45 protein-coding genes and 1 pseudogene (1 of these 46 running past the window's edge) are annotated in these 57,671 nt (G+C 47.9%); 11 read left to right on the top strand and 35 right to left on the bottom strand.

Annotated elements, in window-relative coordinates:
- The 3 genes in view from ACTO17_RS07100 to ACTO17_RS07090 are tightly spaced (at most 53 nt apart) and all read right to left on the bottom strand, a layout consistent with a single transcriptional unit that may run on beyond the window.
- Positions 1–228, bottom strand: the 5' end (the start) of a protein-coding gene (locus ACTO17_RS07100; RefSeq protein ID WP_172538558.1) for a DJ-1 family glyoxalase III. The gene continues 324 nt to the left of window position 1, outside the view; 228 of the gene's 552 nt are visible here — the first part of the coding sequence; the start codon lies at positions 226–228; its stop codon lies off the left edge, out of view.
- A 53-nt stretch (positions 229–281) separates the two neighbouring features.
- Positions 282–920 (bottom strand): sugar O-acetyltransferase, encoded by a 639-nt coding sequence (locus ACTO17_RS07095; RefSeq protein WP_172538557.1) that lies wholly within the window; start codon positions 918–920, stop codon positions 282–284.
- 22 nt (positions 921–942) lie between these two features.
- Positions 943–2,634 carry an alpha-glucosidase gene (locus ACTO17_RS07090; RefSeq protein WP_482557419.1) on the bottom strand — a complete coding sequence of 564 codons (1,692 nt, stop codon included), beginning with the start codon at positions 2,632–2,634 and terminating at the stop codon, positions 943–945.
- 240 nt (positions 2,635–2,874) lie between these two features.
- On the opposite strand from ACTO17_RS07090, the gene ACTO17_RS07085 reads away from it, so the two are divergent.
- The 5 genes from ACTO17_RS07085 (at position 2,875) to ACTO17_RS07065 (ending at position 6,188) form a co-directional block, all read left to right on the top strand.
- The gene (locus tag ACTO17_RS07085) at positions 2,875–3,771 is read left to right on the top strand and encodes an AraC family transcriptional regulator (RefSeq protein ID WP_482557418.1); all 897 of its coding nucleotides are present in this window, start codon (positions 2,875–2,877) and stop codon (positions 3,769–3,771) included.
- A 177-nt stretch (positions 3,772–3,948) separates the two neighbouring features.
- Positions 3,949–4,173: an alpha/beta-type small acid-soluble spore protein gene (locus tag ACTO17_RS07080; protein WP_016288208.1), complete on the top strand. Its 225-nt coding sequence runs from the start codon at positions 3,949–3,951 to the stop codon at positions 4,171–4,173.
- A 211-nt stretch (positions 4,174–4,384) separates the two neighbouring features.
- A complete protein-coding gene (locus ACTO17_RS07075) occupies positions 4,385–4,834 on the top strand; it encodes a CYTH domain-containing protein (RefSeq protein ID WP_172538682.1) in 450 nt (149 codons plus the stop codon).
- Between the two features lie 374 nt (positions 4,835–5,208).
- Positions 5,209–5,385 (top strand): hypothetical protein, encoded by a 177-nt coding sequence (locus ACTO17_RS07070; RefSeq protein WP_482557417.1) that lies wholly within the window; start codon positions 5,209–5,211, stop codon positions 5,383–5,385.
- Between the two features lie 470 nt (positions 5,386–5,855).
- Positions 5,856–6,188: a hypothetical protein gene (locus ACTO17_RS07065; RefSeq protein WP_482557416.1), complete on the top strand. Its 333-nt coding sequence runs from the start codon at positions 5,856–5,858 to the stop codon at positions 6,186–6,188.
- A gap of 99 nt (positions 6,189–6,287) precedes the next feature.
- Here the strand turns inward: ACTO17_RS07065 and ACTO17_RS07060 are convergent.
- The 3 genes and pseudogenes from ACTO17_RS07060 to ACTO17_RS07050 form a co-directional block, all read right to left on the bottom strand.
- Positions 6,288–6,764, bottom strand: a pseudogene (locus tag ACTO17_RS07060) (uracil-DNA glycosylase); the annotation flags it as partial.
- Positions 6,765–7,232: 468 nt separating this feature from the next.
- Positions 7,233–10,532 (bottom strand): carbamoyl-phosphate synthase large subunit, encoded by a 3,300-nt coding sequence (carB, locus tag ACTO17_RS07055; RefSeq protein ID WP_482557415.1) that lies wholly within the window; start codon positions 10,530–10,532, stop codon positions 7,233–7,235.
- On the bottom strand, positions 10,532–11,602 hold the full coding sequence (locus ACTO17_RS07050; protein ID WP_482557414.1) for a carbamoyl phosphate synthase small subunit: 1,071 nt from the start codon (positions 11,600–11,602) through the stop codon (positions 10,532–10,534). Before ACTO17_RS07050 ends, carB begins: the two co-directional genes overlap by 1 nt.
- A 278-nt stretch (positions 11,603–11,880) precedes the next feature.
- On the opposite strand from ACTO17_RS07050, the gene ACTO17_RS07045 reads away from it, so the two are divergent.
- Positions 11,881–12,852 carry a CAP domain-containing protein gene (locus ACTO17_RS07045; RefSeq protein ID WP_482557413.1) on the top strand — a complete coding sequence of 324 codons (972 nt, stop codon included), beginning with the start codon at positions 11,881–11,883 and terminating at the stop codon, positions 12,850–12,852.
- A gap of 4 nt (positions 12,853–12,856) precedes the next feature.
- Here ACTO17_RS07045 and ACTO17_RS07040 read toward each other — a convergent pair whose 3' ends face one another.
- The 27 genes from ACTO17_RS07040 to ACTO17_RS06910 form a co-directional block, all read right to left on the bottom strand.
- Positions 12,857–13,276 carry a potassium channel family protein gene (locus tag ACTO17_RS07040; RefSeq protein ID WP_482557412.1) on the bottom strand — a complete coding sequence of 140 codons (420 nt, stop codon included), beginning with the start codon at positions 13,274–13,276 and terminating at the stop codon, positions 12,857–12,859.
- 10 nt (positions 13,277–13,286) lie between these two features.
- The gene (locus ACTO17_RS07035) at positions 13,287–13,805 is read right to left on the bottom strand and encodes an HdeD family acid-resistance protein (RefSeq protein WP_482557411.1); all 519 of its coding nucleotides are present in this window, start codon (positions 13,803–13,805) and stop codon (positions 13,287–13,289) included.
- A 20-nt stretch (positions 13,806–13,825) separates the two neighbouring features.
- A complete protein-coding gene (locus ACTO17_RS07030; RefSeq protein WP_482557410.1) occupies positions 13,826–15,079 on the bottom strand; it encodes a chloride channel protein in 1,254 nt (417 codons plus the stop codon).
- Positions 15,072–15,872, bottom strand: coding sequence for a DUF2238 domain-containing protein (locus ACTO17_RS07025; RefSeq protein WP_482557409.1), 801 nt, complete (start codon positions 15,870–15,872; stop codon positions 15,072–15,074). The genes ACTO17_RS07030 and ACTO17_RS07025 overlap by 8 nt, the downstream gene beginning before the upstream one ends.
- A 128-nt stretch (positions 15,873–16,000) precedes the next feature.
- Positions 16,001–16,540, bottom strand: coding sequence for a hypothetical protein (locus ACTO17_RS07020; RefSeq protein ID WP_172536405.1), 540 nt, complete (start codon positions 16,538–16,540; stop codon positions 16,001–16,003).
- Positions 16,541–16,597: 57 nt separating this feature from the next.
- Positions 16,598–18,826, bottom strand: coding sequence for an ATP-binding protein (locus ACTO17_RS07015; protein ID WP_172536404.1), 2,229 nt, complete (start codon positions 18,824–18,826; stop codon positions 16,598–16,600).
- Between the two features lie 57 nt (positions 18,827–18,883).
- Positions 18,884–21,148: a hypothetical protein gene (locus ACTO17_RS07010; protein ID WP_482557408.1), complete on the bottom strand. Its 2,265-nt coding sequence runs from the start codon at positions 21,146–21,148 to the stop codon at positions 18,884–18,886.
- 30 nt (positions 21,149–21,178) lie between these two features.
- A complete protein-coding gene (locus ACTO17_RS07005; RefSeq protein ID WP_482557407.1) occupies positions 21,179–23,986 on the bottom strand; it encodes a HAMP domain-containing protein in 2,808 nt (935 codons plus the stop codon).
- 41 nt (positions 23,987–24,027) lie between these two features.
- On the bottom strand, positions 24,028–24,411 hold the full coding sequence (locus ACTO17_RS07000; protein ID WP_482557406.1) for a DUF4280 domain-containing protein: 384 nt from the start codon (positions 24,409–24,411) through the stop codon (positions 24,028–24,030).
- Between the two features lie 4 nt (positions 24,412–24,415).
- Positions 24,416–25,159 (bottom strand): hypothetical protein, encoded by a 744-nt coding sequence (locus ACTO17_RS06995; RefSeq protein ID WP_172536400.1) that lies wholly within the window; start codon positions 25,157–25,159, stop codon positions 24,416–24,418.
- Between the two features lies 1 nt (position 25,160).
- The gene (locus tag ACTO17_RS06990; protein ID WP_172536399.1) at positions 25,161–25,739 is read right to left on the bottom strand and encodes a Pvc16 family protein; all 579 of its coding nucleotides are present in this window, start codon (positions 25,737–25,739) and stop codon (positions 25,161–25,163) included.
- Between the two features lie 73 nt (positions 25,740–25,812).
- Positions 25,813–27,972, bottom strand: coding sequence for an MORN repeat-containing protein (locus ACTO17_RS06985; RefSeq protein ID WP_482557405.1), 2,160 nt, complete (start codon positions 27,970–27,972; stop codon positions 25,813–25,815).
- Positions 27,973–28,002: 30 nt separating this feature from the next.
- On the bottom strand, positions 28,003–28,881 hold the full coding sequence (locus ACTO17_RS06980; RefSeq protein ID WP_482557404.1) for a hypothetical protein: 879 nt from the start codon (positions 28,879–28,881) through the stop codon (positions 28,003–28,005).
- Positions 28,882–28,885: 4 nt separating this feature from the next.
- Positions 28,886–30,613: a hypothetical protein gene (locus ACTO17_RS06975; RefSeq protein WP_482557403.1), complete on the bottom strand. Its 1,728-nt coding sequence runs from the start codon at positions 30,611–30,613 to the stop codon at positions 28,886–28,888.
- On the bottom strand, positions 30,585–31,763 hold the full coding sequence (locus tag ACTO17_RS06970) for a hypothetical protein (RefSeq protein ID WP_482557402.1): 1,179 nt from the start codon (positions 31,761–31,763) through the stop codon (positions 30,585–30,587). The genes ACTO17_RS06975 and ACTO17_RS06970 overlap by 29 nt, the downstream gene beginning before the upstream one ends.
- 74 nt (positions 31,764–31,837) lie before the next feature.
- Entirely contained in the window at positions 31,838–33,952 is a 2,115-nt protein-coding gene (locus ACTO17_RS06965; RefSeq protein ID WP_482557401.1) for a baseplate J/gp47 family protein, read from the bottom strand.
- A 26-nt stretch (positions 33,953–33,978) separates the two neighbouring features.
- Entirely contained in the window at positions 33,979–36,921 is a 2,943-nt protein-coding gene (locus tag ACTO17_RS06960; protein ID WP_482557400.1) for a baseplate J/gp47 family protein, read from the bottom strand.
- Positions 36,922–36,929: 8 nt separating this feature from the next.
- The gene (locus ACTO17_RS06955) at positions 36,930–37,343 is read right to left on the bottom strand and encodes a GPW/gp25 family protein (protein WP_482557399.1); all 414 of its coding nucleotides are present in this window, start codon (positions 37,341–37,343) and stop codon (positions 36,930–36,932) included.
- A gap of 25 nt (positions 37,344–37,368) precedes the next feature.
- A complete protein-coding gene (locus ACTO17_RS06950; RefSeq protein WP_482557398.1) occupies positions 37,369–38,148 on the bottom strand; it encodes a phage baseplate assembly protein V in 780 nt (259 codons plus the stop codon).
- On the bottom strand, positions 38,145–39,203 hold the full coding sequence (locus ACTO17_RS06945) for a phage late control D family protein (protein WP_172536390.1): 1,059 nt from the start codon (positions 39,201–39,203) through the stop codon (positions 38,145–38,147). Before ACTO17_RS06945 ends, ACTO17_RS06950 begins: the two co-directional genes overlap by 4 nt.
- Before the next feature lie 105 nt (positions 39,204–39,308).
- Positions 39,309–39,977 carry a CIS tube protein gene (locus ACTO17_RS06940; protein WP_172536389.1) on the bottom strand — a complete coding sequence of 223 codons (669 nt, stop codon included), beginning with the start codon at positions 39,975–39,977 and terminating at the stop codon, positions 39,309–39,311.
- 27 nt (positions 39,978–40,004) lie between these two features.
- Positions 40,005–43,460, bottom strand: a complete 3,456-nt coding sequence (locus ACTO17_RS06935) for a hypothetical protein (RefSeq protein ID WP_482557397.1) — start codon at positions 43,458–43,460, stop codon at positions 40,005–40,007.
- 20 nt (positions 43,461–43,480) lie between these two features.
- Positions 43,481–43,921, bottom strand: coding sequence for a phage tail protein (locus ACTO17_RS06930; RefSeq protein ID WP_482557396.1), 441 nt, complete (start codon positions 43,919–43,921; stop codon positions 43,481–43,483).
- A 75-nt stretch (positions 43,922–43,996) separates the two neighbouring features.
- Positions 43,997–44,176, bottom strand: a complete 180-nt coding sequence (locus ACTO17_RS06925; protein WP_482557395.1) for a DUF6760 family protein — start codon at positions 44,174–44,176, stop codon at positions 43,997–43,999.
- Between the two features lie 2 nt (positions 44,177–44,178).
- The gene (locus ACTO17_RS06920; protein WP_482557394.1) at positions 44,179–44,547 is read right to left on the bottom strand and encodes a phage tail assembly protein; all 369 of its coding nucleotides are present in this window, start codon (positions 44,545–44,547) and stop codon (positions 44,179–44,181) included.
- A 100-nt stretch (positions 44,548–44,647) separates the two neighbouring features.
- Positions 44,648–45,073: a phage tail protein gene (locus ACTO17_RS06915; RefSeq protein WP_172536381.1), complete on the bottom strand. Its 426-nt coding sequence runs from the start codon at positions 45,071–45,073 to the stop codon at positions 44,648–44,650.
- 64 nt (positions 45,074–45,137) lie between these two features.
- Complete coding sequence (locus ACTO17_RS06910; RefSeq protein ID WP_482557393.1) at positions 45,138–46,874, bottom strand: phage tail sheath family protein; 1,737 nt, start codon at positions 46,872–46,874, stop codon at positions 45,138–45,140.
- Between the two features lie 359 nt (positions 46,875–47,233).
- On the opposite strand from ACTO17_RS06910, the gene ACTO17_RS06905 reads away from it, so the two are divergent.
- From ACTO17_RS06905 to ACTO17_RS06895, 3 genes are read left to right on the top strand one after another with little or no spacing between them, the layout of a single operon-like run.
- Positions 47,234–50,014 carry an AfsR/SARP family transcriptional regulator gene (locus ACTO17_RS06905; protein ID WP_482557392.1) on the top strand — a complete coding sequence of 927 codons (2,781 nt, stop codon included), beginning with the start codon at positions 47,234–47,236 and terminating at the stop codon, positions 50,012–50,014.
- Positions 50,011–52,104 carry an ATP-binding protein gene (locus ACTO17_RS06900; protein ID WP_482557391.1) on the top strand — a complete coding sequence of 698 codons (2,094 nt, stop codon included), beginning with the start codon at positions 50,011–50,013 and terminating at the stop codon, positions 52,102–52,104. Before ACTO17_RS06905 ends, ACTO17_RS06900 begins: the two co-directional genes overlap by 4 nt.
- The gene (locus tag ACTO17_RS06895; protein WP_482557390.1) at positions 52,088–52,921 is read left to right on the top strand and encodes a hypothetical protein; all 834 of its coding nucleotides are present in this window, start codon (positions 52,088–52,090) and stop codon (positions 52,919–52,921) included. The genes ACTO17_RS06900 and ACTO17_RS06895 overlap by 17 nt, the downstream gene beginning before the upstream one ends.
- A 55-nt stretch (positions 52,922–52,976) precedes the next feature.
- On the opposite strand, the gene ACTO17_RS06890 is transcribed toward ACTO17_RS06895, so the two are convergent.
- Together ACTO17_RS06890 and ACTO17_RS06885 are read right to left on the bottom strand one after the other, a co-directional pair.
- Complete coding sequence (locus tag ACTO17_RS06890; protein WP_482557389.1) at positions 52,977–53,759, bottom strand: SDR family NAD(P)-dependent oxidoreductase; 783 nt, start codon at positions 53,757–53,759, stop codon at positions 52,977–52,979.
- Between the two features lie 46 nt (positions 53,760–53,805).
- On the bottom strand, positions 53,806–54,237 hold the full coding sequence (locus ACTO17_RS06885; protein ID WP_172537331.1) for a hypothetical protein: 432 nt from the start codon (positions 54,235–54,237) through the stop codon (positions 53,806–53,808).
- A 153-nt stretch (positions 54,238–54,390) separates the two neighbouring features.
- Here ACTO17_RS06885 and ACTO17_RS06880 point away from each other — a divergent pair, with 153 nt between their 5' ends.
- Entirely contained in the window at positions 54,391–55,554 is a 1,164-nt protein-coding gene (locus tag ACTO17_RS06880) for an alpha/beta hydrolase (RefSeq protein WP_482557388.1), read from the top strand.
- Between the two features lie 1,428 nt (positions 55,555–56,982).
- Entirely contained in the window at positions 56,983–57,606 is a 624-nt protein-coding gene (locus ACTO17_RS06875; RefSeq protein WP_172537333.1) for a chemotaxis protein CheC, read from the top strand.
- The last annotated feature ends 65 nt before the right edge of the window (positions 57,607–57,671 follow it).

Raw genomic sequence — 57,671 nt, 5'->3', positions numbered from 1 at the left:
CGTTCCCGGCATTCCGCCCGGCAGCACAACGCCGTCTAATTCAGAAAAATCCACTTCCTCATACAGACAATCCGCCAAAACCCCGATTTTATGGGAACCCTGCACTTCCTTTTGTCCTGTAATGGAAATCATCACTGTCTCCACGCCCGCCCGGCGCAGAAGATCCACCACTGTCAGACCTTCAATTTCTTCAAATCCTTCCGCCAAAAACACACCTGTTTTCTTCATGATATTTCATTCCTTTCTTACCGTTTTTCCAGTTCAGTACAAAGGATATTGTATCACAAATCATTCATATTAAGAACCCCGTCATTGTAATCGGCCACATCAAATTCCCGATTCTTAAAATAATATTTTCGATCCTCTTCTGTAATTTGCCGCAGAACCCTGCAGGGATTTCCTGCCGCAACCACATTGGCCGGAATATCTCCGGTCACCACGCTGCCGGAGCCAATGACCGCATTGTCTCCAATGGTCACCCCAGGATTAATTACAACACTTCCTCCAATCCATACATTGTGCCCAATGGCAACTCCAATTCCGTATTCATAACCGGAATTTCTGGAATCCGGATGAATGGGATGGCCTGCCGTATAAATGGATACGTTCGGGGCAATCATTACATTTTCTCCTATCACCACTTTTCCCACATCCAGAATCGTAAGGTTATAATTGGAATAAAAGTTATTTCCCACTTCAATATTGTAACCGTAATCACAGTGAAACGGCTGCTCTATGTGTATACTCTCGCCGCATTTTCCCAGAATTTCCCGTATACACTGCTCCTGCTCCTCTTTTTGGGCCGGGGATAAGCTGTTATACCTGTAGATCCGCATTTTATTTTCATTTCTTTCTTCTGTCAGCCCGTCCAGCCATGCTTTGTAGGGCAGCCCGGCCAACATTCTCTCTTTCTGGTTCATACATTTCACCTCTCAGTATTTTTCAGACACACTCCAGCACCATCACGCCGCATCCGGCCAGTTTCAGCGTTTCACTAACATGATTTTCCGGCAGGTTCGAAAGAAGCGTACGTTTTACCTGATATTCCAACGGCAGGTTTGCCGGCTCTTTTCCGAAATTTGCCGCTATCAGCACTTTTTTTCCTGCTGCGTGGCAAGCCCCGCCGTCATCCAAAATCCGGTAAAATGCCATAATATTCTCCTGCTGTTCATAGGCGGGGGCGAATGCGCCGTAGGTAAAGGTCTCTTTCCATTCCTCTGACTTGCGCAGGCCAATCAGCTTCTGATAATAATGGAGGACAGAATTTTCCTCTTTCTGCTGCTGTTCCACATTGATTTCGGAATAATTGGGGTTCACTTTCATCCAGGGCGTTCCCTCAGTAAATCCTGCATTTGCTTTGCCGCTCCACTGCATGGGCGTTCTGGCGTTGTCTCTGCTGAACCTTGCGCATGTTTTCAAAGCCTCTTCACTGGTTAATCCTGCATCCACTGCCGTCTGGTACTGATCCTTCATGCTGATATCGTCGCACTCTTCCATATTTTCCCAGACACAGTTCTGCATTCCGATTTCCTGTCCCTGATAGAGAAAGGGAATTCCCCGCAGCAGCAAGCTGACCGTGCCCAGCATTTTCGTTCCTGCCGCATTTTGGGCATATTCCGGCAAAAATCTGGATACACCCCGGGGCTCATCGTGGTTTTCAATAATGTTTGCTTCAAATCCCACTTTCTGTAATTTCATCTGTGACTGAATCACTGTCTCTTTCCATTCTTTAAAATCAATGTCCGGCGCATCGTACCAGCCATGCTCTCCTTCGCTGAGGCAATGGGCGCTGAAATCAAAGATTGTGGAAAAATGTCCGTCCTCACCGATAAATTCTCCCAGTTCGTCCTCATGCATGTTAAATACTTCCGCCACCGTAAAAGCGTCATATTTTGCAAAAGTATTCTCTTTTAATTCCTTCAGCAGCTCTCCCACTCCCTGGGTACTCTCCACTGCCCGGTAGAATGCTGCCAGGCCGTCCGCCCCGTCCGGCTCCAAATCCGGAAAATCTGTATTTTTCTTAATATTGATAATGGCGTCAATCCGAAATCCTGCCAGACCTTTTTCCAGCCACCAATTGATCATATCATAGAGCTCCTGCTTCATTTTGGGATTTTCCCAGTTCAGGTCCGGCTGCTCTTTGGCAAAGGCGTGAAAATAATATTTGTCTGTTCCAGGCACCGGCTCCCAACAATTTCCTCCGAAATAGGACCGGTAATTACTGGGGGGATTCCCCTCTTTTCCGTTCCGGAAATAGAAATAATCTGCGTATTCTCCCTCCGGATCTGCCAACGCCTTCTGAAACCATTCATGCTTGTCGGAGCAATGGTTGATTACCAGATCCATCAGAATGTGCATTCCCCGTTTTTTCGCCTCTGCCAAAAGTTCATCAAAATCCTCCATGGTGCCGAACTCCGGGGCGATTTTATAATAATCAGAAATATCATATCCCTGGTCCACAAACGGAGACTGATAGACGGGAGAAATCCAGATAATATCAATACCCAGCTCCTTCAAATAATCTAATTTGGAAATAATTCCCCGCAAATCCCCGATGCCGTCTCCGTTGGCGTCGTAAAAGCTTTTGGGATAAATCTGATATGCTACCTTGTCATGCCACCATTTTCTGTTCATATGTTCCTTCCTTTCTGAAACCAGCGCTCCGTTCAGAGAGCACCGGCAGGTTTCCTTAAAATTTATTTGCCTGACTGCTATCTTTTTCTGTAAGATACTGCTATTATAATGATATATTTCCAGATTTTCTTGCAATATATTTGCCTGTTATAACACAATCCTGCTATTTTGAAGAAAGACCGGACAGCAGGTTTAGAAAAGACGCAAAAAAACCGGCAGCAAATTTATAAGGAGAAGCTTATGAAAAAATTACATTCCCTGATTTCAGAGCAAAAAGAAGCCGCCAGACACGGGGAGGCTTTTTTCCCCATCCAAAAATACATTACCGCTCTGTCGCCCCAATACCCTGTGTTGACCAACCACTGGCATGAGGAAGCGGAATTTACCCTGATACAAAAAGGGCAGGGCTCTTATCAGATTGAACTGACGGAATACACCGTGGAACCGGAGGATTTGATTTTTGTTCCTCCTCTGATGCTGCATTCCGCCTCCATTCAGCCAACGGGAGCCTTGCTCTCGGAAACTTATGTTTTCCATATGAATTTTCTGGGCGGAAATTCCACTGATATCTGTTCCACCAGATATCTGCTGCCTTTAACCCACCACGAAATTATCCTGCCCTGGGTGGTTAAGCCTGAGCATCCCGTTTACTTTTCCCTGCGGAAATTATTTTCCCAAATCAGTTCCCTGTACAACGGCGACATTCCGGGCTATGAACTGGCGTTAAAATCTCTGTTTCTGCAGGTTCTTTTCCTGCTGCTGCAATACCAGGAGACTGCGCCGGCCCCGGATCACTCTGCTGTCCTTTATTCAGAAAAATTAAAAACGGTCCTGGATTATATGGAGCTGCATTATATGGACGCCCTTACCGTTTCAGATTTGGCCGGCCTCTGTTATTTCAGCGAATATCATTTCATGCGTTTCTTTAAAAAACACATGAGCATGACATGCATGGAATACCTGAACAACCTCCGTCTGGAAAAAGCAGTGGAGCTTTTGGAATACGACAACGCCTCCATTCTGGAAGTTTCCCTGTCAGTGGGATTTCATAACCTTTCCTATTTTCACCGGGCATTTAAAAAGAAATATCACATGACGCCCGGAGAATTTCTGAAAATAAAGCAGAATCCCCTTTGACATTTTTAACCAGAAAACATAATATTTTCCATTATATTTTCTTTTCCTTTGCAGATAATAACACCATGGTAAGCAACAGCGTTTCGAGGCGGACATCATTCCCAGGAATGAGCCAATTCGGAATGATGTTCTTGCCAGAAAGAAAACAATAAGAAAAATATTTGGAGGTGAATCGAAATGGCTAACAGCAATTCTGGTTCTAACACAAGTAAAATGGCAGTACCTCAGGCAAAAGAGGCAATGAACCGTTTCAAACAGGAGGTTGCATCTGAAATCGGCGTACCTTTGAAGGAAGGTTACAACGGTGACTTAACTTCTGCTCAGGCTGGTTCTATCGGCGGAGAAATGGTTAAGAAGATGATTATGAAACAGGAACAGCAGATGTCCGGCGGACAGCAGTAATCATTACTGGATCGTTCTGCCCAGATAGAAATTCCCCGGTTTTGGACAAGCTTCAAAGCCGGGGAATTTTATGCTCCCTTCGTTGACATGAAAGCCCTGGAATGCTACAATCAATTTCACAGAAACCTGCCGTATTTTAACAGTATTGCCCCGGATTCAGGCTTCATCTGCCTGCAACCGCCGGAGCATCTCAATTCAGGGGGATTTTTCTATGGAAATTGAACGCAAATTTTTACTCAAATCACTGCCGGACCATCTGGATTCTTTTCCTTTTCACACAATTGAACAGGGCTATCTCTGCACCGACCCTGTGGTCCGCATCCGCAGGCAGGATGAAGAATATTACCTTACCTACAAATCCAAAGGGCTGATGGTGCGGGAAGAATACAACCTGCCTCTTACCAGAGACGCCTACTGCCATCTTCGTTCCAAAACAGACGGCATTCTAATCTCCAAAAAAAGATACCTGATTCCGCTGCCTCCCCGTTCTACCATTGAACTGGATATTTTTGAAGGAAAACTGGCGCCTCTGGTTCTCGCAGAAGTGGAATTTGCAACAGAAGAAGAGGCGAATCATTTTGTTCCTCCGGAATGGTTCGGGGAGGATGTGACTTATTCAGACAAATACCACAACAGCACATTAAGCCGTTTTACTGATTGAGTAAACCTATAGAATGTGGTAAAATATAATATAAGAAAAGAGATGCCGATTATCATACACATCACGGACACCTGTTTTAAAGTCCAGGGAGCTGCGGCAAAGACATAATACGATACTCAGATCGCTCTGAATCTGGGGGAGCTTAAGGGCAATCTCCTGACCGTAACGATGCCCCATTCCGCCGTGCTGTTCCTGCGGCACCATTCCTCAACCCCGGATACCCTGAAAATAAGGTTATCCACGCCAGGCGGCTCCGTGGAGTATGAGGTTCAGGTCATGAAAGCCAGTTTGGGGAATATGAAAAAGACAAGGCGAAGCTCCGGGTTCTGCAGGAGGACTATGGGCAAATCAAAAGGTCTCTGGAAGCCCTCTCCTTGCAGGGCTCCATCATTGACATGTCTAACAAGGTTTTGGAACATATCGCAATGAAATATTGTTCCGTCAGGGAAGGGGTGAAAGCGGTTATGGGTGGCAAAGTTTTCGAATACGAAGCAAAAAGCATTAAGCGGGAAGGCATTGAAGAAGGCATCCGGGGCACCGTCTCAATCTAAAAAAACCTGGGACTCCCGCCCCAGACCATCCTCCTTAAAATTCAGGAGCAGTATGGGTTGAGCCCGGAAGTCTCCAAGAAATTTTTATAAAAAATTGAAACCAGCAGAAAAGTTAAATGCGCTGTCAGAATAATTATACACAGACATTTCGCATCTGGATAATCATGTAATCTAATGATAACCTGCAAATAAGTATTCTAAATAAGCTCACCTTTCGGCGGGCTTATTTATTTATGTTATATAAAATCAGCGAGAAATAATTTTGGTTAAATAGCAACATTTACTTCTAACTTTTTCACAAAAAATCTCCCCTTTTAATGATTGATAACAAAATTATAATATACTTTTAAACCGTGATGAGGAGCTTTCCTTTTTCATATATGCTAAATTGTTGTTTAAAACTTATACAAAACATTGATACACCGGAACTGACAATTACCGGAAGAAAGCTGTCAAAGGAACAATGTAACATGCTTGAAATATCAACCTCAGATAACAGCCGGTTTCTGCCTAAAATCGAAACTTGTATGCCAAAAAATCCCCCCATGGAACTACAAATAGATGAAGCTGACAGCAAACTTCATGAGGTTTATGAAAATTTTACCAATACCTGGGAATATAACGAGACCATGAACAATCTTGACTTTGACATAGATTTTCTGTTGGACATCCTGGACATTAAGGAATACCGACGGCTGGAAGAACGCCTGATATATTACTGTTCCAGGAAAGACGAACTGTTATTCAAACTGGGATTCAAATACGCTTGGGCCTTATTTTCTGAATGTGCAAAACCCCTTTAAAATACAGGATTATTTGCTCTAATATTTCATCCTGTCAGAAAATATGTTTGCATTTTAAACACTGCAAAACACACTACATGTAATAATCAAAATACTTTTTTATAAAGCCCGCTTCTTTAAAACCTCACAAAAATCTTCCTTCACAATTTCATATTTAGACGGGTCCCGCAGAATGGCTGAAGGATGATATGTGGCAGTCAGCGCACAGTTTTTCCGGTATGTCCAGGTGCCGTGCTGCCTGGTAATCTTAAAATCCGGTGAAATGATACGCTGCGCCGCCACGCGGCCGAGACAGACAATAATTCTGGGCTTTAAAAGAAAAGTCTCATATTTCAGGTATGGAAAACAGGCTGCCTTTTCCTCTTCCCTGGGATCGCGGTTTCCGGGAGGGTGGCATTTTAAAATATTAGTGATGTAAATTTCTTCTCTGGTAAGCCCGCATTCTTTCAAAAGACGATCCAACACTTCCCCGGAACCCCCCACAAAGGGAATCCCCTGACGGTCTTCCTCCCCTCCGGGGGCCTCGGCAATCAGCATAAGTTCTGCCTGACGGCTTCCGCGTCCCATAACAGGCCGGCATCTGGTCTGTTATGGGACATTGGGTACAGGCGGCAATATGACGTTCTATCTCATCCCATGTATTTTGCATAGCGTCTCCCTTTATCGTAGATTACTCCAATAGAGTATTTTTCAAACACGCTCTGATACTACAGCGAACAATCTATATTTCGATACACAAGAACTACCGGATTGCCCTTTGGCTAAGCAAACCTTTCATGGGCGAATTGTGTGGAGGCGAAATCCACTGCTTACGGAGACTTAGGAAGGAAGGCTTTCCTGACTTCCTTAGCCGCAGTTGGCAGTTAGTTCGCCGGAGCGCTGCCCGGTTTGTGTGTCAAAGGGCAATCCGGTAGTTCTGTCCGTATCCCAATATAAAAAATTCGCTGCAGTACTAATCCCTGTGTATCAAAATATAAATTGTTCGCTGCAGTACTAATCCCTGTGCATCAAAATGCAATTTATCCGCTGTGATACTCAGAGATCTTATATATTCTTCACCTTCGCAATATCAATCAAATCCAGTTTCTCGTTGGCTGTGGCATGCTCCAGGCTCTCTGCCAGAGCATTGGCCGTATCCATAGCCGTGATACAGTACACTCCTGTCTCTATGGCATTGCGGCGGATTAAAAATCCGTCCCGGCTCTTGTCCCGGCCCTGGGTGGGGGTGTCAATTACCACATCTATTTTATGGCCCAGGATCAGATCCATCACATTGGGGGATTCCTGGGAAATCTTATTGATGCGCCTTGCGTTGACGCCCCGTGCCTGCAGATATTTTGCCGTGCTTCTGGTGGCGTAAATTTTGTAGCCCAGGGCTTCAAACCGTTTAGCCGCTGCTACTGCTTCCGGTTTATCTGCGTCTTTTACCGTCATAATCATCTGTCTGTGCCTGGGCAGGTGTACGCCCGCTCCCAGAAATGCTTTATACAAGGCTTCATCAAAGGTTCTTGCAATTCCCAGACATTCTCCGGTGGATTTCATTTCCGGCCCAAGGCTGATTTCCGCTCCCCGGAGTTTTTCAAAGGAAAATACCGGCATCTTAACTGCCACGTATTCCGCTTCCGGCGCAAGCCCGGTGGGATATCCCATACCTTTTAAGGTGTTGCCCACCATCACCCGGACTGCCAGATCCACAATGGGAATTCCCGTGACCTTGCTGATATAGGGAACCGTCCGGGAAGAACGGGGATTTACCTCAATGACATATACTTCTCCATCCATGGCAATAAACTGAATGTTGATCAGCCCCACCACATGCAGGGCCCTTGCCAGACGCCTGGTGTATTCCACGATTTTCTCTTTTATCTCAGGGCGGATGGTAGGCGCAGGATAAACGGAGATGCTGTCGCCGGAATGGACTCCCGTGCGTTCAATATGCTCCATAATTCCCGGAATTAAAATGTCTGTGCCGTCGCAGACAGCGTCCACCTCGATTTCCTTACCCTGGAGATATTTGTCCACCAGAATGGGATGATCCTGGGCAATCCGGTTGATAATCTCCATAAACTCCTCAATTTCCTGATCGGTGTATGCAATCTGCATCCCCTGACCGCCCAATACATAGGAGGGCCGCACCAGCACCGGATAGCCCAGACGGTTTGCAGCTTCTTTCGCCTCTTCTGCGGTAAAGACCGTTTTGCCTGCCGCCCGGGGAATCTCTGTCTGTTCCAAAATCTGGTCAAATAATTCCCGATCTTCCGCGGCGTCCACATCTTCTGCTTTGGTTCCCAGAATCGAAACCCCCATTTTCATCAGGCTTTCCGTCAGCTTGATGGCTGTCTGGCCGCCGAACTGAACCACCGCCCCGTCCGGTTTTTCCAGGCGCACAATATTTTCCACATCCTCCGGCGTCAGCGGTTCAAAATACAATTTATCCGCAATATCGAAATCCGTGGACACGGTCTCCGGATTGTTATTTACAATAATCGTCTCATATCCTTCTCTGGCAAAAGCCCAGGTACAGTGAACGGAGCAGTAATCAAATTCAATTCCCTGGCCGATGCGGATGGGGCCGGAACCCAGCACCAGGACTTTTTTACGCCTTTTTTCCGTTCTTCTGTCAGTTCCCTCAGTCCTGCAGCTGGATTCGTTTTCATTCTGCTCCCCTTGACTGCCGGCAGCTTCCATCTCTTCATTATCAGCAATTGCTTCATTTTCACTGTCGAAGCAGGAATAATAATAAGGCGTTTCCGCCGCAAATTCTGCTGCGCAGGTATCCACCATTTGAAAGGCCGCCGTAATATTGTGGGCATACCGCATATCCCGGATTTCTGCTTCCGTTCTGCCGGTCAGTGAAGCAATTACATGATCCGGAAATTCTATGCGCTTGGCTTCCTTTAACAATTCCACCGTCAGTTCTTCCTGCTCCAGACGGGTTTCCATCTCGGTGAGAATGGCAATTTTATCAATAAACCAGGGATCAATGCTGGTAATCCGGTAAATTTCCTCATAAGAAATCCCTTTGCGCAGCGCTTCTGCAATCACCCAGATTCTCCTGTCATCTGCTTTTTCCAGTTTTATCTTCAATTCTTCTGCGGAAAATCCGGTGAAATCATAGCTTCTCATACTGTCCACATGCTGCTCCAAAGAGCGGACGGCTTTCATCAGCGCCCCTTCAAAATTCGTGCAGATGCTCATTACTTCTCCCGTTGCTTTCATCTGGGTGGTCAGGGAGCGTTTCGCCGTAATAAATTTATCAAAGGGCAGTCTGGGAATTTTTACCACGCAATAGTCCAGCATGGGTTCAAAGCTTGCATAGGTTTTCCCGGTGATGGCATTTTTAATTTCATCCAGCGTGTAGCCCAGGGCAATTTTAGCCGCCACCTTCGCAATGGGATATCCGGTGGCTTTGCTTGCCAGGGCGGAGGAACGGCTGACACGGGGATTCACCTCAATCACGCAGTACTCAAAGCTTTCAGGGTGCAGGGCATACTGAACATTGCATCCGCCGGTAATATTCAATTCCGATATAATATTCAATGCGGAGGTGCGGAGCATCTGATATTCTTTATCTGAAAGGGTCTGGGAAGGCGCCACCACAATGCTGTCTCCAGTATGAACGCCCACCGGATCGATATTTTCCATATTGCAGACTGTAATGCAGTTTCCCGCCGCATCCCGCATCACCTCGTATTCAATTTCCTTCCATCCTGCAATGCACCGTTCCACCAGAACCTCCCCCACCCGGCTGAGCCTGAGACCGTTGGTGAGAATTTCCACCAGTTCTGTTTCATTGCGGGCAATTCCGCCTCCGCTTCCGCCCAGCGTATAGGCCGGACGCAGCACTACCGGATAACCAATGGTATTGGTAAAAGCAATCCCGTCCGCTACATTGTGAACCACCAAAGACGGCGCGCAGGGCTCCCCGATTTTTTCCATGGTATCCTTGAATGCCTGGCGATCCTCCGCCTTGAAAATGGTTTCCGGGGTGGTTCCAATCAGCTTCACTCCGTTCTGTTCCAGAAATCCGGATTCCGCCAGCTCCATCCCCAGATTCAGCCCGGCCTGTCCGCCCAGGGTAGGCAGCACGCTGTCCGGCTTTTCTTTTAAAATAATCTGCTCTAACACCTTTGATGTCAGCGGCTCAATATATACCTGATCCGCAATTTCCCTGTCTGTCATAATCGTGGCCGGATTGGAATTCACCAGAACCACCTCCACGCCCTCTTCCTTTAAAGAACGGCATGCCTGGGTTCCCGCATAATCAAATTCCGCCGCCTGCCCGATGACAATGGGGCCGGAACCAATCACTAAAACTTTCTTAATATTCGGATTTTTCGGCATTACTGGTTCCCTCCCATCATATTGATAAACCGGTCAAATAAGTAACTGCTGTCCTGAGGCCCCGGGCACGCCTCCGGATGGAACTGGACGGTAAAAATATTTTTGCCCGTGTAGCGCAGTCCCTCGTTGGTGCCGTCATTGACATTGACAAAAGCCGGAACCGCCACGGACGGGTCCAGATTGTCCGTATCCACCACATAGCCGTGGTTCTGGGATGAAATATACACCCGTCCTGTCTCCAAATCCTTCACCGGATGGTTGCCGCCCCGGTGGCCGTATTTCATTTTATGGGTATCTGCGCCCTTTGCCAGAGCCATAAGCTGATGCCCCAGGCAAATGGCAAAAATCGGCGTGTCAGAATCGTAAAGTTTTTTGATTTCCTCAATGACCCTGCCGCATTCCTTCGGGTCTCCCGGCCCGTTGCTGAGCATAATTCCGTCGGGTTTTTCCGCCAGAATTTCCTCTGCCGGCGTATCAGCCGGATACACGGTAACGCTGCATCCTCTGTTTTGCAGCGATTTGGCAATGTTTCCCTTTGCGCCCAAATCCAACAGCGCCACTTTTTTTCCTTTGCCTTTCAGGGTGTAACGTTCTTTGCAGGTCACCTGCTCCACCACAGCTTTGGGCGTATATTCTTTTAGCTTGGGGAGAATCTCTTCCAGGCTGAAATCCTCTCTTGTGGTAATCATGCCGTTCATGGTTCCCTTTTCCCGGAGAATTTTGGTCAGGGCCCTGGTGTCAATTCCGGCAATTCCCGGAATCTCATGTTTTATCAGAAAATCCTGTATCGTCCCTTCACAGCGGAAATTACTGGGCATTCTGGACAGCTCCCTTACAATATATCCTTTTACCCAGGGTCTTTCGGATTCCATATCCGGTGTAATTCCGTAATTTCCAATCAATGGATACGTCATGACTACGGCCTGTCCCGCATAAGATGGATCTGTTAAAACTTCGAGATAACCGGTCATGGAGGTGTTAAAGACAATCTCGCTGATTATCTCTCTGTCAGCGCCGATTCCAGCGCCCTCAAACACGGTTCCATCTTCCAGTATGAGAAATGCTTTCATTTCATTACCACCCTTTCTGTCTGATTTTTGGCAAAAAAAAAGAGTCAATTGCGTCATTGCAGTCTTTTTCGGGTTCCGTTCTATTCTGTTATTGTTTCCTTTTCTGGGCATATTCTATCATAATGATAATAATTTTTCAAGATTTTTCTGGGAGGGGTATTTGACTCCGGTAGATGGACGTGATAATATGGTTACAATGAATCGGTAATTGATGCAGGCAGAAATTTTAACAAGCAATAGCAACCGTTCCTTAACATTTGAAAGGAGAAAAATGACTTATGAAAAAATTAAAATTTCCAACAAAAATCGTCACTCTTTTATTGCTGTTCTCCCTGTCGCTGTTTCAGGCAGCAGACACCGTCCAGGCGGCAAGCACCCGCTCCAGCGACTCCAAAAAAGCCGGAAGCGGCAATATCTTTGCGGGAGTCTCCGGCACCTTTGAACGGGTGGAAAAGAGTAAAATCTTAAAAAGAATCAATGAAATCCGCAAGGAAGCCTGCGAAAAAGGCTACCCCCATCCCGGCAGCGGAAGAAAACTCACCCCTTCTGATTATAAGCCCATAAAATGGTCCTCCAACCTGGAGCTGGCAGCCCTGCTTCGGGCAGCGGAATCCACGGTATATGAAAGCCATACCAGGCCCAACGGACAGAGCTGCTTCAGTATCCGCTACAACGGAGAACAAAGTTGGGCTGAAAATCTGGCATGGAATTATTCCGGCCTGATGGCGGGCATTGAACAGTGGTACGAAGAAAAAAATGACTGGGTCAATCAAAATGCCAATGCTGTAACCGGCCATTATACCAGTATGATCAATCCGTCTTACCGTTTTATCGGCCTGGGCTCTTTCCGCCGGGATACCGGAGGATGGTACGGCATTTCTGCAGAATTCAGCTCCAGTACTGCCGGCTCACAGACCCAGTCCAAATTAAAAGGCAACAAAGTCCAGACCATTGAGGTTTCCAAAAAGAATCTCTCAAATCCGTCTCTGAACGCCCCTTCCAAGCTTAAGGTGAAAAAGACGAAAAAGCTGACGGTTACCTGCAATATCAATTATCCTGGAATTATGGGCGGCACAAATACCTCCAAGGGACGCATTACAAAAGGCATTACCTGGAAATCCTCAAAGCCCTCCGTGCTGCATGTGAATTCCAGCGGAAAAATCACTGCAAAAAAAGCCGGAAAAGCAACCATTACTGCCAAAGTAAAAGGCGGCTTTTCCGTGAAAAAGACAATCACTGTAACAAAATAACTTCTTATTTCCGTTCAAATTCCCGGATTCGCTGGGATAGCTGCTCCAGCTCTTCTTTTGACAGCTCCGGCAGCCGTTCCAGCTTTTCCAGAAACACAGAGATGGTTTCCTTTTCTTTGACTTTCAAATATTCCATGTAGTAGCTTACCACAACTCCCGGAACCATTGCCGTCATCAGAATTCCATAGATGCCTACAATCACTGTTACAAACCGTCCAATGCCTGTCACCGCATAAATATCACCGAATCCAATGGTGGTAGCCGCCACAAAACAATACCACAGCCCGTCACCGAAAGTATTAATGGCCGGCTCTGCCAGAACCAGTACAAAGGACGCGCCGCAGAGAAACAGCAAAAAACTCATAAAAATCTGCAGCGTTCCTGTCCGTTTCAGTATTTTGTAACACCGTCTCCATGCTTTCATCCATCTTTTCCTATTCTTCTTCCGAATGCACTGACACTGCCAGCACAATCATGCTGATGCCGCTTTCGATAAAATACATTCCCACCAGAATTCCGAAAGTAAACGCCAAAAGCATCGGATGTACCAGAGAATACAGTCCCAGCAGTACGCCCAGGATGCCCAGGATTAAAGTCCAAATCCACCCCTTACCTTCTACAACTTTTTTCTGTTTCAGGGATACAATAATTCCCACAATACCCTGCAGCAAGAACCATGCGGCCATAATGTAAATCAGCATTCCGTCTGTCATCAGCTTCAGTCCCGGCACAACCATAATCACAATGCCAAGGATAACACTTAAAATACCGAAAAAGAAAGGCATGCCGAATTCTTTCTCCATAATCGCCTTTACAATGGCTCCTATTCCATAGACCAGAAGCAAAATTACCAGAAAATATCCCGCCTCAAAAAAGGTCATAATAGGGGTGCAGATGCATGAAACCCCGCAGATTGCCATAATTACTCCTAAAATAATTGTAAAAACTTTCATAATTGATATCCTCCTGATTTTTATTTCTTTTTTTTCTTTTTTTCTTTTGCGGACCCGGCCAGGGACAGGATCATGTTTCCTGCTGCCGCTGCAAGGAAAATCCACAGAAACAGCTTGATTGGAAAACACAAAAACAACAGCAGCGTCACCGCCAGGGGCTTTTTCATAATTGCGCCCAAAAGCGCGGCTGTCACTGCGGCCGCCGCAAACACCCCATGGCTGCCGGCGTCCGGAAATACCAGCATTGCAGCGGCATATCCAAGACATACCCCCGCAAAAATAATCGGGAAAAAATGTCCTCCTTTCAATCCCGACTGAATACATATATTAGTAAGAAGCACCTTTAAGAAAGCAACTGCCAAGAGAGCCAGCGGCAGATAACGGCTGTAATCCCCTATCAGCTCTCCCATTGCCTCCTCCCCTGAAAACATCAGGATCGGCGCTGTCATACCCATAATTCCAAGGCACAATCCTCCAACCGTCTCTTTTACAACAGCTGGAAATTTGCCGAATACCTTCGCTGCGGCCGTATGGGTGCCAAAATAAAACCCGGCCAGCACACAGCCCAGCAATATATATACTGCTAACAGCAGATAGTCAAATACATCCGGCTGCATTTCCGGAAAGGAAGGCAAGGCAGAAAGCCCCGCCCCGAACAATTCTGACAGCAGCATGTAACAGCCGGTTCCCGCTGCCGCCGCAAACCCGTACAAAAACAGCTTCATTGTTCCCGGAAGTTTGATAATTTCCTTTTCCTGATTCTCCTCTTCCACGGCAAAAAGACCGAACAGGGGGGAACGGAATAAAACGCCCAGAGTCACTGCTGCTCCCACCTGGGAATATTCTCTGGCATTCTGCCTTGCAAAAGAGAGATTATCCCCGACCCAGCAGCAAAGACCTACGATAACTCCCGTAAGCCCCGCCTCCGGCCCGGTGCTGCTGCCCAAAAGAAGCGGAAACAGCGCGGAAAGCAGCAATACCAGCATATTGGAATAATCATAAGTTTTCTCAGCTTTCACCTTGCCCATCACCGTATCCAGTTCTTCCGGATAATCCCCGAATTTCCATCGGAAGCATCCAATCAATGCGCCGCCGGCCGTACACACAATCAATGTATAGTACGGAATGGAAAACCGGCCGGGAACCCACTCCCACAAAAAATCAATGCCCAAAGACATCACCTTTAAAAAGGCCCAGATCACGCTGCCGGCCACGCCTCCTATAATTCCGCAGAATAAGATAAGGTACAGGCTGTTTCTCACTGTTCTATTCATGATTCTTCTCCTTTTGGCCGGAGGAATTCCCGCCTTGCGAAACCTCAGGGCTGTTTACCTGGGGGATCAGCGCAGAAGCCAGCTTCCCTTTGCCCCGCTGTTTCAGATAGACAATTCCGATAACGGAAAAAACCACGGCCCCTACGAAATTCACTATCAAATCCTTCATGGTATCTACAATGCCAATATCCAGATATCCGCCCAGATTCCACTCTTCCCCATTGATCACAACCGATTCCACTGCCACCGTCACCGGATTATTGGCCCCGGCCGGATCTAATTTCACAGAACTGATCACCGGCAGGATCCAGTCTTTCTGCATGTCCGTATGGAAAAACCAGTCCATGCTGAATTCAAAGAATTCCCAAACCACTCCCACCGTCATAGAAAAACAAAATGCCACAAACGCCACAAAATACGGGGACATTTTCATTGAAAACCGCTCGCTCCGGTTAAATAAATCAATCAATGCAAATCCGATGGCCGCCATCAGAAATCCATTGGTGGTGTGGAGCATGGTATCCCAAACAGGAATTTTTATGTAAAAAGCATTGACTTCCCCTAAGATTTCCGCTGAAAAAATAAAAATCAGAATCACTGTCTTCAGCCCAGCCGGAATCGTCACCCCTACTGTTTTTTCGATCAGCTGGGGCGCCATAAACAGGATCAGCGTCAGAATCCCCAGGAACATATTATGATAGCTGCCCAGGAAAAACTGGCGGACTACAGACAATACCACCAGGGCAGTCAGCGCCAGCTCCACCGCTGTCTTTTTTGTTTCGTTCTTTTTCACTGTAATTCTCCTTACTGTCTTATTTTTGCAATTACTGTTCGGCCTTGCTGCTGCAGCCTTTACGGGCGCTGCAGCAGCTTTCCGCCTATTTCTCTTCTAAGGCCGGCTCAGGATCCTGGCTGCAGATTTTACATTTCCTGCACCAGCTCTGCCACTGTCTCCATCGCCTCCTGCACCGTATCGCCATCCAGAATCAAAATCAGTACACTGCAGAGAAGCTCATAAATATCCATCATCAGTTCAATGATATCTATGCATTTCTCCAGCTCATCCTCACTGTCTAATTCCGTCAGCATTGTATACCGCATCCCGATGGTATGTTCCGGCTCCTCTTCATCCTGCATATACAGAAGCTGGCCCACGGAAATCACCTTGTTTAGCGTATTAACCATCTGTAAAATTACAGGTTCTGTCAGCGTTTCCGGGCTCTCTTTCATCATCCCGTCCAACTCCAGCTGCCCGTAAAACTGCAGCATGCCGCCGTAATCCGGCAGAGCCACAAAATTACAGGTAAGATCCAGGCTCAATTCCTCACTGACTTCCAGGCCTATCACCAGAGAATCCAGCTCCGCCTCCTCCCCTTCTTCCAGAAATACGCTTTCCAGTTCATATTGTTCCACATGCGCTTTCAGCCGCTTTAAGCCTTCCCTCAATTCTTCCTTTTCCATACTTGCCTCCGTTCTGCCCTATAGCATAAACCCTCTGCACCCATGGCCAAATCATTCCTATATTGTTATCTTGTATCCATAATACTCTTTTAATTCCGCCTTTCCAAGAATTTTTCCAGATTTCTCATACTCCTGCTGCAATGCCGCCATAATATGCTCCATCCCGGTAATTTCCTGCCGTGAAGCTGCAAGAAAGGCTGCATTTATTGCAATATTTTTAATGGAAGCTCCGGAAATCTCAAAATTTTCTGAAAGATAGGGAATGTCAATATCCTGCTGCAGCGGCATCTGCTTCGGAAAAACCTTTTCCCAAAGCATTGCCCTCTGTTCCTTCTGGGGAAACGTAAACCGGATAATATACTTCATCCTTCGTTTATAAGCGTCGTCAAAATTCTGCATTAAATTGGTAGCCAGAATGGTAATCCCATCATACTCTTCCATTTTCTGCAGCAAATATGCAGTCTGGGCATTGGCGCTGATATCCCTGGCATCCGAAACATCCACCCGCTTTCCAAACAGCACGTCCGCCTCATCAAAGAAGAGAATGCTCCGGCTTTTTTTTACTTCATCAAAAATTTCCCGCAGATTTTTCTGAGTTTCCCCAATGTATTTGGACAGCACGCCGGAAAGATCCACCTTGTACAATTCCAGGTTCAGCTCTCTGGCAATCACCTGGGCCGCCATGGTTTTTCCAGTACCCGGGGGGCCTGCAAACAGAAGGGAAACTCCTCTGCCATAGGCAATTTTATCCTGAAATCCCCACTGTTCATAGACTTTGCCCCGATACGCCACCTGTCCGCACGCCTGGCGCAGCAGCTCTTTGGGCCCCTCTTCCAACACCAGATCGTCCCAGGCATAGGCCGCGTTCACCCGGCTGGCGCGCTCGCCCAGCCGATGGGAAATCTTCTGCTGACAAGCCCGATATAAGAACTCATCGGAAATTTGCTCCCGTCCCTGCTCCTTTGCCTGCCTGCAGGCTGATTCAGCCGCTTTACGAATAATCCCCGGCGTAAAATCAAACTGGGCCGCCAGCCTGTCATACACAGAAGCTTCTGAATGTCTCTGTGTTTCCTGCATATGCAAGGAGCCTTCTCCCTGCCGGACATTTTCCGCAAGAAATTCCTGCCACAGACGGCTCCTCTCCTGTATCGTAGGAAAACGCAGCCTGAATTCTTCGATCTGATATCCAAATGGGTACTCTCCCCCCATCACATCCTTCCCCGGTTCTTCTTCCGCCGTCAGAAAAATATTCTGGAAAAACAGGAACGCCCGCCGAAGGGCCGCCTGCGCAGAGCGGCGTTTTTTCTTCTCCCCGGCCCAGACTGCCTCCCAGTGGCAGAAAGCCAGAAACGCCCGATCCAACACTGCACGCACTGCCGCTGCCCCAACAGCTTCCTGTAGCTGCTCTTCACTCTTTCCCTCCGCTTCCCTGAGATCAAAAAACAGCACATTGCAGCCCTGAGAAGCAGCGGCCTTGCAAATCTGCAATTTCTTTCCGCTGCCACAGGGGCCCCGCAGCAAAAACAGCCTTCCCTTCTGCCCGCCTGCCTCTGGAAGATCTTCTGCCAGACGGCGGCTGATGGAATCCGCCGCCTGCTGATTGATATTCAGCCCAACTTCTGTCCCTCTGCCGAAAACATGCAGCTGATATTCCGCTTTCCGGTTCAGTAAATCCGATTCATAGAAAAATACGAAATCAATTAAGTCCTGGGAAAGCTTCAGCCGCCAGGAAAGCTCGCTTTCCTGTGACGCCCCTTTCTTCCCGAAAACACAGCAGAGCATTTCTTTCCTTGCAAAAACCTGATGGATGATGGCGTTCTGTTCCAGTTCCTTCATGGTATACATTTTCACACACAAATCCAGGGAAGGATACCTCCAGGCAAGATCATCCTGCAGATAACAATACATTCTCTCAAACTCCCGGTTCAGCTCCGGCGCCATGGCAAGGCATGCCATATACTGTTCAAATTCCGTCATTTCCAACTTCCGGAGCATATATTCAAAGGGCAGCATCACCCCTCTTTTTATCGTATGGTATGCCTTGTCATGAAATTCCCGCCAGCGGGCAAAAAGCGCCTTCCGTTCCCTGCCGTAAGCTTTCCGGTCCATATGGGAAAAAGCGTCCTCTAAGACATTGGAAAGTTCTTCTTGAAATAATCTGGTATTGTATACATGCCGGATTCTCCCGTCTTTTCCCAGGCGCACAGCATACCTGGTATAAAGGCTGATCTCTTCTTTTACCAGAGCCAGCAATTCCTGAAAATATTCCTCCTGCCCCAAAAACACTGTTTCTCCCTCCTTTCCGGTACTGCATCACATTTTACACCCATAGCTGCAGTTCTTTTACATTCCTGCAATCAGGGCATCTTTGAAAGCATCCCGATTATTTGCCTGCAGCAGCGATCCGTAGTTCACACCCATACCTTTCAAATTCTTGTCAACATCCTCATATCTTTTCAGGACAGCCGCAGCTTCCTCTTTGCTCTCTTCATTAGGGGCGCCTTCCAACGAACCTGCTACTTTCCGCAATCCATATTTATCGTCATCTGCAACTCCTTTCATCATTCCATAAAGCGTCTCTTTTATCGCCCCTGTCTCCTCCTGCTTCCCTGTCCTTCCTTTATCTCCCATACGCTTTTTGACAAAATGGTTTGCAATGCTGCTTCCCAGCAAACCTACACTTGAAATCAGCCCCGCTTTCCCGCTCATATCCTTTGCCGTATCATTGTTCTCATCAAAAAGAAAGGCAGTTTTTGCAGCACCAGATCCGAGCCCCAGAATAGTTGTGATAAGATTCGATACGGCGATCTTCACCGTCCCCGTCTTTTTCTTCCGGACTCTCCGGAATCCCAGAAACAGCGCCACCGGTTCTCTGTCCCCATCGCTGATATCCTTTCTTTTCAGAAAACTTTTGGCCTTTCTCACAAATTTCTTCTTTTCTAAGATACCTACCCCGCCTTCTCCCTTATCCCGGTTCTCCTTTTTTATCCTCCGACGCTCGCGGATTCCTATTCTCCTTTTAGCTGGCCTTTCAGCGCCATCCCCTTCCTCAGGGTCTGTTTCGATGGATGGAGCCTCTCTCTCAGCGAGTATGGCTCCATTATCCACTGGATCTCCCCCTTCGCCTACGTCTCTCGGATTCTCTTGATTTCCTGCCAAAGGGTCAGCGGCAGAAATCTCCTGCCGGGCATCTATTCCTTCCTCCGGATATCTTTTCATTGCTTTATCCGCTTCCTTCGCCTGTGCATTTTCCACCTGTTTCGCTTCCGCTATTCCTTTTCTCAGATTGTGCAGATTGTCCGCCTGAACGGTAATTCCTCCGATCTGGCCCACCATAGCCGAAATTGTTGACACCTTATCCGCTACCTTTGCCAAAACTCCCTGTCCTCTTCCTGCAAAACCCTCAATGATTTTGGCAAGGGCAGCCGCTTTCGACACTGTATTGGCCAAATCACTGACAATACCGATTACCATGAATATCCTCTTTTTTATTGGGAGGTTTTTCCCCATTTTTGCAAGAGTTACTGTTTTCTTAATCAGCCCCCGGATAGAGTTTACCGCGGCAATCACACTTGTAACCAGGCCGATTGCCGCATTCGTCTTGCCGAGTTTAAAGCTCTCGTCAAAGTATGAGGCCACACCAGCGACTCCGCCTGTTATTTTCCCAACCTGCCCTGCCTGATCCATCAGATGTCCCGCACCTTTCACAACCGAGGAATTCATAAAACGTGAAAACCGGTTGGGCCCCTTGCCTCCTTTTTTCGTCAGCGCTTTCTCTGCTTTTGCCGGCTCTTCTCCCTTTTCTATCATCCTTGCATGAATGACTGCCCGGTACAAATTGCCTGTTCTGGCCTTAAATACCTTCAACCGCAGATCTGCTAATTTCTTCGCTTCATCCTCGGCGCCGTCAGCAGGCTTATAATCATCTTCTTTCTTATCTTTTTTTAAATTTTCTATATCTTTCAGGGTATCAAAGGCTCGGTTTTGATCCACGCCAGGCTGATCATCTTCCGCATCTATTGTTTCGGCGTTTATCGCTGCATTAACAACATCCATATTCATCTCTTCAGTTACAAGTTCTGGGTTTAGATTCTGGGCATTCTGTCCCTGTTTCCTCGCGTGTTTCTTCCCTCGTTTCTTCGTTTCTTCCCCTTCTGATGCTGCTCTTTTTTCTTCTTTTTTCTGCCTCCTCTTCTCCTTCCACTCCCTGATTTTTTTTCCTGGTTTATGACGATGCCTCTGATTCTGAATTAAAGGCTGAGCTGCAGAAGTTTCTCCGCTTGTATCGGCGCTTTCATCACTTTCATCGTCATCGTCATCATCATTTTCACTCCCTAAATCAGTTCCTCCACCCCCGGCCCCCTGTCCGCCGGTATTACTTCCCGGGCTTTCACTTACATTTAGATTATTATCAGGTTCTTCCGTGCTTCTGGCATTATTTCCCAGATCTTCCTGCCCGTCCATACGATTTGCTGAATTCTGTCCTCCAATCGGCTGAACAGGACTAGGAGGCAGCACTATGGATCCGTTACTGTTTTCTTTATCATCTTCCTCCTCATTGCTAATATCACTATCTATGATATCCTTTCTTTCTTCCGTGTCTACCATAATCTCACCTCACTCTTTCAGAAAGTTCCGTCAGAACTTCTCAATCACAGTCTCAATCTCTTCTTCTGCTGCAAGTTTATAATACTTGTCGCACCGGTACAGATATTCCTTCGCTGCCTTATCTTTCCGGTGCTGCTTGAGCACTTCCACAAAAACAAGCCTTGCCTCATAGAACTTCCTGGCTACAAACAGTCCCACACCCTGTTCAAACAACTGCCGGGTCTGTTCCTTGTAATAGAATTCTTCTTCGGAATCCCCGTCGTATACGTCATACACCCGCTCATAGGAATTATCTGCCGCCAGATAAATATTTCCCAGATACCTGGCATGGTAATGCTCCTCGAAATCCGGTATCTGCTTATAAACCAGATGAGTAATCAGAATGTGGGCGCCGTATTTATCCCCTTTTAAGCGCAATGCCTTAGCCAAATCAGAATGGGCGGAAATTGTCGCGGCTTCCATCCGCCGTTCATGCCCAATGATGCCGATCATCACGCGCCCGTAGCTGATAGCAATGGTTCTGCTGTTACCGGGCATCATCCGTTCCAGCAAATTCTGAATATCAATAGCCGCATCCAGCGCCTCTTTGCTGCTGGGGCAGCCGTTCGCTTTTCTGACAGCTCTGCTTTTTTCTCCGTCTGTCCTCTGGCCGGCCGCAGAAGCGCCTGTACTGGGTAAACCGGAAACCTTCTCCGTAAAGAAAGCCGACAACCCGGTATCCTCAAAATGCTCCACCACGCCGGAATGGCTGTTGATGGGTTCCACCAGCATAGACAATACCTGATTGATGCCCATACACACCTGCTCTTCCGAAAATGAAATCCTCTGTTTGGGATAATCCATGGCATGCAGCGACAAAATAGTAAAATCCCCCATCATCTGATCTCCCAGCTCCACTTCCTGAATAGATTCTTTCCCCAGCAAATCCAGAATTTTGGCCGGAATAAACTTATAATAACCGTCGGACATCCCCTGAATATCCTGTACATACTTTTCAATCTCCAAAGACATCTGGTTAAAGGCCGAGGAAATATCAGCCACCTCATCATGCCCCCGCACTGCAACCGTTACCCCCAGGTTTCCGGACGCCAGCTTTCCGGCACATTCTTTCAAAGTTTTCAAAGGACGCAGGAAAATATAGAGTATCACCAGCAATGCCGCCGTCAAAGCCAACAACAGCGCAGAAGAAACATTTTTCAAATTCCACTGGTAATACCACACCTGATAATCCTGGATATTTCCGCCCACAGAAACAGCAAGCACTCCGTATTTTGTTCCGTCTCCCAGCACAAGGGGAATAAATTGATTGTTCCGCTTTCCATTCCTGTTTTCATCCGTCATATTGATAATCCCGCCGGTATCAAATGCCTGATAAATTCCTTCTGCAACCTCCGGCGCATATACCCATTCCACCGGGACGCCGCTGTATTCCGACATGGACTTGCTGACATATAATTTTCCTTCTTCATCGGAATGGAAAATACTGTAGACATACGTGCACAGCTCTCCGATCCCTTTATCTCCTCCCATACTGCGGTGGCTCAGCATCAATGCCTGGCCTCCGGAAGGAAAGCTGTCTGCATTTTCTTCAATGTTATGTATAATATCCTCTTCCAGCACTTTCCCCAGCGCTGACAGTGCAAAGGTCTGATTGCCTCCCAGCTGTTCCCGCATACTCTGTTCTATCCAGTATTCCAAAAAACCGTCCATTACCAGAAGCCCCAACAAAAAGACCAGGCAGAGACGAACTAAAATTGTCTGTAAATGGTATTTTACCCGGGCAAGCCAATACAGGCACAAAATCACCGCTGTCAGTGTAATCCCACCGTAAATCCATGCCATCCGATGCAAAACTGCAGGCAGGGTAAGAGAAATCTCACTGATATCCCGATGTTTCCCGTCCTGATAAGAACAGATAGAAACCAGGCCGTTCTTATCTTTCACTCCTGCGCAAAAACCAGTTCTGGTATAGTCTGGAGTCTGGAAATTCTGAAAGCTGAATTCCGGTGCGTCTTTCTGAATCTCTTTCTGGGAAAACAGTACTTCTGATTTTCGTTCTGTCAGGTCAATGTATCGGATACATTCTTTCTTATAGTCCAGGACATAAGCCCCTGTTCCGTCATCGGACAGGCTTTTGAATACTCCGCTTTTGCCGGTAATTCCTTTTATTTTAATCAGTCCTTCTGCTCCGATTTCTTTAACGCGGACTTCCCCTGCATAATCTGTCCACAGCAGAATCCCGTTCCTGCTTAAGAAAAACTGAGCGTTCAAATAAGGATATTCTATGGGTACTTCTTCCAGTATTTCCTTTTTTCCCTTCTGATCCAGAAAACACAGATCAACAGATTTCGCCTTCTTTTCTGAATCCGGTATGCCTACATAATAAAGCTTCCCATCCCGGATATGCTGAATTGAAATCCGGCTGTATTCATCGACGTCCTCCGTCAAATCATATTCTGTTTCTACCAGTTTTCCCTGCTTAAAATCGCATTGATACACCTTGTAGCTGATCCCGGCCCAAGATTCTACGTTGATTTCCTTCAAAAGCACATAAACATTTTCCTGGCTGTCAAAAAAAATCTGGCTGATCATCCGGTATTTTTCCCTGTTGTGCTTTTTGCAGATAATCACATCCCCACGCTTTCCCTCTGGATCTGAACGTATAATCTTTAAATCTTCACTTTTTCCCCGATCCACGTAATACAGATATCCATCCTGTAAATGAATCTGTTCAATATAATTTAATTTAATGCTCCTCCCATACAAGGTAACCGCTAAAATTGCAAGAACCGCCGCAGCTGCAATGCAGGAGATGCCATACAAACTTTTTTTATTCATATTTTTTTCCTCAGAATCTATTTCCCGCCTGAATCATTCTTTTACAGCTGCACGGTGGGACAGCCTGAATTGATAAACTGTATCATTCCCCCATAAGAACAGGTCAGCTTACAGGTATCGTTCACCGCCGGTTTGCCTCCTACCAGCACCTGGGGGACTCCCGGCATCCACGGCCCTGCCGGAACCGGCGTACAGGGCATCGGGGTCAGCGCTCCCATAGCCGCGGCAGTAGCCGCAGCCACCGCAGGGTTCGCCATACTCTGGCACATTCCAAAAGGCGCAATATTTACAAAAGGTATCGTATCTGCAATACAGGCCAGCGGCATCGCCGACATTACCTGCGCCGCAGGCAGAACTGTCAGCACTGAGGGGGCCATGCCGAAAGTACAGGTCATAGTCGCTCCTCCCGTTACACATAATCCCATTGTTTCACTCCTCCTTAGAAATATAATTCTCTTTCCCCTGAAAAATCTCTGCCTTGCCGCAATTTTCTTCTCCCTGCCCTCCGCAGGAATAATACAGCAGGGATTTTTCCTGGAAAAGGTTCGGAAGCAGCAGATAGAACTCGCCGTTTTCATCCGCCATACTCTCCAAAGCCGGATAAATCACTGTGTCTTTGATAAAGTAATCTTCCTCTAAAGGCTCTTTTAAAGGATAAGGGCCGGCATCAGCGGCAATATCTTTTAACCTGAGATAAACGCCTGCCGGTTCCTGCTTCCTGCAGATATACCAGAGGGGATTTGACAGCCTGCCTTTGAGGTAAAAGGAAACAGCAGCTTCCCCCCTCCTATAATCCCCCAAAAGCCGGCAGCTTTCTTTTTCATTCTCCATATGGAACCGGCAGATGCTTCCGGGCCTGGCACTACCCCTGACGGCGGTATGCTCTGCCCGGCGGGGATAAGCCGGGGAAGGATACAGCAGCACCTCCTCCGGCTCCTCTCCTCCATCGGATTTCAGGCAGATCTTTCTGTACTGATAAATGGGGGATTCGATTTCCACCTGAATTTCCGGTGCACCCATATCCAGAAACAGAAAATACCCTCCCTGCTTCTTTTCTGTTTTTCCGCCGCAAGGGACATGAATCCGAATGCCGGAAGACACCGGTTCTCCGGTAAATGCATCCCGCAGCAGAACTGCCTTGGACAGCCGTATCTTCGTTTCCTGCAATACCATATTACGTCTCCTTTCCGGCAAAGCGATAGTTGATTTCCGTTACCCTCTTGACAGATTTCTTTCTTACAGACTGAATCTCCACAGGCCCCGCATTGTAGAACAGGGAGGTCCGGTACGCCGCATTGGGCACAGTCCACAGCCGGACTTTCTCTTCCATCTCCAAATCCTGCATCTGAATGCGGATATTGGCCCCGCCGGAACCTTCGGCCGGAAGAAAACTGTCCGGATCCAGGGCCGCGTGATCCCGCAGCGTCTGGATGATCCTGCCAAACATCTGATGTTCCTGGACCGCCCGGTATTTCAAGTCGCTTTGCAGATAAAGAGTGATCATGTAATAAAGGCGCAGATAAACGGAAGGATAGCGCTGCGTATTTCTTCCGATATTGGTCATCTCATGGGCCTGGATGGTATTGTCTTCTCTGATATCATAAAGCCAAACCCCCACCGCAAAATCTCCGTGATCTTCCGGCGGGCAGAGGCCGATCTGATCCGGACTGTTTAAAAACTCCGGTATCAGCGCTTCCTTCAGCAATGACAGGATTCCGTTTCCTGTATCTGCGATTTTGGTATAATCTGACATAAGCATTCCTCTTTCTGCATTTCAGTAAATGATTTGTAACAGCCCTGCTGCCGCCCTGCTATTTCGGCTCTGATTATTCCGGCCCCGGAACTTCCGTCTGCTCCGTCTGGGTCAGCGGCCCCTCATCTTCTTCATCCTCCTCATCCTCAGTAAAGTTCAGGATTGATTCGGGCTGTGTCAGAATGCCGTTTTTAAACTGACCGGCTTCCAGAATTCTTCCGGTGGAAGCCTCATAGCGGGCGCCCCGGCCGTAATAAACCCCGTTGACAAAATCTCCCTTATAGAGTAAATTGCCGTTTTCATCCCAGAGCTTTCCGGAACCGTAATATCTTCCTTTCAAAAATCCGCCGTCATAAATCAGATTTCCCGTTACAGTGTGATATAGTTTTCCCTGGCCGCTGTACTGGCCCCGGTAAAATTCTCCGTCATATAAAAGATTTTCCGTAGCAACATCCGTCAGCTTCCCGGCCCCCTGGTACATGCCGCCGATAAAACTGCCCTCATACACCACAATTTTTTTCTGGGGATCATACTGCCTGCCTTCGCCTTCGTAAACATCTGATTTGAAACTGCCCTCATAAATCAGCGTCTCTTCCGCGTCATATGCTTTTCCAAGGCCTTCCCGCTTTCCCTTTACAAAGGCTCCTTCATAGATCATGTTTTCACCTTCATAGAGTCTGCCTTCGCCTTCATAAGCGTTTTCCGTAAATCCGCCTTCATACACCAGCCTGCCGTTTTCGTAGAGTTTTCCTTTGCCGCCGTACTCGCCGGCTGTAAATTCTCCGTCATACAGCATGTTGCCTTCCGGATCGTAATCTGTTCCGCTTCCTTCTTTTTCTCCATCGATAAAACTGCCTTCGTAGAGAAGTTCCCCTTTCTTTGCTTCTAAGATTTCTCCAGGGGATATTTCTTCCTCCTCCGGTTCTGATTCTTCCGGTTCTGATTCTTCCGGTTCTGACTCTTCTCCTTCAGGCGGCATCCCGGTTCCTTCGTTTTTATCTCCGGCGTTGCTGCTTCCATCAGTTCCGGTGTTGTTGCCGGAACTTCCGTCAGTATTTCCAGATTCTCCGCCTTCAGTACTGCCGTCTCCAGAATTGATGTTTCCATCCCCGGACGTTCCGTTTACATCCGCCGAAGCGCTGATTCCCGCTCCGCCTTCCCCGGATGCCTCTGTGCCTGTTTCCGCCGCCGTTTCGCTGGCCGCATAAACCTTCCCGTCCCCCTCTTTTTTACCATTTACAAAATCTCCCTCATACACCGTATTGCTTTCGCCGTCAAATTCCGTCCCGGTTCCTTCCTTTTCACCGCCCACAAAACTGCCGTCATACACCGGCTCCCCGTCTTCATAAAGAGTTCCTTCCCCCTCATATTCTCCTTCTGCGTTCACGGTTCCCTCATAGGTAACATTTCCCTCTTCATCCGTTAATGCAACCTCCTTGAGGGCCGGCTCTCCATCCTCGAAAGCACCCTTGGCAGCCACATTTCCCTCTTCATCATAAAGCGTTCCCTTGCCCTCCGGTTTCCCGCTGGCGAATGTCCCCACATATTTTTCCTGTCCGTCTGCAAAATACAGCGTACCGTTTCCTTCATACAGACCGTTTTTAAATTCCCCTTTGTACACCAGATTTCCTTCTTCATCATACAATTTCCCCTGGCCGTCATACTGGTTCAGAAGAAAAGTTCCTTTGTAGCAGAGTGTATCCGAATTCTCATAATACAGCTCCCCCTCCCCCGAGTAGGCTTCCATCTCAAAATTCCCCTCATAAAGCAGCGCCCCCTCGTACGTATAAAGCTGCCCCTTTCCATTAATCCTTCCCTTTTCCATTTTTCCCTTGAAAATCATTGTTCCGCCGTCTTTCTCCAGCAATTCCACATTGCCGCTGTAACCAATCATTTCAGGGGAATTAATCACCATGGTCTTTGTAAAAAAATGCGAAATCAGAATTGGGTGCAGCAGCTTCAGATACAAAACCGGAAGAACCACTGCCGCGAGCATCACAAAATAGACAAACCTTTTCAGCACATAATAACGGCCTATGGAAAAATAATCCTGGATCGTCCGCTCTTTTTTCTTTTTCTTCTGGTTAATTCCTTTGCGGACGTCGCTTAACACCTTTGAAGAAAAAGATTCCGGACTGACCATCCTCTTTACCTTGCGATATACCACCTGCACCGGCGCCGTTAAAATATGCGACAGCCTCCGGGCTGTACGTCCTATCAGTCCGCCCCGCATCCTTCATCCCTCCTGTCAAACTTACGATTTCTATTCCTGCTGTTCCTGAATCTCCAATGTCCCGATTTGCCGGAACGTAATTCCCTTATCCGACAGCACCGGATTAGGCAGCGTCAATAACAGATAAACGGCCGCTGACAGAATCAAAGCCGCCGCAAGCATCGCCCGGATCTTGGGAAAAGCTTTCTTCAGCCATTCCCAGGCCCTCCACCAGATTCGCCCCGGCCTCAATTCCTCCTGTTCGCTTTTCACCAGCACAGATTCATAGATATTGTCATAAGCCACGTAGCAGTCCCACAAATAAGCAAACCGCCCTTCCTCCAGATCCCGGGCAAATTTCATCAGTTCCCGGGAACTCTTTTGCTCCAGTTCCCTGGCAAACAGTTCCTGCACCAGTCCGCTGACCCGGTTGATGCAGTCCTTTTCCTGCACTTTCCAATAGTAATCCACTTCTGTAAAAAAGTAATTAAACCGGATTCCTAAGGCATCATCCACCACAATATTATCCTTCCGCAAGATTTCATAGAGAAAACATTCCGGCATATTCAAAAGGAAAATCTGTGCAAAAACATTCTTCATCAGCAGCAGACGTTCCTGAAGATGATAATTTCCCCGCTCAATGGCCTGCTGCAGCGTCTTTCCGGCAGCATGGCTGAAAATAATATAGTACTTTCCGTCCGCATTGAAGCTTGCATGCAGATCTTTAAAAGTATAATTGACATTGGCCCTGGTGGTAACAGGCACAAGCCGCCTGGCCAGTTCCATATCGTTGACACAGGCCACCGTATATTTCACGCCTTCTGCTTCTGCACCGGCATCTGCCGCCGCATACAGATCAATGGCCCCGGAACCTGTGGTTTTAATTTTTGAAATCAGCTCATACTGTTTCTCCTGAAACTTAATAACCATTTCATCACTCTTTCTCACGCACCACTACAAAGGTGGAAGCCTGCACTTGAGGATACGCCATGCTGGATACTGTAATCTGGAAAATACCCTCTGTCTCCGGCGCAGTGTATTTTCCGTTCTTGTCAATGGAGCCGCCGTCCCGATCCTTGACGCTCCAGTTCAGCCGTTCATCTGAAAAGCCTTCCAGCACAGCGGTAAATACCACACTGTCTCCGGTAAATACATTAGGATTATCCGGCTGAATAAAAATACGCTTCTTCTTGATGGATACCGGCTTGCGGAGCTCATTGCGCAGGGCTGTCCAGTAGACGCGCACCTGTTTTGCATTATCATTCTTTAAGATTTTCAGGCCGATCTCAAAGGTGCCTTCCGCAGGCATCAGCCTGGCTCCCAAAGACGCCGCAAAACCGTTCTGCCCCTGGAACATGGAAGTATCTCCGAACATCACCTGGGTATCTCCGATAAACCCATGATCCACCTCATACCCAAGCTCAATGGTAACCGGCCCGAAGCCCAGCCCATGGACAATTTCATCGGAATACAGCACTTCTCCCGGGCGCATATGCCCGATTTCAAATACCGTCTCCCCATAGGCGGCCTTAAGGGGCTTCTCCTCTTCCTTCTCCTTCTGCTGTTCTGTTTCCAGCAGCCTGGCGTCCTTCAATCTCCTGACATCCTCCACAAGCCTGCCGATTACAGCCGCGGAAATCTCCATATGCATGATTTTCTGACCGAAAGGCATCGGCTCTATCCGCTCAATCAGGCACACATCCCCGGCCCGCACCACATGGATTCTGGCCAGATAGATCCCCTGCTGAAAAGTATTTCCCACAATATAATCCATGGCCGTTTTGTAATACTCCGCCTGCAGCGCCGCATAACCGTCCAAATCACTGACAGAAGCCCGGCTGATAAAGGGTTTTGCATCCCGGTATTCCCGGCCCCCTGCCTGCAGCCGGAAGCTGTCTTTCACCAGCGCTGCCTGGGCCTCCACATTCTGGACGCAGGCTGTTTTTAGCGGAATCTCCATCTGGTATTTTCTGCCTTTTCCAGGCTCAGGCTCTGTAAACGCCACCCGGACCCGGTTCCCCTCTCCGTTGGTGAGAAAGGACAGTTCCAGTTCATATTCAAAAGAAAACTCCTGCTGGCCGGCATACTCGATCTCAATCCGAAGGATCGTGTCTTTCCCCATCTCCAGAAACCTCGGCAAAATCTGGCGGATCACAATTCCCTCTCCGTTCCAGACAACTTTAGGCTCTTCATAAAGCATGGAGGGAGAAAATATTTCCCGTTCCGGCTCTTCCTGGGTCACAAACAAGCGGTAACTCTCTTTATATTTATTAAATTCACTGCTGTTTCTGCCAGCCATCCCGGCGACATTGTGCATCAGCTCCGCCGCCTCTTCCTGATATTCCAGGCAGAGATAATAGAATCCTTCCTCCTGCCCGTCTCCATATCCATCCAGCTCCGTAATCTTGCGCACCGCCGGCTCATCCAGCACAATTTCCCGGCCGGCAAAATCCAGCGCCAGCCCCCGTTCCACCGAAATGCTCTCGTCGTCCACTTCTACCACGCCAAGGCCGCAGACTACTCCGGAGCCAAAAAGGAAACGGTTAATGGTTCTGCGCTTGTCGTTAAAATATTTCTGCTCTGTCTCAAAATCTTCTACAGACAGCAGCTTCCCATAAAAATAGCGGTTCCTCTCAAATGGAAAGCTTTTCAAATTCTTCATCTTTCTTTTCCTCCTCTGCTCCGGCTTCTGCTGCGCCCACAATAGACGGAATTGCAGCTACGCCGTTTAAATTCGCATGTTCATAAGCCACCAGCATGCTGTTTACGCCTGTATACACGTTCTGCCCCAGATAAATGCCCGGCCGCAGAATAATCAGATGCATCCTGATATGAGCCGGCTGGATGTTTTCTATCATCTTCTTCAATGCATACTGTTCCCGCAGAGAAGGCACTGCCTGCTCCCGCACCAGCACGCTTACTTCATAAGGCCCATGGGCATAAGACCTTATCAGGCTCTGGTATGCCCTGTCGTTCCCCCGGTACTGTTCAATCTCTCCGTATTCCAGGAAAAACGGCCTCTCCCCGGTAAATGTGCCTATCATATGCTCCATATATTCCCTGGTTCCCCGGATCAGATTCTTCTTCACAATCCCTTCTAACAAAAGCCTTAATTTCTCTTCGTGCCATAGATGCGCATCGAAAATCCCCACCCATCTGGCCAGCCAGCGCAGAAATTCCGGCTCTGCAGCCATAGGATCCAGCTGCCTGGCAGAATCTGCGATCCTTTCCTCCAAATCCTGGTACACCGCCTCAAACATCCCAAGAAACCTTCCCAGGAAATCCTCCCTGCCGCCGGTCTGATAAATCATAGGAAGATAGGACAAAAAACTGCGGTTCCCGGCATACAGCTTCATATGATGGATTTCCGGCAGAAACCCTGCCTGGCAAAAGAGCTGAATCTCCATCCAAAGATACCTTCCCCTTGCATGGTACAGCATAATATCCTGGGGATTCGCCACATTATGTACCAAAAACGGTTCCATCAGACTGTGCTTTTTCTCCGGGGAAATCTCCCGGTTTCCAATGATTTCCTCCCTGTAGCATTCTCTGCCGTCCATCGATACCTGGGGATCATCGCTGCAGTAAAAATAAAACCGGATGGAATCATCCCCGTAGCCCTCGCTTTCTATGACTGCCCGGTGCCACTGGTTTCCTTCTTCCCCGCTGTCTAACAGCCGGGAAATAAAAACCCCGCTGTCTGAAACGCCTTCCTCCAACGCCAGCCCCTGCTTTGTAATCCTGATATCTTTCCGGTATCCAAATTCATAATCCTTTTTCTTATTAAACACAAAATATCTCAACTGATCCACGCGACCACCTCTTCGCCTGCGGCGACAGTATGCCAAGAGGCATACTTATCTGCCAAATCCTTTGGCCCACGGGCTTACCAATCCTCTCCTGCTGTAAAAATCCTGAAATCCATTTCCTTCAGAAACGGCAGCCCGTTGGGCAGAAGCTTCACATCTCCGTTAACAAGATGCCTAAATCCCCGCCCCCTGGCCTCTACGGACAGCGCCCTTGCCTGCTGCACACAGGGCAGCATATCGATAATCCCATATATCTCACTGCTGGAAACCGGCCTCCCGATTTCCCAGGCAGTTTCGTCCAGATAGGTTCGCACCGCCTCTTCAATCATAATCTCCGCATCGGTAAACTGGGGCCGGATCACAATTTCCGCGAAAATGGAAATGCCCACATATTCCGGATTTAAAATCTTAACCGAAGTTCCGATCATCTTCCTGCCCTGCAGCATCTGTTCCAGATTCCGGCGGTATTTTTCATTTAAACAGCCGTCCCGCTTCTTATAGCTTAAAGGCCGCACCACAATGGAAATCTCATTTTCCGGCACATACTTTTGATCCATCCCCTCTGCCGGCGCCACCACTTTGCTGTCTAAGATTAAAAGCCCGGGCGTACGCCGAACCAGTTCCTCATAATCCGAAGCGGTGACTCCCCGGTTGATCTGTTTTAAATCCCTCTGCAGCCGCTCAAAGCACTCTTCCACCGTTTCATTGTCCCTGCCCCCAGACGTGCTCTCATACTGCCTGACCAGCAAATCTGGAAACGCCGGGCATTCCCGGATTTTTCCGGCTTTGATATTGCCTGATTTCCCCTTGCTTACCCTAAGTCGCAGCAAGCGGATTTTGCCTTCCGGCGCCATGCCCTTTTCACAATTCCCAAACAACAGCCTGTTTTCTTCCGGCTCCAGCACATAAACTGCATCCTCCGGCATACAATTGTCAAAATCTGTCACCTGCCGGTAAGGGTAAAACCTTTTGTCCTGCCGATCACAGACCATCAGTTCAAATTCGCCGCAGACAATTCCGTCCAGATCCAACGCGTATTCCTGGCTGGCAAAACCTCTTCCCGTGCCAATCTCCCGCCGCTCCCAGAAATCATCTTCATAGGCCGCCAGGCGGCAGGCAATCCTGCCTTCAGCCCAGGCCGGCTTTGCAAAAAACAGCAGGCAGTCTCCTTCTTCTGTTCTCTCCTTACGGATAATCCGGGCAGGAATCCATCCTCCGTCCCGCTCTAAATAAAGCTCTGTCTGTCCGTTTTCTGCCAGATACATGCTGCTGGTAATAGAGAGTATCTGGGAGACGCCGGAAAGTTCCAGTTCATAATCTTCATAATCGCAGTAAGAATACTGCTGCTTTACCTCTATCTCATTAAAATAAATATTCTGTATCAGCGGCGCTACATCATAATTATTTTCTGTCAGGGTAACACGAAGCTGAAACACCTCGTATGTCTGATCCTCTACCATCTCACCCGGCAGATAAAGCCCGATTTTCCCGCTTTGCAAAAAAGCATAAGTAGTATCAAATTCCACCAAAAGCTCCTGCCAGCCCTCCTTGGACTGGTATTCCCATTTAAGCTCTGCCAGGGGGATGAAATCTTCCCCGATGGGATTGCGGCTTACTTCATAATCCGTGCGGATATCAAAGGTTACCTCCGTCAGGCTTTTGGGGCAAAATGCCTGATCCATGATAAAATAACAGCAATCCCCCTGTTTTGGGTATTCTCCAAAAGGATACAGGCGCATCTGCTTTTCCAAATCATTGCCGATATTCACATATTTCTCCAACATTTCGCCGGATAAAAGATAAGCGCCTATCAGCCTTATAGAATGGGGCCATTCTTTTTTCACCGTCTCAAATGCCATATCATCTGCATAAAACCTGGCGCCTTTAGGCAAAGGCGTCTGCCGGCCGGGGAGCCCGGCAGGAAGTTCCACGCTGACGGCGCCCCAGGCAGGCCTGGCACGCCTCAGGGAAGCGCCGAATAACTTCAGATATTTCTGACGCTTCCAGCCGCAGAGCTGACTGATATGATACTGTTGAATTTCTTTGAGCCAGGAAAGAAGCCCCAGCAGCATAATCCCCGGATCCGACTGGTTATAATTGGTCCAGTCCGGACATTCTCTCGGTATTTGAAATACCGCATCCGCTTCAATTTCCTGATAAGATTTATCATCCAGATTCAAATTGTAGAACATGGCCTGCGCTCCTTTTTCAAATTCTGTCAGGGCTCTGCAATCACTTCATGGAAGCCGCTTTTGGGCAGCCTGTAAAATGGCAGCAGCCGTTCTTCATTCACTTCATATTCTTCGAACCGCCCTCTTCTGTATTTCCGTAATGAAAGCTGGCTGATGTATTTTACGCCCTCCACTTTTTTTAAAGCATGGGTAATCTGGTTTTTATCCGGCAGCGTGCCGATTTCCCATCCATTCCCGTAAAAGTTGCCGTACAGGGGATTCAGAAAACGTTCCAATTCCTCCCGTACCCGCTTGATGGCTGCAAAAATTTCTTTTTCCTGGGTCAGCTCCAGCACTACCTTCACATCCAGCCGGATCAGTTCCGGCATTACGATATGGAACTGCCCCCGGTTTAAAATAGTTTCATCCATATGGGCGGCCAGGCAGGTATATATCTTCTTCCTTGTCCGTTCAAAACTATAAAAGCTCTCCCCGTAATCTCCGGGAAGCACAACCAGCGTTACCGCTCCCGGCCGGCTTTTCCCTGTTTCGTCACGGTTCGGAAAACATTTTACCCTGCTGACATCCCTGGCTGCCTCTTTCGCCATATCTTCATAATCTTTTGCAGAAACACACCGTCTGCCGTGGCGCAAAAGGCCGGCATTGCGCTCCACAGCCTCCATTACTGTTTCTTCCGGCAGCCCGCACACTGTAGCCATGGGATTAACTACGCTGTTGATAAACCCAACCGTCCGATCCAGCCGCCCTATTTCCCCGGCTGCAAGGTTTCCTTTGTCTCCCCGGCTGTGGCTGTACCTTACATGAACCCCAATTTCCTCCTGGTCATTGCGTCCCCCGGCTTCCATATATTTCGGGAACAAAAGCTTACCATTCCGTCTGTCGGCCGCAAATTCCTTTCTGACGCCGCTGCCCTCTGTCAACTCCTCCACTTCCTTCCACGTTGTCCATTGTTTTGCCGGGCTTCCGGTATAATCCCCCAGCTCCAGCACCCGGACTTCCAGGCTGGAGATATCCGGATAAGAGAGCTGTATCTGCTTTTCCTCGGCGCGGGGTTCGATTTCGTAGAACTCTTCTACAGTCTCAACTGCCAGGATACTGGTAGCGTTAGAATAAATCCCTTCAATTTTCGGGCAGTTCATCCTGTCATTATCCGCTTCCTGCCCGGTTCCTTCCCGCAGGCGTATCCAGTACAAATCCTCTCCGAACATCTGCCCATGGCTGCTGTCTTTCCGTCCATACCAGGAAATCAGGCCCGTATGGGCGAAACCTTCGGTGCCGTCTGCCGGATGCATTTCCTTCCATCCTTCTTTGGACAGATACTCCCACTTCATTCCTGACAGATTCCCCTTTACCGTATCATGCATGGTAAATAAGAATTTCAGCGGCCCGCCCACCGGCGGCCGGTTAAATCCGAAATAGCAGCTTCTCTGTTCTTCCGTCCTTGCCCTGCATGCAGGAAATGCAAATCCATTCGCCTCCATCTCCTCTTTCCTGTATTCTGTCCGCTCCATATTGCTCTGCTGGATCATTGCCTGTGGGTGCAGCGGCGCCTCCATATAACTGTAACTTAAAGAAAAATTCCCCATTACCGGCGCAACATAAGCGCCTTTTGTCTTATACGCATTATTCATCCGTATAATTCTGGCGCGGATACAGTAATTCTCCGCCGAATTCACCAGAGCGGGCTCGATATCCGCCGGGCAGGTAAATTCCATCCTCCGGCGCACTCCCCTAAGCCCTTCTTCAACAGAAAAAATATCCCGGTACTGAGAGGACACTGAAAGCCGCTTCCAGCCGAATCCATTATAATATTCCCAAATCACTTCCCGGATGGTAATATCATATTCTTCCTCCGGCACAAATTCCTGTTTCCGCATAATCCGTTTCCAGGCTATTTTCACGCCAGACACAATTTCTTCGATAGGAATTTTCACAAAATCCAGATCAAATTCTACAGAAATCTGCGCCCCGGTTTTTCCGAAAATTTCCTGGCTGCCGATATAACATTCATCATACAGCGATGGATTTTCACCGAATGCCAAAAATTCCTCAATTTCCTGATCGGTGCCGTTTACATTGATAAACTCCGGCTTCTGCCCTCTGCATTCTGCGTTCAGAGCTATCTCCTTCCAATAAATTCCTGAAAAAAACCTGCCGTCCAGAATTTCTGCCGATATCACATACTGAGAATTGAACTCCTCCATAGCCGCAATCCCCTGGGGCCCCCCTGGAATCTTAAAACACAGCCCGCCGTCCTGATAAGTATAGTCTGAAATCCTCTGATATTCTTCGCCTGCACCGTAGAAGAAACGGATGCGGGCGGGATCGCAGAGAGCTTCCTCTAATTCCTTCTCCGCCTTTTTTCCTGCCGGCACAAGAGACAGCCGCACATTGGCATAATTGTTAATCTTAAGTTCTTGTCCGAAGCAGAAAAACAGAAGATGGCGCTGCAGATTTTCTGTTCCGTCCTGAAACAAAAAGAAAGACGGCACAGGATCTTTTCCCCGGCTAAACACCTCATAGACAGCGTCCTCCTTCGGAACTGCAAGGAAAATCCGCTGCATTTCCACAGAACATACCAGCACTTCCTCCTGGGTTTCGAACACAAGCTGCTCGTCCTCTGTATCTGCTAAAAGCCGGGTTCCTGCCGGAACCTCCGCCTCGCTTACAAGCCCCTCCGGAAGCCCAAATACCGCAAAGCCTTCTGCCGGGCTTGCCGGAAGCAGCTTTGCGTTTATTCCGTCAAAGAAAGAAAATAAATCTCCCGCCACGGACATATTAAATTTTTTAATGTTGTCATACATCATATCTGCAAAAACAGATACCAGCGCAGTCCCGGGGTCCGGCTGCTCTTCATCATACCTCCACTCCGGAACGTATTGCCTGGCACATTTCCTCATATAATCTATAACGTCTTTTTTTGTCATTTTCTCCATTTGCGGAATATCCATAACTGTTCCCTCTTCCACATTCCCGGTTATTCTCCTTCACTTATATAGAAAGGATAGACCAAATTATACTGATTGTTGGTAGCGCGGACCGTATAGCTGACATGGATCAGAAGCTTTCCCTGATCAATGTGTTCGTCGCTGACTTCTGCCTGAATATCCATAATTCTGGGTTCCCAGCGGATTAAAGCATGTTCCACCTCTGTTTTCATAGAGTACATTGTGGTGTAGTCCACAGATTCAAAGGCGTATTCCTGGATCCGGCATCCAAAATCCGGGTGCATAGGCAGTTCGCCCTGTCTGGTCCCTATAATAATCTGAATAGATTCCCGGATGCTGTCCTCATTGGATGACATTTTAATTCTGCCGGTGGCGCTGTCAATTCCAACTGGAAACTTCCAGCCGGCGCCGAGAAATGCTTTCACGCTGCTTCTTTGATCCATAACTTCTCCCTCCGCCAATCTCCGCCTAATTAATCTTCACCATACTGCCTTTGATCTGGGCTACTCCGGAAGCCTGCAGGCCCATTTCTCCATCTGCCTTTACTTTAATGCTGGCGCCCTCTACCGAAGCGGTCTGCCCGCTCAGCTTTAAAGTCTGCTGCGCGTCCAGCTGAATGGTGCCGCAGGTGAGTTTCACCGTATCGGCATCGGCTTTCATCACTTCTTTTGTTCCGATAGTCAGAGACATTTCCTGCTTTGCAGTCAGCTTCATGGCTCCGTTTTTGCAGTCCAGGTGGATACTGTTTTCTTTTTCCTTATCCTGCGCAAAAATTGCCTCGTTTTCATCGTCTATGAGAACCGTCAGGCCTTTGGGGGTTTCTACCGTAATTTTCTGCTTCCCCTCTGTCTCCGTAAAAGTGACTTTATTGCCGCCTTTCGTCATAACTGTCTTTGTCTCATTTTTTTCGGTTGCCGCCCCTTCCGGCAGCTGATCCTTCCCGTTCCACAGACATCCCAGAACCACCGGCATATTCATGTTTCCATGAATAAATCCCACAAGCACCTCCGTGCCGATTTCCGGCAGCCAGTAATTGCCGAATCCGTTCCCGCCGTAGCCTGCCATGACCCTTACCCAGTCGGAAGTCTTTTTATTCTTTTCCCCCATAAGGTATTCCACCTTGATCATGCCCTTATGCTGTTCATCCCAAATTTCCTTTACAATGGCGTTTAAAAGCCCGGGGGCTGTTATTTCCGGATATGTCTTATCGTTTTTTTTATCGCTCAGCAGTTCATCATAAAAATTCAACGTTTCCAGCCTCCCACTTCAAAAGTTGTCCGATACCCGTCTCCGCTGAAGGAATGTTTTACCTCAATAATATCATAGGTTCCGTCGATCAGTTTAGAGTCCCCCTTCTTAATCTTCACCCGGCCCCCGGGCTGTATCTCCGGTACGCCGATGCATACTCCTGTGGCCTGCCTCGCCTGCTTTTTCATCTCGTCTGCTTTATGCTCTGCAATCTTTTTGGCATCGCTGTTATCTTCCACTGCCGCATCCATTTCTGTAGTTTCATTTTTTACCAGCTTTTTTTGCTTATCATCTGATTTCACTTTTACCTCAGCTTCCACTTCTTCCTTCTTATCAGTATCCTGCCCCATAATCCTTATTACGGCGTCCTGAAAAGATGCCCTCCGCTGAAAGGAAATGAAATCCTTGGCCCATTCCATTTCCACAGTATAAAACAGTTCTGCCGAAATATCTTTAAAATAAAGTTTTCCGGCATGGACAAAAAAATCCCTGTTTGCTTTCCGGCACAATTCCTCTTTGATAAAATCATAATCGCTGCCGTTTTGGATAATACAGTCTGTTTCCAGCTTGTCTGTGGGATCCACATCTTTCGTCTTGTACACAGGATTATATACCTTTATCACTTCATTGAACGCCTCGGAATAGCTCTTTACCTGATGGGATATATTGCTTTTCTTGCTTCCCATCATCATTCTGCGCACGTCCACCGCCGTTACCCGGACAGAAGGATTTTCTGAAAGCTCATAATTGATTTCATCTACATATCCGTAAAACAGGGAGGTCAGGGAAGAACCATATCCCATCTCAACTTCTATCATTTCGCCCAGAATAAAATCGCTGATATCAGAAACAAAACTGCGTTTTTCCAAATCATACACATTGGTAAGCTTAATGACAGCCGCGCTTGCCGCAGACTGGGAAAGGGTCAGGTCCACAGACTCCACACCGTATTCGCTTGCCCCGATCAGGTCAAATCCCCCGGCCTTCACTTTCATGGCCGGAACCATAAAATCGTTGTATTTTGCGGCCAGGCTCGCCATGGAAATTTTCGCCACTTAGCGTCACTCTCCTTTCCTGCCGAAACGCTTCCGGGTTTCTGATAAAAGACGGCGCCCTGGCAGTTTCATCCTAATTCAAACTATTACCCATCCGCTAAAGGATTAAAGAGCCGGCAGCTTTACCACCTGGCCCGGCCGGACATCCAGCGGGTTTAAGATTCCGTTTTCCCGGGCAATTACCTTCCACAGATCCGGATCTCCGTATTCCATGCCAGCAATATCCCACAATCCGATTCCCTGGCGGATGGTGCGGTATTTGGTGCGGTCCGGCGACTCAAAGGGGGACTCCCGCCGCTTATCCTTAGGCGACATCAGGGATTTAAAAGTCAGGCTCACCTTAGCCCGGACCGGCATTCCGTTTTCGGTAAACATGGTATAAGTATGGCTGAACTTGGTCACTACCCCTTTAAAATTCAAAGACCCCCACTTAAAGGTTACCTTGGGAGGACGGTGAAGGCTCCCGTCAATGGACGTGGCATCTGCAATCCGCTTTGTAATATTGGAAACATCTGTGGAACCGTCTCCGGAGCCGCCGAAAGAGAACAGCGAAGGCGGTTTTTTCGGCACATAAGTATCCAGAAAAAGGTTCAGCGATAATTCCGTCGCCTCGCCGGAAATATACTGGATGACAGGCCCGTCCAATCCGGGCACTTTTTTTTCTGAATAATTCGCGCTGTCTGTCAGCTGATATTCAGACGGATTAAACAGCACGTCTATGATACTGACTCCGATTTCTTTTTCAATTTCCAGTTTTGCCTTTGTAAGTCCCAAAACGGTTCCTCCCTTCCCGGATTTGTTTTACACCAATCCTCTGCGCAGCTTCTCCACATGCAATTCTTCATAAAGCTGCCTTTTCACCTGTTCTGCCAAAGATTTCACATCTTCCTTCGCCTGCGCTGCACCCTCTGTTTTCTTCAGCTGCTGCTCCACTTCCTTCAGTTTTTTGTCCAACTGTTCCTGTGCGGATTTTATCTGGGCATTTTCTGTCTCCATGCGGATTCTGGTTCTCTGCTGTTCTTCCTCCCATGCAGTTGTTTTCTGTAGGGAATATTCCAGTTCCTGAATCCGGTAAGAAGGCGGCCTGACATTTTGGCTTCCTGCAAAACTTCTGTCTGGAGCAGCCAGAACACGGAGTCCTAAAGATTCCGGGCTGTAGTGTTCCATGATATTACCTGAGACCTCTGGCTGAAAATATTCTGCCGCATTATTTTCTTCCGGTGTACCGGAATATTCTTTCTCATAATGTGCTGCTATTTTCCCATTGGCAGGTTCCATCCTATCATAGGCTGATGCTTTTGTATCGGCAGGTTCTTCCGTCCGTTTCCCGATATTTCCTTTCCTGAAAACCGTCAGGCCAAGAACCTGTTCTGCTTTCCGCAGTTCCCTGCCGACTTCCATGCGCCTATGCGCTTCGAATTGCTGAATGCGCTGTGTCAAAACAGCATACATAGCGGCCGGATACTGCTGCGCTTCCCGCCTGTCCCGTTCCCTGCGGGCTGCAGACGGACTATTTTCTGCCACATATAGTTCCTGCACCTGCGGCATGCTGGGTTTTACATCTTCACCCCGCTCCGATAAGACGTCAGCCTCCTGCTGTCCCTGCTTATATTCCGGATGGCTCAAAAGGACGTTCCCCCATTCCCGCATCTTTCCCTGGGATATATCTTCTATCCTTTCACCGCCCCCGGAGCTCTGGCTGGCAGCTCCCCTGTTTTCTATCTCTGAAATTCTTTCCGGAAATTCTTGTTCCGCCGCTGTCCAGGATTTCTGTGCGCCGTCCAGCAATTGCTGTACCTTAATCACTTCTGACAGTTCTTTTACAAGGATTCCATACTGCGTTTCATCCAATTGCCGGATATTATGTAAAAGTTCCTGAATCGGCGGCATACTGAGCTTAACATCTGTATCCGAAAGCTCTGCGTCTGTCCTGTGATTAATTTGGCGTACCAGCCTTTGCAGATGATTCCTGTCCTTTGCCAGTTCAATCTGACGACGTATCACCTGGGTCTGCAGATCCTCCTGCCCGGCTTTTTCAGAAACAAGCGCTTCCTGCTGCCCGGCTTTTTCAGAAACAAGCGCTTCCTGTTGCCCGGCTTTTTCAGAAACAAGCGCTTCCTGCTGCCCGGCTTTTTCAGAAACAAGCGCTTCCTGCTGCCCTCCCGGTAAGATGTCTGCGTCCTGCCGTCCCTGTTCATACTCAAAATGGCTGAAAAGAGCGTTCCCCCATTCCCAAATCTTCCAGTGAGATATGCCTTCTATCTTATCTCCGCCCTCGAAGATCCGGCGAACAGCTTCTCCATTTTCAATTTGAAGCAGCTTTCCCATTAAATCTTTATGCCCTGCCTGAAAGAACCGCTGGGCAAATTGACTGTTTTGGGTCTGTAACAGACTTTCGGCCAGTTTCCTGTTCCGGGGGTGCAACAGATTCTCTGCCATCATCCGTATTGATTCTTCAGAGCCTGCTGTTTTTGCCTGGGGCGTCGTATTTGCTGCGCTTCTTTCCTGTACAGCATGGGACAAATCCGCCTGCTGCAAAATCAGAATCATGTCTGCCAGATGTTTGATAAATTCTGTCTGCTGTGTCTCTTTCAATTCCCTGATGTGTTCCAACAATCCCTGAATTTCAGGATCTTTCGGAGGATTTTCCCGCCAGCTCAATGTTACATTTTCACCGGATGTCCCCTGTTCCTGCATCCGGCGGTTGATCTGTTTGATCGTATGTATCAGTTCGGCTGATCCTGTCTGATTTACCCTTTCCTTTTGTCCTGCGGGCAGTTCCTTTTCAGAGGGTTCCGCGCCCCTCTGCTCCTGCTTTGCCGGAAAAACTTCCAAAAGCAGCCTGCTCCATCTGCGGATATTCCAAACCTCTTCCCTGGTCACTTCGTGACGGTGCCGGCTGAGAAATGTCCGTTCTGCCTGATGATCTGCCTGATCCTGCGCCTGCCAGTCCTTTGGCAATACCTGATGACAGAATTCCCGATAAGTTTCAAAAGCCTGAGCCTGATGACGCTCTATTCTTTCCCTGCATAGTTCCCGTTCCTGATCCAGCCTGTCAAACACATCAGAGACGCCGTCTTTTGAGAAGTCAGCCGTCAATTGCCTGATATCCACAATCTCCGCAATCTCCTGAAAAGTATCTTTCTCCAGCATCACGGCAGCCTGTTTCTGAAGGCTTTTGATCTCTTCCTTCCGGTATTGTTCCTGCAAACGTTCCATTCTCTCTGACAAAATTTTTCGGATTTGCCGGACTGATTTCGGGGTATTTCGGAAAACAGTTTTCTCTTCAGCCGCCATCTGTTTCGAATTTTTTATCTGCTTTGCAGACTTTCCTTTCTGTTCGGCTGATTTTTCCATCTGCACCCAGACTTTCTGCAATACCTCCGGTTCTGTCTGTTCTATAAAGCGAAGCATCTCCTGCCTGCTTCTTTTCCATATTTCCCTCTGTTGGACATCACCTGTCCGTTCTGCCATCCGATGGTATACAAAACAAAACTCTTTCTGGCCCATCCTTGTGACTGCTTCCACAAGTTTTTCCCGTGCAGACTGTTGCCGGACAGAATAAAAAACCTGACGTACGCTTTTTTCCTTTTCCAGCTGCCGGACCGTGTCCCTGCACCATATTTCATCGCATTCTTTCAGGTATGCAAGAAATTCCTGTTTCTCCTGCCAGACGGCGTGTTCCGCCAAAATCCGATACTCTGTTTCTGAGAAAAGGCGGATTACTTCTTTCTCCAATGTCCGCATTGCCTGAACAGAATATTCCTTTGAATATTCCCGCAGGCGGGCAGAAAAAAGAGAAAGCAGACGGTATTCCTCCCTTTGCTTTTCAACGGCCCCGCAGGTTCTCTGCCAGCTTCGGTATCTTTGTTCCTCTTTCACTGCCTGGGAAAGCAGTGCAAAATACTGTTTTACAGTCCGGTACATTACAAAATCACAGCTTTTCAGCTGTGCCGCGTAATACCGCTCCATCCGCTTAAGGCTTCCTGCCAGCTGTTTTTGGCCGAATTTTGCCAAAACAGGAGATTGCTCCAGCCCCATCTGCATTCTTTTATTCCGGATCACCAGGTTCAAAAGCAGCTGCACCTGCTCTGGCTGCTGTATGCTTCTGCCTGTTCCCTCATCCAGATAAATAAGCTGTATCTGCCCATATTCCGGCGAAGCAGAGGGAACATACTTATCCCACAGCCGCTGCAGCATATCCTGTCTGATATGAAGATGTACTTTCTGTGAAAAAGGCTCTCGTAACTTTAGCATCTGACTATTTCAACCGTCTCTTATAATCCAATTTTATTAATGGTTTCTGTTAATCCATTGTGGGATATTTCCACTTTCTTAATCAGCAGGCCGCTGCTGGTAGCGTCTAATGTGTCAATTTCCCACTTAGTCACCACACCCCAGTTAGCCTGATAAGTTGCCGTTGGGATCATCCCTTTTTCCGGCATTACCATAATGATAATTCCCTTTTTCAGCTCATATCCCGCCGTCAGGGTAGTACGGCTTAACTCTCCGCTGGCAATTCCGTATTCCAAAATCAGCTTATCCATGGACTGTCTGGGTTTCTGCAGATAATGAACCCTGTCGTTCACCCCGCCTTCCGTCACCGTTTCAAATTCCATCGTGGCAGAGATATTGGATACCTTGGAAAATCCCAGAGGTTTTCCGTTTAATATCACCTTAAACTTGGTTCTCTTTGCAAGATTATTCTGTATTGCCATGTATTTCACCTCTTAAGCCGTCCCGCCTGCCAGATACATTCTCAGTAATTGCCGCATTTTTACTTTCTGCCGGGATTAAATCTTAAAAATATCGTTTTTCGGCGGTTCATGGCTGACTTTTCTGTTTATTTCTGATATTTCTTTACACCAACGGAGCCGTTCATTATGTGTAAGATTCAAAACATCTTCCCGGCTCCAATGGACATAATAGGCAATAAACGCCGCCTCTTCATAAATTTTGTCCGCCGGATACACATTTATGGCCCGGCTTCCATAAAATTTACAGGCACTTTAATCTCTTCCCCGCAATGGGGGCAAACTGTGCGGTAAACAGGAACCTCCGCCTGATTAATCCGCTCATACAAATCCTGCAGATATGCCAAATCTGCTGTATAAAGCCCTTCAATTACCTTTGTATCCACCGCAGGCATGGTTCCCAGGCTTGTAATCACCCTGGACAGCAGGATAATCACAAGATATCCGGGATTCTGCTGCACCCTCGGGTCACGCAGCGGTATAATTTCATCTGCAGCCGTAGCCAGGCGCATCTTTCCTTCTTTGTGGAGATTTCCCTCCCTGTCCACATACCCTCTGGGCAGGACAAAAGAAAACTCTGTCTCAAACATCTGCCGTTCCCTCCTGCTTTCCTGTCAGCTCCGGAGAACTTACGCCTCTCCGGAGCCATATTCTGTACTGGCTTTATTCCGCCATCCCCTGCTGATTACATTAGGAAACCCTGGTCATTCCCTCATGGGCAATTTCAAGCGATTCAATTGCAACCTCGGAAGAAGTTGCATTGAAATCCGGCGCCGTATATTTTGCCGGCCATGCATTGATTACCTGCCAGGACGCCGTAGCAGTCTCAGTCTCATCCAAAATGGTAATAGTAATCGTCTTGCGCTCCACTTCCCCTTCCACGCCGGCAATCATCCATTCATACATTACCATGGAATCTGCAACGCCCTGTTTCAGCGTAATATTCCCATATTTTTTCAATCCGGGCAGCTTCAGCGGCGTCTGAACCATATCGCCTTCCCGGTATTCAATCACATCAATGGATGCGTCAAATCCGGATGCCTCCGAAAAACCTCCGGCCTCTAAACCGTCTATTTCCACCTTATATCTAAATTTTCCATATGGAGTACTTGCCATCTCTTCACAACGCTCCTTTCTGACTATTTATTTCCTGAAGAAATGTTCTCTTGCACCGTCATTCTTATACGGAATCGCCTGTTTTCTGTGAAATTCTAAAGATTACGAATTCAGCAGGCTTCACCGGTGCGATGCCGATGACGCAGACCAGCCTTCCGTTGTCAATATCATCCTGGCTCATAGTGTTTCTTCCGCAATTCACAAAAAACGCTTCCGACGGTGCAGATCCTGCAAGCGCCCCATTTCTCCAGAGCCCTGTCAGGAATACGTCAATGGTCCGTTTCACACGCACCCACAGAACCTCATCGTTGGGCTCAAATACCGCCCAATTGGTATTTGCTTTAATGCTCTCTTCAATAAAGATAAACAGCCTGCGCACATTGATGTATTTCCAGCTTGGATCGCTGCTGGCTGTACGCGCGCCCCAGACACGGATGCCCTGCCCCGGGAAAGAGCGGATCAGGTTCACTCCCTTGGGATTCAAGATATCCTGCTCGCCTTTGTTAAACTGGCAGTCTAACCCTACGCAGGCCCTTACTGTCTCGTTGGCGGGCGCTTTATGCACTCCTCTTGAAGTATCGCTGCGGGCATAAATTCCAATCACAGAACCGGACGGCGGAATCGCCATATTCTTTTTATCCAGCGGATCAAACACCTCCAGCCATGGATGGTACATTGCAGCATAATTGCTGTCCACAATATCCCTGTGAGCAATGATGTCGTCCATCTTTCTGGCGTCTCTCGGCATATCCAGCACTGCAAACCGGCTGGCAAGATTCTCACAGTGGGCTACCAGCATTAATTGTACGTTGGGATCCACTACCCCGGGAACTGCCATAATGGAAACGCTGTCGTTATCCAAAAATGCCTGAATGCCCGTTCTCTTTCCTGCTCCCTTATCCACGCCGATAAAATCTGCCGCGCTGATATTGGAAACAGAACCGTTGCTGCCGCCCTTTAAAGCAATGACGGAGAACGCCTTCTCCGGGTCTGCCCCTGCAATTTCGTCAAAAGGAGCTACAACTTCGCTGGTTGGTTTTCCCACATACTCTGCAATAATCAAATCAGATTTTGCAGTTTTCTTCTCAATATAATTGGGAATCGCTACATTGAAGGACAAATTCTCATAAAATTCCACAATATCGTCAAATTTTACTTCCAGATTGAATTCGCAGGTGGAGATTACCTTTGACGGAAGCAGATTCTTGTCCACAACATCCTGTTCAAACTCTTTTTCAAAAACAATAATATTGTCCTGGCTTCTGACTACCCGATTGTATACCACATTGGTCATGTCCTTGTATACAACCACATCTCCTTCATGGAAGCCTGCCGAACTTTTGACGGAATACTGTTTTCCGTCGGCGGTTTCAAGCTCTTCTAAAATCTGCGTCTTAGCCTTGCTTGCCGGGGTCACCACAATACTCATGCTGTTGCCCCATAAGCCCGGATTCTTCGCTTTCAGGCGAAGCACCGTATCCTGAGCCGGAACTCTTGCCTGGGCAGGTTTCGCGTCCCCCGGCGCCACGCGGGAGATAAAACAGCGGGAACCGCCGTTTACAAAAAAGTGCTCTACCGCATAAGCTAAAAACCGGTATTCTCCGTACTCATTCTCAGAAAGATATCCGCCGAATTTCCTCTTAAAATCTGCAAAATTGGTAACAAGCTGCGGAACTCCCTCCGCCGGGCCTCTCTCGGCAAGTCCGATAAATCCGGCTGTACTCGTACCAACGCCTTCCATTGGCTTTCCGCCTGAATCAAATTCCTCTACATATACGCCTGGTGATAAATATTCAGCCATAATCTTCCAGCACCAGCAGCCTCCGCCGCTAATGCCGGCTACCTCCTTTCCTTTTAAAAACTGCACTCTACAACAACATAACAGTTCTGTTGTCTGATGTTTTAAATTATAAACTCTCCCACTGAACAAAATTCTAAACAAATTTACTTTTTCTCTGAAGTATTGACACAAATTGTACCCTAAAAAATGCAATCGGTGAAAAAACCCCTGCAATTTTTGTGATTTGCGGTATGATAGACAAATAAAATATTATCCTGGTACTCCAGCGAACAATCTATATTTCGATACACAGCAACTGCCGGATCCAAATATAAAACGTCCGCTGTGGTATTAGAATGCGCGCAAAAGGACACAGCAACATGAGGAATGAAAACAGCAAAATCCAGATACCAACCCTAAACAAAATCTATACAGAGCGGACGACAGACGCCCTGCTCTCCTCTTCAGAAGCAGGCATTATTATATTGAATGCCGGGGCCGGTTACGGGAAAACCCAGGCCCTGGCCCACTACGTGCGCAGTTTTTCCGGGAAAAGCGCCTGGTACAGCATCAGCGAAACGGATAATGACCTGATGTCCTTTATCCAGAACTTCACGAAATCTGTTCAGTATGCCCTTGGGAGTCCTAACGGGGATTTCACCGTTTCCGCGTCTCTTCTGGAAAACATCGACATTGTAATGGAACAGCTTGTGGTCTGGCTGGACGAGAGAATTGACTTTCTGAACATCATTTTCGATGATTTTCAGGAAATCTCCAACCCTGACATTTTCAACCTGCTGGATATTTTAATAGAAACCATGGAACCTAAAATCCGTTTTTTTCTTGTGGAAAAACGCGCCCTTCCCAGCTATTTTGACAAATATATCCAAAGCGGGCAGGCTGCCTGCCTGGGCATGGAAGAACTGAAATTCACACAGGAAGAAATTGCTTCCCTGCTGGATCCTTCCAACAGCAGCCGCTTTCACTGGGCAAAACTGATCTATGATTTTACGGAAGGATGGCCGGTAGGCATTGCGCAGATCATGCTGCAGTTACGGCAGCAGAAAAAGGCCGTTACCTCAGACACGATACAAAATATTTGCGAAAAATTAGAGATTTCCGATTATTTTATGACGAGGGTATACCGGAAGCTGCCCTTTGACATTCAGACTTTTCTGAAAAAGACTGCCGTTCTGGACTATATGACCCCTTCCATCTGCAATAAAATCGCGGGAATCCATAACTCAGACAGCCTGCTCCACTATCTGGTGAATGAAATGCTCTTTGTCCAGGCTCTTGGAGACGGCAGCAATTTATACCGCTATCATTCCATTTTCCAGCGGTTTCTGTTATCCCAGACGCCCCTGGAAGAACAGCAGGAAACCCTTCGGGCCGCCGCTTATTTCCTGCTGAAAACAGGCGACAGGATCCAGGCTGCCGAATACGCCTGCCGGGGCAGCGCGGCAGATATTGTCCAGGCTGTGCTGGAAGTTTCCGGCGATTCCATGTTAGAAGAACGGCTTTACGGAACCATGGAGCGCTGGTTTGTATTTCTTGAAACCAGCCGCTGTGAACTGGCCCCGAAAGCCAGATTCATTTACGGCAAATATTTAATGGCATTAGGCCGCGCAGACCAGTCCCTCCGGCAGATAGAACAGGCCGGAAAAGCTTTTTACGAAGAAGGCAGGCTGAAGGATTACAAAAAGGTCCTTCTTTTTTTGGCAGCGGTAAAACGCCGCTCCGGCGACCTTCAGGTTTCCGGTTCATATTTAAAACAGGCAGGCGAATATCCCGGACATATCTGGAATGAGACGGCCAAAGCCATCTGCACTGAGCAGGTAAAGTTAAAATGCTGCCTTCATCAGCTGGAGGACGCCTTCGCCTTTCTTACAGAACAAATCAAAAAAGGAGCCCAGTTTCAGCCAGGCAGCTTTCTTGCCGCCGCCTGGCAGATCCTTCCCCAACTGGTTTCAAAGCCAGTTCAGGATCCCGAGCCCTGCGATATGCAGGCGGAAGGGGATTCAGGGCCGGTTTTTTCCGCAGAAAGCCCGGGAACAGAAACTGTCGCAGAGGGATTCCTTCTCAGAAACTGCATCCTTGCAGAACAGATGAAGTCCTATTACCTGTCCGGGGATTATCCCGCCGCCGGACAGGCCGCAAAAAGAATGATTCAGCATTCAGAATATGAAACGCTGCAAACGGCCATCGCCTGGGAAATGCTGGCTGTTTTATCCTGGGAGAGCGGAAATTACCGCAAAGCCATTGAACAATCCCGGACCGGCAATTGCTTTTTACAGAAAAACTGCATATGGAATCCCGGATTCACTCCAAAGCATCAGCAGATTTTAATTGAAATCCAGTCCTTTCACCGAAATACCGTGGATACCCGCAGCCTGATTCCCGTAAAAACAAAACAGGAAGCCCCGGGCCCAAAGGAATCCGGGAAAATCAAAATTCAGTGCATGGGCTGTTTTTCAGTATTTCTTCCTGCTTCTCCAAACCAGGAAATGAAATGGAGAACCAAAAAAGCCCGGGAATTGTTTGCCTACTTATTCCATCTTCAGGGCAGCAGCGTTTCCAGAGAAGTGCTGGTGGAATTATTGTGGCCGGAAGCAGGCATCAAGAGCGCAATTGCACTGTTTCATACCACCCTCTACAGCATCCGGCAGTCTTTTTCCCAGGAAGGCCTTGAGGATCTGATCTGCTATGAGAAAAAGAAATATTCCCTGAATATACAGCTTGTGGAATCTGATTTATCAGAATTAGCTGCCTATTTCAAAGATGAAACTGCAGCCGCGGGCAATCCGGAAAGAATCTTCTCTCTTTATCCCGGAAGCTACATGGGAAACAGCGGCTATCTGTGGTCCTACACAACTGCAAAAGAGCTGGAGAACCAATACCTGAAGGCGCTCCGTTCAGGCGCTGCCGTGCGGGTCTCCCAAAAGCAGCCAAACGCAGCCATACCTTTTTTTCAGAGGATGCAGGAAGCAGATCCCTATAATGAAGAAATCCTGACCCGGCTGATTGGGTGTCTGTATAAAAGCGGCAGGCAATCCGAAGCAAAACAGCAATATGACCGGATGCTGAAACTGTATCAGGAAGATTTGGAACTGGATTTTAAGAAAACTTTCAAAGAGATTGTGGCCCAGGAGGAACTATGAAGAACTGCCAAAATTACAGGGAATTTTTAGACGATATATTGATATGGGGAGATTGCGCCTGCGGGCTTTGCCCCTCCAATGGCTTCCCGCAGCCTGCGGCATCCGATCACAGTCAGCCTTTTTTTAACGGCGGCAATCCGGATAACCCTGGCAGCCTGCCGTTTACGGATTCCAATGACAGAAATCCCGGAAAAACCTTTTCTGCTTTGTTAAAAAAAGCTGCTGCAAGCGTTGATCAGGGTATCTTTTCTCCTTTTCTCTACCTGGCGCTCACCGCCCGCTTAGAGCGGCAGGAACTGCTGCTGTTAGCGGCGGCACTGTATACGGGGCTAAAGGGGGAAAGCCTTACTTCTGATATCTGGCAGCTTTTTCTGGCTAAAGAAAGAAGCAATTTCCTAAATAGCGGCGAAAGTGTTTCTTTCCTGCAGGAACTGTTCTGCCAGTCCGCCCCCGTGATCTATGAACGGGAATGGGATGAAACTGCATGCGGCCTCCGGCTTAGAATTGTTCCCCGGATTTTCCTATTTCTGAAAGGGATCCTGACAGAACCAATCCATATCCCCGGCCTTACCTGGTACTTCCAGAAAGAAGATTTTGCCGGCACCCCTTCCGATGACACCGGCAAATCCGGCGCAGGCGGCCAAACAACCCTGCCTTACCTGGGAGAATCCATCCGTCTCTGGGAAAGAATTGCCTCCTGCCTTGCTGAGATTCCCGGCCAGAAGCTGGTATATCTGAACGGCCCTGAGGGAAGCGGGCGGAAATTGAATTACGCCTACCTGGCCGCAAGCTTTGAGCAAAATCTTGCCGTGATATCTTTGGAACAATTGGAGTCCCAGGCCCAGCTTCGGGACATTCAGGCAGAATGCCTCCTGAACCATGCCATGCTTGCCATTGAACTGCCGGCTTATGAGACAGACCTTTGCCCCCTTCTGAGCCGGCTTCAGGAAGAAGAGACAATTTTCCTGCTGGGAGAGAAACCAAACCTTGTGAAAAACAATATTTTCCGCCGGCAATACCTCCCCTTTTCCATCCGGCCCCAGGATGTACAAAGGGACAAAGAACTGTACCGGCAGCTCACCCTTGCCTACCAGTGGGAGCAAGACAGGGTGCGCACCGATTTTCTCAGCCGCTACAATTTCCTGCCCGGCAGAACCCGGGAAATTCTGGAGCTTGCCAAGTCCTATTCCCTGGCCGCAGGAACCGGCCGGATTACCGGCGAACATTTAAAACAAGCGGTTCTGGGCGTATCCTCCCATTCCCTGGATCAGTATGCAAAAAAAATACGCAGTATTTACCAGATGAAGGATCTGATCCTTCCGGAGCTGCCCAAACAAAAATTATTTCATGTCATTAACCGCATCCGCAACCGGAAACTTGTCTATGAAGAATGGGGATTTCTGGAAAAGTCAGCTTACGGCAACGGCGTATCCATGATTTTTGCCGGCCCTCCGGGCACCGGCAAAACAATGGCGGCCCAGGTTATGGCCGGGGAACTGGGCATGGAGCTCTACCGGGCAGAACTGCCTGCCGTTGTAGACAAATATATCGGGGAGACAGAGAAGAAGCTGAACCGCATATTCGGGGAGGCAGAAAAAACCATGGCTATCCTCTTCTTTGACGAAGCCGACGTTTTGTTTTCCAAGCGTACGGAAATTAAAGAATCCAATGACAAATACAGCAATATGGAGATTGCCTTTTTACTTCAGAAAATGGAAGAATACGAAGGCATCAGTATTCTGGCAACCAATTACCTGCAGAACTTTGACGGCGCATTCCGGCGCAGGGTCAGCGATATCATAGACTTTCCTCTTCCCGACGCCTCCCTGCGCCGGCAAATGTGGCAGTCTATGATTCCTTCCAGGCTGCCAGTATCAGAAGAAGTTGATTTCCGCTTTCTGGGAGAACAATTTGAAGTGTCAGGCAGCGCCATCAAAAATTCTCTGATTTACGCCGGATTTCTTGCTGCTGAAGCAGCGGAACCGCTTCTGACCATGGAACGGATCTTAAAAGGGCTCAGCCACGAGCTGGAAAAAAGCGGAAAAAAACTCAGCCGAAAGGAATATGGAGAATATGGGCACTTATTTTAGCGAACCTCAAAAAAAACAGCGCTGGGAATCAGGACAGGCGATCCTTCACCGGGAATCCAGCGAACCCCAAAAGACAAAACACCGGCGGATGCCCGGAGAAACAAAAAAATCAGAACCGGAAACCATAAAAAATTCTTACGGAAAACTGAACTATCTGCATCAGGAGAAAAAACGTAAACAGCAGACGCATGGATTTTCACTGGAAGCTTTGGAAGCCCCCGGCACTCCTCTCCACACGGAAAAAGAAAAGCATCTTAATCCTGCTTCCATGAAAAAAATAAAAAAGGACGGCAGGCAGACGCTGTTTGCCTCTGAAGTCCCCCTGCGCAGCCAGGCGCTCTTCTACGATATGACAGACAGTACAAAAAGCGTCCGTTTCCTGAAATATATGAAACACCTGCTGAACACCCAGGGCCACCAAACCCTGCAGGACGCCTTCGGCTTCCTGGATCAGGAATCCGAACAACAGGAACTGAAATTTTTAAAAAATACATCCGAAGAACTGTCTCTGGAAGAATCCCGGAAGAAAAACCAGCGTATAGACACCCTTAACAGCCGGCTGCAGCGAAAGCAATCCAAAGAACGCCAGCTCTGCAAAGACCTGCAGCTGCTGTTGGATCAGCGCGCCGAAGAAGAACGGGCCGGCGGGCGTTCCCAGTCAAAAGCAGCAATAGCAGTACCGGAAGGCAAAGAAAAAAAACGGGACGAACACTTCCCAAAAAGACATTTTTATTCCGCCTCAGAAGATACCGCCGCTTCTTCAGAGATACCGCCTGCTGAACCTGAGACACCGCCGGAAGAACAAAATCCCCAATAAATCCGTGACCGTTCACGGCATTCTGAACTTTCTGAAAATTCAAAATACAGCGTAACTACTGCCTTTCATTTCTACGGCCGAATTTCTTCTTTTTCTGCTGGTGGGCCGCGATCCGTATATATAACGGTTCCGGCAGAAACCGGCCCAGAGTTACTGCTGATTTTACGGAAAGTTTTGGAACAATTACTGTTTTTCCCCGCTTCATCTGCTGATATCCATAACGGGCGCACCAGGCGGGACTGATCCCTTTTAAGGCAAATTCCACCTCTGCAACTTCATTAAATTCCGTATTCACCGGACCGGGGCAGAGACACCCGACATAAACAGGACTCCCTTCATACCGAAGTTCCTCCGCAATGGCCCGGGTCAGGCTGGTCACGTATGATTTTGTAGCATAATATGTCGCCATATAAGGCCCGGCAGGCATCAGCCCTGCACAGGAAGCCACATTTAAAATAGAGCCGTAGTTCTGGCGTTCCATCTTCTTTAATACCAGTTTTGTGAGAAGGTGCACAGCCCGGACATTGACGGAAATCATATCCAGTTCTTTTTCCAGTTCCCCTTCTTTAAACGTGCCGCAATGGCCGAAGCCTGCGTTATTAATCCAGACTGCCACCGGCAGCTCCGCTACAGACTGATAGAGGCGGTAACAATCCTCCTCTTTGGTAAGATCGGCCTCCACAATCCGGCATTCTGTTTTTAAGTGTTTTGCCATTTTACGCAAACGGTCTCCTCTTCTGGCAGTAAGCGCCAGGGCATACCCCTCTTTTGCCAGTATTTTTGCAAATTCTTTTCCGATTCCAGAGCTTGCCCCTGTAATTACCGCATATTTTTTCATTTTACCACTGATTCCTTTCTCCTGTCTTTCAGTACTTCACACCAAGTCAAACCTTTTTATTAAATACTGACAATTCTTCATGATCCTCCATATTAAAAAACCGCTGCCTGTCATTATGGGGGAAGAGAAGCTCCATATAAAGACTGCCCAACAGTTCCTTCACCTCTTCTGCGTTAACCTCCTCCACCGGCAGCCGTTTTAGCTCCATCTGTTTTAGATTCGAAAGCACCGCTTCAATCTGCTGTTTGTCCGTGGGCGGTTTTTCAAACATCGGCAGCGGCTCGGGAAGCTGTTTCGGCTCCTGGGTTTCAGGCTGCAGAATCTCCTTGGTCTCCGGTATTTTATATACAATATTTCTGCAGGTTTTCTCAAAACACTCCGGATCATATTTGGATAAATACTTCAAATCCTCCATGGTCAGCGTGCGCTTGTTGTGTATTTTGATATAAATATTTACAAGACGTGTATCCTTACCCATAATATCCTCCCTCCTCTTCTGCCGTGAATAAAGCCTCAATGCCGCAGAATTTCTATTTCCAGTATAATTCTCCTGTCTGGCCTTTGTCAATATTTACATACTGACAAAGCTGTAGTACAATAAAAAAACATACAATACAAGGAGATGATACCATTGTTTACCACAAATCATACTTTTCTGGAAATTATGGATACCGGGCCTGTCCGGCGGGCCATCGGAAATCTGTTTCCCTCCAACTGGACTGCCTGCATTCCGCCGGAGCACAGTCGGTATACCATGGAGCAGATTCAGCAGGAAGATCGAACGGAATGGGGCGCGGTTTTTCCTGCAGAGGACTTTGTAAGCGCTGTAAATCTGCTGCTGACAGAAACCATCCAGAACCATCGTTTTCTATTTATCCCTCTCTGGCGGCCGGCGCCGGATGACAATACCTGGATTCCGGACGCAGACCTGGATACCACTGAAGGCGTGTGGCTGTTTACCGGCAATCCTGCCCTGGAGCAGCAGGCGTTTGCCCATACTGCCGAGCCATCCTCCATTCCTCCCTACCCTTCTGAGGCAGTTCCTTCAAACACCCACAGAAAGAGCCGCCGGCCTGCTGTCATAATCTGTCCCGGCGGAGGGTACCAGACACATTCCACCTACCGGGAGGGGATTCAGCTGGCTCAGCGGATGGAACGGGACGGAGGGTATAAAGCTTTTATACTTCATTACCGTCTGTGCCCCAACAGTTATCCGCTGCCCCAAATGGATCTGGCTTTGGCAATCATGCATGTGCGGGCCCATGCAGAGCTTTACGACATCGATCCGGATCGTGTCTTTGCAGTAGGCGCGTCTGCCGGCGGCCATCTGTGCGCAAGCCAGGCATTATACCCTGAAGCTCTGAAAGAGCTTGTCCTGGAGGCTTTAATGGAAGCGTCGCCGGAAAACGGGCCTCTGGCTTCCCTCTTTCAAAAGGTGTCTGCCCGGCCGGACGGTCTCGGGCTTTTGTACCCGGTAATCAGCTTCCTGTCTGATTACCATGAAGGAAGCTGTATCAATATCACAAAAGGAGATCCCAAACTCCGGCAAATGCTTTCTGTGGAGCAGCATATCGGGCCGGACTATCCTTTGACCTATGCCTTCGCCAACGAGGACGATGACTGTGTCCCTGCAAGCAATACCGTCCGTCTGAAGGACGCTTTAGCCAGGGCAGGCATACCGCATTTATGCCAAATATTCCCCACCGGAAATCACGGAACAGGTCTTGGGTACGATCTTTCCTGCCGGAAATGGAGTGAAAATATGCTTGCATTTTTTGCCCCCTTTGCAAAGTAGCGCCCGGATGGAGCAACGTCTGCTTCCCTACAGAACCCATATCGTTTCTCTGCCATGCGCCGCTTTGATTTTGCCGAAACAGCTTCCAGGTGGAAACTGCACAGATTCTGTCCACCGGATAGCTGCATTTTCGGTACACAGGCGTACTGTAACAGGTAGCTGAGGATTCAAACAGAAAATAGGTGGAATCCCCGTCGCAGATCAATTCCTCCGCCATTGGCGGAAATCTGCAGGAAGAATAGGAATAATATACGTTTTTCCCTGTATAAATATCTTGATACACCTCATAGAAATAAACTCTGGAATCAAAATAGCGTCCTCTGGAAGTGGTAACTGCCAGATAAGTTTTTTCTCCCCGTTTTACAAAGGAGGCTCCGTTGGCAAATCCCGGTATGACAATTTCATCCTGTTTCTGCAGGGTAAAGCTGTGACCTGATTCGCCGTTCTCTTTCGGAACCCCAGTTTCTTTTTCCACCTGGAAACTCCGCAGCCACCCATTTCCGCTGATTCGGTTGGTATAAGTTCCCACCCACAGTTTATTATCGTGCCAGGTTACAAAAGAAGCGATCACACCGCAGGGCACGTTCTGATCATAGTTCAGAAGCTCCACGCTGCTTTTTCCTGAATCAACCGCTTCCCGGATTCTTTCATAAGAAATCACACTGCACTGCCTGTCGGTGCTTTTTGCGATCCAGACATTTGCGCCGTCAAATGCCACTCCGCCCACATGGTTGACGTCCGGCAGTATAATGGTGGTCAAAAGCCTGCGTTCCTTCGGGTTCTGATTTGACAATACATACAGCGCCGACGGATACATTTTTCTTCTGGTATTTTTCCCGGTAATTTCCCCGCTGTCATAGGCGGTGATCAGCATATAATCTCCGGCGATGCAAATTCCCTGGGGCACCATCTGCCCGCAGCTTTTCCCCAGTATATCTGTAGCTTTAAGGCCCGGCACCGGACTGGAATATTCAGACTGGTACAGGCTTCCGAAAAAACGGTAATGGCTTAAGGTATTCTGAAATTTCTTTTCATACCGGAACTCCATGCTGGTAAGCGCCGGCTCCGGTTCTTTTTCTATATTTTTCCAAAAAGAACGGGCCGCATGAAATCTTCCTGCTGTCAGGAGACACCACGCAGCCGCTGTCATATAAAATAGCACACGAAACTTAAAAAATAAACCCTTATTGTTTTGTTTTCTCATACACTTTCCGCCTTTGTCGTATTTTACCAATACTTTTGTCGTTATTTATAGTATAACCGATAAATTTACAGACATAATTAACAAAAAATGTATATTTTGTAAACTTTTTTTCATTTAATTTAACACATTCTGGCAATAAATGTCAGACAAACCATTTTGTTTGATTGCAGTCTCCGGCCACAGTATGGTATAATGAAAGAAAAATTTGTTAAGGAGAGATTCTTATGGGCGTAACAGACATGGATAAATTAGACGAAATGCAAGTAGACGTATTAACCGAAATAGGAAATATCGGCTCCGGCAATGCCGCAACTGCACTGGCAACTTTATTGAATACCTTTGTGGATATTGAAATTCCCAACATTCACCTCGTTGACTTTGAGGACGTTTCCCAATTTCTGGGCGGCCCCGACAAACTTGCCCTGGGCCTTACCATTACGCTGGACGGAGACATTGAGGGAATGATGCTGCAGATTATACAGAAAGAATTTGCCAAAAAGCTGATCAACACATTTTATGAAAAAGAAATCACTTCCCTTGACGACATTACTGAAATGGATTTATCCGTGGTACGGGAAATGGGCAATATCACCACTGCCGCTTACATCAACTCCATCGCCAAGATGACAAATACATTTATCAACATTACCCCGCCGGAGGATCATATTGATACGGTGGGAAACATTCTGTCCATTCCCACCCATAATTTCGATTCACTGGGCAGGAAGGTACTTTATATTGATGAGAGCTTCTGCATCTCCGGCACGCAGATTAAGGGCAGTATGATTCTGATTCTGGAATATTCTTCTATGAATACATTGTTTGAGAAATTGGGGCTTCCGGTTTAAGGGGCGGTCTTTCAATACGGAAGGTGGTCTTTCATACGGACGGAACTGCCGGATGGCCCTTTCCC

This window comes from Petralouisia sp., from assembly GCF_056822245.1.
The sequence above is the reverse complement of the archived record's forward strand: the minus strand, read 5'-3'. Positions and strand labels throughout refer to the sequence as shown.

Excerpts from the sequence above, each read along its gene's own strand:
- ACTO17_RS07010 (WP_482557408.1), bottom strand. The coding sequence starts at position 21,148 with ATGGTAGACACGGAAGAAAGAAAGGATATCATAGATAGTGATATTAGC.
- ACTO17_RS06900 (WP_482557391.1), top strand. The coding sequence starts at position 50,011 with ATGAAGAACTGCCAAAATTACAGGGAATTTTTAGACGATATATTGATA.
- ACTO17_RS06885 (WP_172537331.1), bottom strand. The coding sequence starts at position 54,237 with ATGGGTAAGGATACACGTCTTGTAAATATTTATATCAAAATACACAAC.
- ACTO17_RS07090 (WP_482557419.1), bottom strand. The coding sequence starts at position 2,634 with ATGAACAGAAAATGGTGGCATGACAAGGTAGCATATCAGATTTATCCC.
- ACTO17_RS06890 (WP_482557389.1), bottom strand. The coding sequence starts at position 53,759 with ATGAAAAAATATGCGGTAATTACAGGGGCAAGCTCTGGAATCGGAAAA.
- ACTO17_RS06930 (WP_482557396.1), bottom strand. The coding sequence starts at position 43,921 with ATGGCAATACAGAATAATCTTGCAAAGAGAACCAAGTTTAAGGTGATA.
- ACTO17_RS07000 (WP_482557406.1), bottom strand. The coding sequence starts at position 24,411 with ATGGGATTATGTGTAACGGGAGGAGCGACTATGACCTGTACTTTCGGC.
- ACTO17_RS07005 (WP_482557407.1), bottom strand. The coding sequence starts at position 23,986 with ATGAATAAAAAAAGTTTGTATGGCATCTCCTGCATTGCAGCTGCGGCG.
- ACTO17_RS07050 (WP_482557414.1), bottom strand. The coding sequence starts at position 11,602 with ATGAAAGCATTTCTCATACTGGAAGATGGAACCGTGTTTGAGGGCGCT.
- ACTO17_RS06995 (WP_172536400.1), bottom strand. The coding sequence starts at position 25,159 with ATGGTATTGCAGGAAACGAAGATACGGCTGTCCAAGGCAGTTCTGCTG.
- carB (WP_482557415.1), bottom strand. The coding sequence starts at position 10,532 with ATGCCGAAAAATCCGAATATTAAGAAAGTTTTAGTGATTGGTTCCGGC.
- ACTO17_RS06990 (WP_172536399.1), bottom strand. The coding sequence starts at position 25,739 with ATGTCAGATTATACCAAAATCGCAGATACAGGAAACGGAATCCTGTCA.
- ACTO17_RS06910 (WP_482557393.1), bottom strand. The coding sequence starts at position 46,874 with ATGGCTGAATATTTATCACCAGGCGTATATGTAGAGGAATTTGATTCA.
- ACTO17_RS06905 (WP_482557392.1), top strand. The coding sequence starts at position 47,234 with ATGAGGAATGAAAACAGCAAAATCCAGATACCAACCCTAAACAAAATC.
- ACTO17_RS07095 (WP_172538557.1), bottom strand. The coding sequence starts at position 920 with ATGAACCAGAAAGAGAGAATGTTGGCCGGGCTGCCCTACAAAGCATGG.
- ACTO17_RS06965 (WP_482557401.1), bottom strand. The coding sequence starts at position 33,952 with ATGTTCTACAATTTGAATCTGGATGATAAATCTTATCAGGAAATTGAA.
- ACTO17_RS06975 (WP_482557403.1), bottom strand. The coding sequence starts at position 30,613 with ATGAAGAATTTGAAAAGCTTTCCATTTGAGAGGAACCGCTATTTTTAT.
- ACTO17_RS07085 (WP_482557418.1), top strand. The coding sequence starts at position 2,875 with ATGAAAAAATTACATTCCCTGATTTCAGAGCAAAAAGAAGCCGCCAGA.
- ACTO17_RS06895 (WP_482557390.1), top strand. The coding sequence starts at position 52,088 with ATGGGCACTTATTTTAGCGAACCTCAAAAAAAACAGCGCTGGGAATCA.
- ACTO17_RS07080 (WP_016288208.1), top strand. The coding sequence starts at position 3,949 with ATGGCTAACAGCAATTCTGGTTCTAACACAAGTAAAATGGCAGTACCT.
- ACTO17_RS07030 (WP_482557410.1), bottom strand. The coding sequence starts at position 15,079 with ATGAATAGAACAGTGAGAAACAGCCTGTACCTTATCTTATTCTGCGGA.
- ACTO17_RS07075 (WP_172538682.1), top strand. The coding sequence starts at position 4,385 with ATGGAAATTGAACGCAAATTTTTACTCAAATCACTGCCGGACCATCTG.
- ACTO17_RS06875 (WP_172537333.1), top strand. The coding sequence starts at position 56,983 with ATGGGCGTAACAGACATGGATAAATTAGACGAAATGCAAGTAGACGTA.
- ACTO17_RS07040 (WP_482557412.1), bottom strand. The coding sequence starts at position 13,276 with ATGAAAGCATGGAGACGGTGTTACAAAATACTGAAACGGACAGGAACG.
- ACTO17_RS06920 (WP_482557394.1), bottom strand. The coding sequence starts at position 44,547 with ATGTTTGAGACAGAGTTTTCTTTTGTCCTGCCCAGAGGGTATGTGGAC.
- ACTO17_RS06985 (WP_482557405.1), bottom strand. The coding sequence starts at position 27,972 with ATGCGGGGCGGACTGATAGGACGTACAGCCCGGAGGCTGTCGCATATT.
- ACTO17_RS07020 (WP_172536405.1), bottom strand. The coding sequence starts at position 16,540 with ATGGAAAAGGAAGAATTGAGGGAAGGCTTAAAGCGGCTGAAAGCGCAT.
- ACTO17_RS06915 (WP_172536381.1), bottom strand. The coding sequence starts at position 45,073 with ATGGCAAGTACTCCATATGGAAAATTTAGATATAAGGTGGAAATAGAC.
- ACTO17_RS06955 (WP_482557399.1), bottom strand. The coding sequence starts at position 37,343 with ATGGATCAAAGAAGCAGCGTGAAAGCATTTCTCGGCGCCGGCTGGAAG.
- ACTO17_RS06980 (WP_482557404.1), bottom strand. The coding sequence starts at position 28,881 with ATGGTTATTAAGTTTCAGGAGAAACAGTATGAGCTGATTTCAAAAATT.
- ACTO17_RS07035 (WP_482557411.1), bottom strand. The coding sequence starts at position 13,805 with ATGAAAGTTTTTACAATTATTTTAGGAGTAATTATGGCAATCTGCGGG.
- ACTO17_RS07045 (WP_482557413.1), top strand. The coding sequence starts at position 11,881 with ATGAAAAAATTAAAATTTCCAACAAAAATCGTCACTCTTTTATTGCTG.
- ACTO17_RS07065 (WP_482557416.1), top strand. The coding sequence starts at position 5,856 with ATGCTTGAAATATCAACCTCAGATAACAGCCGGTTTCTGCCTAAAATC.
- ACTO17_RS06935 (WP_482557397.1), bottom strand. The coding sequence starts at position 43,460 with ATGCTAAAGTTACGAGAGCCTTTTTCACAGAAAGTACATCTTCATATC.